The sequence below is a fragment of the Arthrobacter sp. GMC3 genome (genome assembly GCF_002929305.1).
Lineage (GTDB): Bacteria > Actinomycetota > Actinomycetes > Actinomycetales > Micrococcaceae > Specibacter.
Genome location: NZ_PJIO01000018.1, coordinates 1 through 57,671 on the forward strand (window position 1 = coordinate 1; position 57,671 = coordinate 57,671).

45 protein-coding genes (1 of these 45 running past the window's edge) are annotated in these 57,671 nt (G+C 63.6%); 25 read left to right on the forward strand and 20 right to left on the reverse strand.

The features are described 5' to 3' along the window. Nucleotides 1-54: 54 nt before the first annotated feature. On the reverse strand, nt 55-780 hold the full coding sequence (gene lipB, locus CXQ94_RS19190; RefSeq protein ID WP_104092204.1) for a lipoyl(octanoyl) transferase LipB: 726 nt from the start codon (nt 778-780) through the stop codon (nt 55-57). Between the two features lie 103 nt (nt 781-883). Between lipB and CXQ94_RS19195 the strand changes: the two genes are divergently transcribed. Continuing rightward, the gene (locus tag CXQ94_RS19195) at nt 884-2,563 is read left to right on the forward strand and encodes a serine/threonine-protein kinase (protein WP_104092205.1); all 1,680 of its coding nucleotides are present in this window, start codon (nt 884-886) and stop codon (nt 2,561-2,563) included. 27 nt (nt 2,564-2,590) lie between these two features. Further along, nucleotides 2,591-6,118 (forward strand): S41 family peptidase, encoded by a 3,528-nt coding sequence (locus CXQ94_RS19200; protein ID WP_104092206.1) that lies wholly within the window; start codon nt 2,591-2,593, stop codon nt 6,116-6,118. A 100-nt stretch (nt 6,119-6,218) separates the two neighbouring features. Here CXQ94_RS19200 and CXQ94_RS19205 read toward each other — a convergent pair whose 3' ends face one another. After that, nucleotides 6,219-6,647 (reverse strand): OsmC family peroxiredoxin, encoded by a 429-nt coding sequence (locus CXQ94_RS19205; protein WP_104092207.1) that lies wholly within the window; start codon nt 6,645-6,647, stop codon nt 6,219-6,221. Between the two features lie 105 nt (nt 6,648-6,752). Between CXQ94_RS19205 and CXQ94_RS19210 the strand changes: the two genes are divergently transcribed. After that, nucleotides 6,753-7,100 carry a VOC family protein gene (locus CXQ94_RS19210; protein WP_104092208.1) on the forward strand — a complete coding sequence of 116 codons (348 nt, stop codon included), beginning with the start codon at nt 6,753-6,755 and terminating at the stop codon, nt 7,098-7,100. Nucleotides 7,101-7,190: 90 nt separating this feature from the next. Here the strand turns inward: CXQ94_RS19210 and CXQ94_RS19215 are convergent, their stop codons facing one another. From CXQ94_RS19215 to CXQ94_RS19230, 4 genes are all read right to left on the reverse strand, one after another. Next, complete coding sequence (locus CXQ94_RS19215) at nt 7,191-7,541, reverse strand: hypothetical protein (protein ID WP_104092209.1); 351 nt, start codon at nt 7,539-7,541, stop codon at nt 7,191-7,193. 90 nt (nt 7,542-7,631) lie between these two features. Further along, nucleotides 7,632-9,326, reverse strand: a complete 1,695-nt coding sequence (gene sucB / locus CXQ94_RS19220; RefSeq protein WP_104092210.1) for a 2-oxoglutarate dehydrogenase, E2 component, dihydrolipoamide succinyltransferase — start codon at nt 9,324-9,326, stop codon at nt 7,632-7,634. Between the two features lie 128 nt (nt 9,327-9,454). Continuing rightward, entirely contained in the window at nt 9,455-10,837 is a 1,383-nt protein-coding gene (lpdA, locus tag CXQ94_RS19225; RefSeq protein WP_104092211.1) for a dihydrolipoyl dehydrogenase, read from the reverse strand. A 285-nt stretch (nt 10,838-11,122) separates the two neighbouring features. Next, the gene (locus CXQ94_RS19230; RefSeq protein ID WP_258067246.1) at nt 11,123-12,646 is read right to left on the reverse strand and encodes a leucyl aminopeptidase; all 1,524 of its coding nucleotides are present in this window, start codon (nt 12,644-12,646) and stop codon (nt 11,123-11,125) included. 197 nt (nt 12,647-12,843) lie between these two features. Between CXQ94_RS19230 and CXQ94_RS19235 the strand changes: the two genes are divergently transcribed. From CXQ94_RS19235 to CXQ94_RS19250, 4 genes are all read left to right on the forward strand, one after another. Continuing rightward, nucleotides 12,844-13,821 (forward strand): proteasome assembly chaperone family protein, encoded by a 978-nt coding sequence (locus CXQ94_RS19235; RefSeq protein ID WP_258067247.1) that lies wholly within the window; start codon nt 12,844-12,846, stop codon nt 13,819-13,821. 21 nt (nt 13,822-13,842) lie between these two features. Beyond that, on the forward strand, nt 13,843-15,213 hold the full coding sequence (locus tag CXQ94_RS19240; RefSeq protein ID WP_104092214.1) for a nitrate/nitrite transporter: 1,371 nt from the start codon (nt 13,843-13,845) through the stop codon (nt 15,211-15,213). A gap of 97 nt (nt 15,214-15,310) precedes the next feature. After that, entirely contained in the window at nt 15,311-16,576 is a 1,266-nt protein-coding gene (locus tag CXQ94_RS19245; protein ID WP_181034313.1) for a DUF4192 domain-containing protein, read from the forward strand. 304 nt (nt 16,577-16,880) lie between these two features. Next, nucleotides 16,881-18,113, forward strand: a complete 1,233-nt coding sequence (locus CXQ94_RS19250) for an RNA polymerase sigma factor (RefSeq protein WP_258067254.1) — start codon at nt 16,881-16,883, stop codon at nt 18,111-18,113. Nucleotides 18,114-18,295: 182 nt separating this feature from the next. Here the strand turns inward: CXQ94_RS19250 and CXQ94_RS23275 are convergent, their stop codons facing one another. From CXQ94_RS23275 to CXQ94_RS19265, 3 genes are all read right to left on the reverse strand, one after another. After that, the gene (locus CXQ94_RS23275) at nt 18,296-21,163 is read right to left on the reverse strand and encodes a helix-turn-helix transcriptional regulator (protein ID WP_181034314.1); all 2,868 of its coding nucleotides are present in this window, start codon (nt 21,161-21,163) and stop codon (nt 18,296-18,298) included. Nucleotides 21,164-21,220: 57 nt separating this feature from the next. Continuing rightward, a complete protein-coding gene (locus tag CXQ94_RS19260; RefSeq protein ID WP_104092218.1) occupies nt 21,221-21,418 on the reverse strand; it encodes a hypothetical protein in 198 nt (65 codons plus the stop codon). A 205-nt stretch (nt 21,419-21,623) separates the two neighbouring features. Continuing rightward, a complete protein-coding gene (locus CXQ94_RS19265) occupies nt 21,624-21,848 on the reverse strand; it encodes a hypothetical protein (protein WP_104092248.1) in 225 nt (74 codons plus the stop codon). A 194-nt stretch (nt 21,849-22,042) separates the two neighbouring features. Here CXQ94_RS19265 and CXQ94_RS19270 point away from each other — a divergent pair, with 194 nt between their 5' ends. Continuing rightward, entirely contained in the window at nt 22,043-24,154 is a 2,112-nt protein-coding gene (locus CXQ94_RS19270) for a type IIA DNA topoisomerase subunit B (protein ID WP_104092219.1), read from the forward strand. A 31-nt stretch (nt 24,155-24,185) separates the two neighbouring features. On the opposite strand, the gene CXQ94_RS19275 is transcribed toward CXQ94_RS19270, so the two are convergent. Both CXQ94_RS19275 and CXQ94_RS19280 read right to left on the reverse strand, forming a co-directional pair. Continuing rightward, a complete protein-coding gene (locus CXQ94_RS19275) occupies nt 24,186-25,136 on the reverse strand; it encodes a M56 family metallopeptidase (RefSeq protein WP_104092220.1) in 951 nt (316 codons plus the stop codon). A gap of 70 nt (nt 25,137-25,206) precedes the next feature. Continuing rightward, nucleotides 25,207-25,578, reverse strand: coding sequence for a BlaI/MecI/CopY family transcriptional regulator (locus CXQ94_RS19280; protein ID WP_104092221.1), 372 nt, complete (start codon nt 25,576-25,578; stop codon nt 25,207-25,209). Nucleotides 25,579-25,744: 166 nt separating this feature from the next. Between CXQ94_RS19280 and CXQ94_RS19285 the strand changes: the two genes are divergently transcribed. The 4 genes from CXQ94_RS19285 to CXQ94_RS19300 all read left to right on the forward strand — a co-directional run bounded on the left by CXQ94_RS19285 (nt 25,745) and on the right by CXQ94_RS19300 (nt 32,896). Next, nucleotides 25,745-27,340: a cytochrome ubiquinol oxidase subunit I gene (locus tag CXQ94_RS19285; RefSeq protein WP_104092222.1), complete on the forward strand. Its 1,596-nt coding sequence runs from the start codon at nt 25,745-25,747 to the stop codon at nt 27,338-27,340. A gap of 68 nt (nt 27,341-27,408) precedes the next feature. Beyond that, entirely contained in the window at nt 27,409-28,479 is a 1,071-nt protein-coding gene (gene cydB, locus CXQ94_RS19290; protein WP_104092223.1) for a cytochrome d ubiquinol oxidase subunit II, read from the forward strand. 1 nt (nt 28,480) lies between these two features. Continuing rightward, nucleotides 28,481-31,903 carry a thiol reductant ABC exporter subunit CydD gene (cydD, locus tag CXQ94_RS19295; protein WP_104092224.1) on the forward strand — a complete coding sequence of 1,141 codons (3,423 nt, stop codon included), beginning with the start codon at nt 28,481-28,483 and terminating at the stop codon, nt 31,901-31,903. A 9-nt stretch (nt 31,904-31,912) separates the two neighbouring features. Then, complete coding sequence (locus CXQ94_RS19300) at nt 31,913-32,896, forward strand: GNAT family N-acetyltransferase (RefSeq protein WP_104092225.1); 984 nt, start codon at nt 31,913-31,915, stop codon at nt 32,894-32,896. Here the strand turns inward: CXQ94_RS19300 and CXQ94_RS23370 are convergent. After that, entirely contained in the window at nt 32,893-33,192 is a 300-nt protein-coding gene (locus CXQ94_RS23370) for a PLD nuclease N-terminal domain-containing protein (RefSeq protein ID WP_104092226.1), read from the reverse strand. The genes CXQ94_RS19300 and CXQ94_RS23370 overlap by 4 nt on opposite strands. A 141-nt stretch (nt 33,193-33,333) precedes the next feature. Continuing rightward, nucleotides 33,334-33,852, reverse strand: a complete 519-nt coding sequence (locus CXQ94_RS19310; protein WP_104092227.1) for a DinB family protein — start codon at nt 33,850-33,852, stop codon at nt 33,334-33,336. Between the two features lie 99 nt (nt 33,853-33,951). Between CXQ94_RS19310 and CXQ94_RS19315 the strand changes: the two genes are divergently transcribed. Then, nucleotides 33,952-34,443, forward strand: coding sequence for a DUF2975 domain-containing protein (locus CXQ94_RS19315; RefSeq protein WP_104092228.1), 492 nt, complete (start codon nt 33,952-33,954; stop codon nt 34,441-34,443). On the opposite strand, the gene CXQ94_RS19320 is transcribed toward CXQ94_RS19315, so the two are convergent. Beyond that, nucleotides 34,420-35,388: a DUF5937 family protein gene (locus tag CXQ94_RS19320; protein WP_104092229.1), complete on the reverse strand. Its 969-nt coding sequence runs from the start codon at nt 35,386-35,388 to the stop codon at nt 34,420-34,422. The two genes, CXQ94_RS19315 and CXQ94_RS19320, sit on opposite strands and share 24 nt — an antisense overlap. A 115-nt stretch (nt 35,389-35,503) precedes the next feature. Between CXQ94_RS19320 and CXQ94_RS19325 the strand changes: the two genes are divergently transcribed. Continuing rightward, entirely contained in the window at nt 35,504-36,742 is a 1,239-nt protein-coding gene (locus CXQ94_RS19325) for an MFS transporter (RefSeq protein ID WP_104092230.1), read from the forward strand. A gap of 138 nt (nt 36,743-36,880) precedes the next feature. Here the strand turns inward: CXQ94_RS19325 and CXQ94_RS19330 are convergent, their stop codons facing one another. Together CXQ94_RS19330 and CXQ94_RS19335 are read right to left on the reverse strand one after the other, a co-directional pair. Then, the gene (locus tag CXQ94_RS19330) at nt 36,881-37,837 is read right to left on the reverse strand and encodes an LCP family protein (RefSeq protein WP_104092231.1); all 957 of its coding nucleotides are present in this window, start codon (nt 37,835-37,837) and stop codon (nt 36,881-36,883) included. A 33-nt stretch (nt 37,838-37,870) separates the two neighbouring features. Beyond that, the gene (locus CXQ94_RS19335; protein WP_104092232.1) at nt 37,871-40,477 is read right to left on the reverse strand and encodes a DNA topoisomerase (ATP-hydrolyzing) subunit A; all 2,607 of its coding nucleotides are present in this window, start codon (nt 40,475-40,477) and stop codon (nt 37,871-37,873) included. 93 nt (nt 40,478-40,570) lie between these two features. Between CXQ94_RS19335 and CXQ94_RS19340 the strand changes: the two genes are divergently transcribed. The 3 genes from CXQ94_RS19340 to CXQ94_RS19350 are packed head-to-tail and all read left to right on the forward strand — an operon-like array spanning nt 40,571 to nt 45,207. Continuing rightward, complete coding sequence (locus CXQ94_RS19340) at nt 40,571-43,246, forward strand: GNAT family N-acetyltransferase (RefSeq protein ID WP_104092233.1); 2,676 nt, start codon at nt 40,571-40,573, stop codon at nt 43,244-43,246. Nucleotides 43,247-43,296: 50 nt separating this feature from the next. After that, nucleotides 43,297-43,977, forward strand: a complete 681-nt coding sequence (locus CXQ94_RS19345; RefSeq protein WP_104092234.1) for a DUF5998 family protein — start codon at nt 43,297-43,299, stop codon at nt 43,975-43,977. Between the two features lie 12 nt (nt 43,978-43,989). Next, complete coding sequence (locus CXQ94_RS19350; protein ID WP_258067250.1) at nt 43,990-45,207, forward strand: alkaline phosphatase family protein; 1,218 nt, start codon at nt 43,990-43,992, stop codon at nt 45,205-45,207. A gap of 152 nt (nt 45,208-45,359) precedes the next feature. On the opposite strand, the gene sepH is transcribed toward CXQ94_RS19350, so the two are convergent. Beyond that, entirely contained in the window at nt 45,360-46,682 is a 1,323-nt protein-coding gene (gene sepH, locus CXQ94_RS19355; RefSeq protein WP_104092235.1) for a septation protein SepH, read from the reverse strand. 132 nt (nt 46,683-46,814) lie between these two features. Continuing rightward, nucleotides 46,815-47,297 (reverse strand): DUF3093 domain-containing protein, encoded by a 483-nt coding sequence (locus CXQ94_RS19360; protein WP_104092236.1) that lies wholly within the window; start codon nt 47,295-47,297, stop codon nt 46,815-46,817. 95 nt (nt 47,298-47,392) lie between these two features. On the opposite strand from CXQ94_RS19360, the gene dut reads away from it, so the two are divergent. The 4 genes from dut to CXQ94_RS19380 all read left to right on the forward strand — a co-directional run bounded on the left by dut (nt 47,393) and on the right by CXQ94_RS19380 (nt 49,777). Then, complete coding sequence (dut, locus tag CXQ94_RS19365) at nt 47,393-47,896, forward strand: dUTP diphosphatase (protein ID WP_258067251.1); 504 nt, start codon at nt 47,393-47,395, stop codon at nt 47,894-47,896. A 69-nt stretch (nt 47,897-47,965) separates the two neighbouring features. Next, nucleotides 47,966-48,736 (forward strand): DUF3710 domain-containing protein, encoded by a 771-nt coding sequence (locus CXQ94_RS19370; protein WP_104092238.1) that lies wholly within the window; start codon nt 47,966-47,968, stop codon nt 48,734-48,736. A 6-nt stretch (nt 48,737-48,742) separates the two neighbouring features. Beyond that, nucleotides 48,743-49,078, forward strand: coding sequence for an OB-fold nucleic acid binding domain-containing protein (locus tag CXQ94_RS19375; protein WP_104092239.1), 336 nt, complete (start codon nt 48,743-48,745; stop codon nt 49,076-49,078). A gap of 75 nt (nt 49,079-49,153) precedes the next feature. Continuing rightward, the gene (locus CXQ94_RS19380; RefSeq protein WP_104092250.1) at nt 49,154-49,777 is read left to right on the forward strand and encodes a DUF3159 domain-containing protein; all 624 of its coding nucleotides are present in this window, start codon (nt 49,154-49,156) and stop codon (nt 49,775-49,777) included. A 21-nt stretch (nt 49,778-49,798) separates the two neighbouring features. On the opposite strand, the gene CXQ94_RS19385 is transcribed toward CXQ94_RS19380, so the two are convergent. Continuing rightward, the gene (locus CXQ94_RS19385; protein ID WP_104092240.1) at nt 49,799-50,485 is read right to left on the reverse strand and encodes a TrkA family potassium uptake protein; all 687 of its coding nucleotides are present in this window, start codon (nt 50,483-50,485) and stop codon (nt 49,799-49,801) included. Between the two features lies 1 nt (nt 50,486). Next, nucleotides 50,487-51,158: a TrkA family potassium uptake protein gene (locus CXQ94_RS19390; protein WP_104092241.1), complete on the reverse strand. Its 672-nt coding sequence runs from the start codon at nt 51,156-51,158 to the stop codon at nt 50,487-50,489. A 160-nt stretch (nt 51,159-51,318) separates the two neighbouring features. Between CXQ94_RS19390 and CXQ94_RS19395 the strand changes: the two genes are divergently transcribed. From CXQ94_RS19395 to CXQ94_RS19410, 4 genes are all read left to right on the forward strand, one after another. Then, nucleotides 51,319-53,289: an APC family permease gene (locus CXQ94_RS19395; protein WP_104092242.1), complete on the forward strand. Its 1,971-nt coding sequence runs from the start codon at nt 51,319-51,321 to the stop codon at nt 53,287-53,289. Nucleotides 53,290-53,304: 15 nt separating this feature from the next. Beyond that, on the forward strand, nt 53,305-54,741 hold the full coding sequence (locus tag CXQ94_RS19400) for a class I SAM-dependent RNA methyltransferase (RefSeq protein WP_104092243.1): 1,437 nt from the start codon (nt 53,305-53,307) through the stop codon (nt 54,739-54,741). 9 nt (nt 54,742-54,750) lie between these two features. Continuing rightward, nucleotides 54,751-57,360, forward strand: a complete 2,610-nt coding sequence (locus tag CXQ94_RS19405; protein WP_306418920.1) for an HAD-IC family P-type ATPase — start codon at nt 54,751-54,753, stop codon at nt 57,358-57,360. A gap of 68 nt (nt 57,361-57,428) precedes the next feature. Continuing rightward, a protein-coding gene (locus CXQ94_RS19410) for an aconitate hydratase (protein WP_104092244.1) crosses the window boundary here: on the forward strand, nt 57,429-57,671 show its beginning. The gene runs 2,586 nt beyond the window's last position; 243 of the gene's 2,829 nt are visible here — the first part of the coding sequence; the start codon lies at nt 57,429-57,431; the stop codon falls past the right edge of the window.

Here is a 57,671-nt window from a genome sequence, read left to right on the forward strand (position 1 = left end):
CCGCAGCATTACGCTGCTCAATCCGCAACAACTTACGACCCTCAGGCGCCAACGTCACAGCAATGCTCCATCTTCGGCATGGCGTACGGCGCCCTGCAGGATTGTTTCGTTCTCGATTCGGGAAACCGTGGGATCCACGATCAACGGGGACAAAAGGTGAGTAGTTGCAGCCCGGAGGGTTGCTATCAGGTCTGCGGGGGTGACGTCGTTACCGGTCTCCGCGGCAATGGTGGTGGTGCCGGCGTCGGTGATGCCGCAGGCGATGATCTGGGTATACGGTGCCAGATCGTTGTTGGCGTTGATGGCGATGCCGTGCATGGTCACACCGTCGTGGACGCGAATGCCGATGGCCGCAATTTTACGGGTCGGTCCCTGTGCGTCGGCCGGAAGCCAAATGCCAGCCCTGCCCTCAACACGCTCACCCTTCACGCCAAACTCGGCCAAGGTGACAATGATGATTTCTTCAAGGGCATGGACGTACTCGCGGATGCCGTGCGCGTCCTTCAACCGAACAATCGGATACATCACGAGCTGGCCCGGGCCATGCCAGGTGAGCTTTCCGCCGCGGTCAACGTTGATAACGGGCGTGCCGTCGAACGGGCGTTCATTATCTTCGGTCCGTTTTCCAGCCGTATACACGGGCGAATGTTCCAGCAGCAGCACCGTGTTCCCCGCAGCGCCGGCGACGACGGCGTCGTGGACCTTGCGTTGTTTTTCCCACGCGCTGCCATAGTCGATGAAGTTCGGTGCAAATCCGACCTCTGTGAACTCAACTGTCATGTACGCCACTTTAGGGGACGAAAGTGTGTCGCCTAAATCGCCGGCCACGACCCCTTGTGGATAACTTTGAGCAGGAAAGTCAAAATGGGTCTATCACTGTCCTATGGACACAAAAGGGGAAGGTCGGGCCGCAGCGCCCGTTATTGCCGGCTATGACGTGGTGCGATTACTGGGCAGCGGTGCTCAGGGTTCGGTGTGGTTGGTGGCGGCGCAAAACGGCGGCGCACTCCTGGCCGCAAAGTGTTTCTGGCCAGCCGCCATTGAGAGCGGTGACAGTGGTGGCCGCGACGGAGTGCTTGGACGTCGTCACAATGAAAGCGAGATCACACAAGAGTGGCGTGTTTTGGCTCAATGTGACCACGACCATCTGATCAAAGCGCACGAGGTGGTTTCCGTGGGCAGTGGTCCCGACGGCGGTGCAGCCTTGCTGATGGACTATGCGGCCGGCGGATCCGTGCGTGACATTGTCGCGGCTAGCGGACCGATCGGTGTGGGAGAGGCGGTGACCATCTTGACGCCTCTAGGGCAGGTGCTTTCCTTCTTGCACGGGCGTGGTGTAGTCCATGGTGACGTTGCTCCCGGAAACATTTTGCTAACCGCCCACGGGAAGCCCATGCTCGGGGATCTCGGCTTTGCCCGGTTGGTAGGTCAAGGCAGGCAACAGGGAGGCGGCACGCCCGGCTTTCAGTGCCCAGCTGATGAGGATCTGACGCAAGCCTCAGATGTCTTCTCCCTGGCGGCCGTGGGCTGGTTCGCGCTGACGGGGCAACCGCCGCCGCCCACCAGGGACCGCATGCCCTTGAGCATGTACGTGCCCGGCGTGCCTGCGGAGCTGACGGCGGCCTTGGAGGCGGGGCTGGATGAAAGCGCATCACACCGTCCGACGGCGGCCGCATTCGCCCAGGCCGTTTTCCGCAGCGCCCGTGCCGAACCCGTCGCCCTGGCCCAGTCCGTGCACCCGAGCGTACTGCCGGAGCTACTCACCCGCAGGGCAGTGCACCCGCATAGGCGTGGGCGTGCCCGGCCATTACCTCGCGGACTTTCCTGGGCCCGGATGCGAAGAAGCGATTATGCAGGTGGTCGTGGACACTTTGGCCGGGCTCATGGGCGCAAGACGATGGTGATTGCGGGGCTTCTTGCTGCTGCTGTTTTGGTTGCGGGATTTGGTGGCTGGCGATTACGGGGAGGGAATGCAGCGGTGGCACCGGTCACCGCGGGTACGGGGAGTGGTCAGCCCATTGCGTCAACGTCGACTCCATCGACGTTGACGCCGCAGGCTTCCCCGGAGCCATCGTCCACGGTGAATGCTGTGACATCGCTGGGGCGGGTGGCTGTCATGGTGCCCGCCGGAGTTCGTGCCGAGATGCTCTCGCACGATCCGGTGGCAGCGTTGACCGCGCTGGCATGGGTTCGCACCTACGCACTTTCCAGCGCCAATTTCACTTTGCTGGAGGCTGTCAACGCTGCAGGATCTCCCGCTTCGCAGGCGGACGCTGCCCTAGCCCGGGCACTTAAAGAATCGGGTCACAGCTATGCGGGGCTGACAACACACGTGGTCGACGCAGCCGTAGCTGCCACGCGGTTGGCTGCTGAAGGCGGCGAAGATCCCAGCGCTACAGCCGCCGTGCGTGCCACGGTCACAACTAGTCCCTTCGCGGAACAGGACGCCCAAGGGGCCGTGGTTCACCAGCAAGAGAAGGAACTGCGCCAGGAATTGGACATCGTGCTGATGCTCGTCAACGCGCGCTGGGTAATTCAGGAGATCCTCCCACTCTCCGGATAATTCAGTTGCAGTGGCTAAGATACGTAAATGACCTCCTCGAGCTATTTCCGGTACCCGCATGTTCACCAAGATCTGCTCACTTTCGTGGCCCAGGACGATGTCTGGGTGGCGCCACTGGCAGGCGGCCGTGCCTGGCGCTTGTCTGCGGAAATGTCCCCGCCGCGCAACCCGCGCTTCACGCCAGATGGAAGCCATGTGGTCTGGTCTGTGACGCGGGGTGCCGCCCCCGAAGTGGTGACGGCACCGGTCGACGGCGGGGAGGTACGCCAGCTGACGTACTGGGGGCACGCCTCTACGAAGGTCAAGGGCTTCACCCCCGAAGGCAAAGTGGTGGTGACAAGTGCCTTCGAACAGCCGGATTCGCGCCTGACGTGGGCCTACGCTGTCGGACTGGACGATGCGCAACGCAGCCTGCTCGCCTACGGGCCGGTGGACAATATGGCCTTTGGTCCCGTGGTTGGTGACGAGCGCCCCATGGTGCTCTCCTCCGCGCTCTCACGGGAACCGGCCGCCTGGAAGCGGTACAGGGGCGGTACCGCCGGGAAGCTGTGGATTGACAGCGACGGCTCGGGAGAGTTCAGCCGCCTGCTTCCCGAGCTCGACGGCAATCTCTGCGACCCCCTATGGGTGTCCGGGCGCATTGCGTTCCTCTCCGACCATGAGGGTCATGGCAACCTCTATTCGGTGCAAGCAGATGGCTCCGGGCTGCGCCGGCATACAGACTTTGAGGGGTTCTATGTCAGGCACGCAAGCACCGACGGTACCCGGATAGTTTTTGAATCGGCGGGGAATCTCTTCAGTATGGCCAGCCTTGATGACGAGGCCGTGCAAATTCCGCTCACTCTGGGGGCGGCAGCATCCGCGCGGACCCCAAAATTGCTCACTATTGGGGACCATCTCAACGAGGTGGTCCCCAGCCTGGACGGGCGCGCCAGCGTGGTCCAGGCCCACGGAACCGTTCACTGGCTCACGCACCGTGACGGTCCGGCGCGCGTCCTTGCTGCGGAACCCGGCGTGCGGGCCAGGCTCGCCCGCCCCCTGGACGCCGCCCACGTCTTTTACATCGCCGACAACGGTGGCGAAGCCGCCCTGTACATTCGCAGCGTGGCCGGCGCCGGTGACCAGGGCACAGGCCCCGACCTGGCTGAGGGTGCGCCGGTGCCAGAGGAGGGGCCAGCAGGCACGGACGGGGAAGAGGTTACTGCCCTGCCCCGGCCGGTTTCGGCGCAGGCCGTCAACGCCGACACCTTCCGTGAGCCGGCTTCACCAGCCATCACCCCGGCTGCGGGCCCGGACGCCCCAGCGCTCGAGGCAGAAGTGGAAAGCTCGAAACCGAGCAGGCCCGCCGATGATGTGCAGGAAATTCGCCGCATCGAATTCCCCGCCCGAACCCGCGCGGCCGAGGCCGTGGCCAGCCCTGACGGGGCCATGATCGCGGTGGGCACCGAGTTCGGTGAAGTCTATTTGATTGATGTTCACAGCGGTGCCATAGAACTGCTTGCCACTTCGGCCCTGGGCGCCGTAGAGGAACTGGCATTCAGCCCGGACTCGGCCTGGCTGGCCTGGAGTGAACCCCTGGATCCGGAAGGTAGGCATGCCAAGCTCCGGATGGCGGCCGTCACCGCACCAGCGGAACCGGGGGAGCGCATTGTCGAACTGACCGACGGTAGGTTCGCGGACCGCAGCCCCGAATTCACCCGCGACGGGAAATACCTCGCGTTCTTGTCCCGGCGCAGTTTCGACCCTGTCTACGACACGCAATCCTTTGACCTGAGCTTCCCTGTCTCCACGAAACCGTTTCTCATAGCGCTGGCGGCCACCACGCCGTCGCCATTCGGACCGGCGGTGGAGGGTGCGCCTCATCCGGGATCTGCCAAGACGAAAGCGCCATCGTCGGCTCAGGACGTCGAAGCCAAGGCCCCGGCGAAAGTGACGGTGGATGTGGCCGGTTTGCCTGCCCGCATCATTGCCGTTCCCGTTCCCCAAGACCAGTACGTTCAGCTATCGGTGGTTGACGGGGGGCTGCTGTGGCGCGTGGAGCGATCCCGGGGCGCCACTGGCGACGGCCTGGGCAAGCCCACGGACAAGCCAGCCCCCGCAAGTCTTGACTACTTTGATTTTGCCACCGGTGTGGTGTCACGCATCGTGGAGGAAATCGACAGTTTCCGGGTCAGCGCGGACGGAAACTGGCTAGTCACCCTTCGCGACGGCCGGGTTAAGGTGCTGCCGGCGTCCGTCCGCTCGGTGGATGAAGCTACTGAGGCCGGAACGGACGTGGATCTGGAGCGGATCATGGTCAGACTAGACCCGGGGAAGGTCTGGGGTCAGGCTTTCGACGAGGCCTGGCGCTTGCAACGAGACTTCTTCTACACCCCTGATATGGCGGGGACCGACTGGGATGCTGTGCACGCCCGCTACCGCCCCCTCGTTGAGCGCCTGGGTAGCCATGACGATCTGGTCGATTTGTTGTGGGAAATGCACGGCGAGCTGGGAACCTCTCATGCCTATGTGACCCCGGCTCCTGTGACGGAGGATGGTGCCGGCTCGCAGGGGTACCTGGGTGCCGTGTTTGAGACAACGGAGCAGGGGTTCGTCATCAAGGAAATCCTTGCCGGAGAGTCCTCGGACCCGCAAGCATTTTCCCCGCTTGAAGCTCCGGGCGTTGCCGGACAGGTCGGCGAAGTTCTGGAAGCTGTCAACGGCGTACCTGTGCCGGCACAAGGCCCGGCAGTGTTGTTGGCAGGAACGGCTGGGAAAATTATCGAGCTGACCTTGCGTAGCGCCACGGCCAGCCAGCCCGACGGCGAGGGGCAGCCGGGCACTCGCCGCAGGGTCGCCGTCGTGCCCCTGAAAAGCGAGGAGCAGCTGCGCTACCAGCAATGGGTGGCCAGGAATCGGGCCACGGTCCGCCAAGCCTCGCAGGGCGCTTTTGGGTACCTCCACGTCCCCGACATGATGCCGCGAGGCTGGGCACAACTGCACCGGGACCTGGACACCGAAACGGCCGCCGACGCCCTGGTCATTGATGTCCGGCGCAATCGAGGCGGCCACACCTCACAGCTGGTGGCGGAGGTTATCAGCCGCAGGATGGACGCCTGGTGCCTTTCCCGCGGGCACGGGCCGGAGATCTACCCGTCGCAGGCTTTGCGCGGACCTGTGGTCATCCTCACCGACGAATTTGCCGGGTCCGACGGCGACATCATTACGGCCGTCGCGAAACTGCGGGGGATCGGACCCGTGGTGGGTATGCGCACCTGGGGCGGTGTGGTGGGGATCGACGGAAAATTCACCCTGGCCGACGGCACCGGTGTGACGCAGCCGCGCTACGCCTTCTGGTTCCGTGACGGGCAGGGTTTTCATGTGGAAAACTACGGGGTGGACCCGGATATCACGGTTCCGTTCCCGCCGCACGACTACCTGGCCGGCAACGATCCGCAACTGGAAGCGGCCATCGGTGTTCTGCTGGAAATGCGCGCCGAAATTCCTACGGTGCAACCGCCGGAACTGGCTGGCTACCGCAACGTAGCCCCGGCACCACTGCCGCCCCGCCCATAAAACGTGCCGAACATAGATATGGCCGCTTCCCGGAAAGGGAAGCGGCCATATCCGTATCGCGGGCCCACACAAAACCGTAAGTGGTGGGAGCGGACGGGGATTAAGCGTCGAGCGTGGCGTCCAGGGTGATGGTGACTCCGGCGAGTGCTGCCGAGACCGGGCAGCCGGCCTTGGCGCCTTCGGCAAAAGCGGTGAAGTCTTCCTGGCCCATGCCGGGGATCCTGGCGGCCAGGGTCAGGTGGCTGCCGGTGATGCCGGTGCCGGGGACGAAGGTGACTGCGGCCGAGGTGTTGACGTAGTCCGCAGCAATTCCTGCCTCGCCCAGGGCGTGCGTGAACGCCATGGCAAAGCAAGACGAGTGAGCTGCTGCGATGAGTTCCTCGGGGCTGGTCTTGCCTTCGGCTGCTTCTGCGCGTGCCTTCCAGGTGATGTCGAACGAGCCGACGCCCGAGCTGTCAAGGGAAACCTTGCCGGCGCCTGTGGGAAGGTCGCCAACCCAGCCTGCGTGGGCGTTACGGATGGTAGCCATGTTTACTCCTTATGAAGAATCAGATTTCTGCAGCCACAAAGGCAACAGCATGCACATCCACCTTATGCCGTGGAATGCTGCCGTGGTACGGATTACACTGTCGGCATGGTTAAGCTCTCCTCAATTGTCATCAACACCGCAAATCCCGCCAAGCTTCTCACGTTTTGGACGGCGTTCCTGGATACCGAGGTGCTGGCCTCCGGCAGTGGTTTCCATTGGCTGTCATTGGGTGAGGGGCAGCCGCGTCTGGCCATCCAGGAGGTGCCTGATCCCACCGAGGGGCGGCGCCGGCTGCACCTGGACTTTGCCGCCGGGGACTTGGTGGCGGAGGTGGCGCGGGCGGTTTCGCTGGGGGCATCACGCGTTGCGGAACACTCCATTGAGGACTTTAGCTGGATTGTTCTGGCGGATCCGGACGGCAACGAATTCTGCATCGCCCCTGACCATGGTTAGCAGTTAAAACAGCAAAGGCGCTTTCCTTGCTTGAACGTGGCTGGGAAACCATGTGCAGGCTAAGGAAAGCGCCGCCGAGCTAGGAAAAGGTTAGCTCCAAAGGGTGGCAACACCGATGTTGATCAGTGCCATGCCGCCAACTGCGTGTGCAATGCCTGTGGGAACAGCTTCACCCTTGGAGGCCTTGCGGTAGCCGATGATGGCCGGTACCAGGACGGCGATGGCAATGATGACCTTGACGGTGATCTTGATGTAGTTCACATCGGCGTGCTGGGCGCCGAGGATGCCTACCAGGGCCAAGCCGGTGACGAGCTGGGCAATGGCGCCCCACAGCTGGATGGGGAGGATGGTGGGCTTCTTGAAGGTGGCGAACCAGCCGCCGACGATCGCGGCTGCGCCGAGGATGTGCAGGAATACCAGGATGCTGGTTACTAAAGTCATGTTGCCAGCTTAGCGACAAAGTGTCCGCAAAACACCAATGGGTCGCCTTCCTGTGAGGAAGACGACCCATTGGTCACTGCAAGGCGGGGATTAGAGCCCCAAATCAGCCTCAAACGCGCCATCTTCTAGGCGGGCCTTCAAGGTCTGCACGAAGCGGCCGGCGTCCGCGCCGTCCACCAGGCGGTGGTCGTACGTCAGGCACAGGTACATCATGTGGCGGATGGCGATGGTGTCGTCACCGTCAGCATCAGCAACAACCACTGCGCGCTTGACGATCGCGCCGGTGCCCAGGATGGCAACGTTGGGCTGGTTGATGATGGGGGTGTCGAACAGGGCGCCAACGGAGCCGATGTTCGTGATGGAGAACGTGCCGCCGGAGAGCTCGTCCGGACCGATCTTGCCGCTGCGGGTGCGTGAGGCAACATCGGCAATCTTGCCGGCCAGGCCGGCAAGGTTCAGATCGCCGGCGTTGGAGATGACAGGAACCAGCAGGCCCTTGTCCGTGTCCACTGCAATGGCGAGATGCTCGGCGTTGTGGTAGGTGATTTCCTGAGTTTCCTCGTTGTATTCACCGTTGACCTTGGGGTGCTGCTTGAGCGCCTCGGTCACCGCCTTGGCAATGAACGGCAGGAACGTCAACTTGGTACCGTTGACGGCCTGGAACGGTCCCTTGGCCTGGTTGCGCAGCTTGACGATGCGCGTCATGTCGATCTCGTGCACCTGGGTGAGCTGCGTGGAAGTTTCCAGCGACTCGCGCATGCGACGGGCAATGACCTGGCGGATCCGGGGAGCCTTGACCGTGGTGCCGCGCAATGAAGACGGTACGACGGCGGGGGCAGACTTTGCTGCCGGCGCTGCGGCGGCTGCCGGGGCAGCAGCTGCCTTGGCAGCATCAGCGGCGGCGACGACGTCCTGCTTGCGGATACGACCGCCAACGCCGGAACCGGTCACGGTGGTGATGTCAACACCGTGCTGGTTGGCGAGCTTGCGCACCAACGGGGTCACGTAGCTGGACTCTGCACCAGCGGCGGGAGCGGCGACGGGTGCAGCTGCTGCGGGAGCTGCTACAGGCGCCGGAGCGGCCGGGGCGGCAACAGGTGCGGCGGGCGCAGCAACCGGGGCGGGAGCTGCAACCGGAGCAGCAGGAGCAGCAACGGGAGCGGCCGGAGCGGCAACCGGAGCAGCGGCGCCGGAGCCGATCAGGGCCAAGATGCCACCCACTTCAGCGGTCTCGTCCTCGGGTACGCGGATTTCCAGCAAGGTGCCAGCCACGGGGGAGGGGATCTCGGTGTCAACCTTGTCGGTGGAGACCTCCAGCAGGGGCTCGTCAATCTCGACGGTCTCGCCAACGGCCTTCAACCAACGCGTAACGGTGCCTTCGGTGACGCTCTCGCCCAGGGCGGGGAGCTTAACTTCGAAGGTGTCGCCGGCCGGGGCGGCCGCGGCGGGAGCCTGGACAGGCTCGGCAACCGGGGCGGCTTCGACAACCGGAGCTGCTGCAACGACGGGAGCGGCTTCTGCAACCGGTGCGGCTTCAGCGGCGCCGTCGCCGGAACCGATGATGGCCAGCGTTGCGCCGACCTCGGCGGTCTCGTCTTCGGGAACCAAAATCTGTTCCAGGATGCCGGCAAACGGCGACGGGATTTCGGTGTCAACCTTGTCGGTGGAAACCTCCAGCAGGGGCTCGTCCACTTCTACGCGGTCGCCGATAGCCTTCAGCCATCGCGTGACGGTTCCTTCGGTGACGCTTTCACCCAATGCGGGCAAGTTCACGGATTCAGACATTTCGTCCCCGTTCTCCTTTTTGTGCAGTGCATTTCAGTGCACCAGACATGAAATTCATGAGTAATGATGATGTGTATTTGAGCTTAGTGCACCCGGTGCGGGCACCGGGTGCACTAAGAAAAGTGTTACTAGCCGTGGAGTGGGCGGCCGGCCAGTGCCATGGCCGCTTCCCCGAGGGCTTCATTCTGTGTGGGGTGTGCGTGGATCAGGCCGGCAACATCTTCCGGGTAGGCTTCCCAGTTCACGATGAGCTGTGCTTCACCGATCTGCTCGCCGACGCGGGTGCCGATCATGTGCACACCAACTACGGGGCCGTCCTTTTCACGGACGAACTTGATGATGCCGCCGGTGCCCAGGATGGCGCTCTTGCCGTTGCCGGCAAGGTTGTACTCCGTGGACTCAACGTTGGCGTCGCCGAACTTTTCCTTGGCCTGCTTCTCGTTCAAGCCAACCGAAGCGATCTCAGGGTCGCAGAAGGTGACCTTGGGAACGTTGATGTCCTCGACCACTACCGGGTTCAAGCCGGCGATTTCTTCGGCTACGAAGATGCCCTGCTGGAATCCGCGGTGGGCCAGCTGCACGCCCGGGACAATGTCGCCCACGGCGTAGATGTTGCCGACACCGGTGTGCAGGCGGTCGTTGGTGATGACGAATCCGCGGTCAATGGTGACGCCGGCTTCTTCAAAGCCGAGTCCGGCAGTGGAGGGGCCGCGGCCGACGGCGACGAGCATGAGGTCTGCCTCGAACGTCTTGCCATCAACCAAAGTGGCCTTGACGCCGTCGGCGGTCTGCTCAACGCCCTGGAAGAAGGTTCCGGTGTTGAACTTGATGCCGCGCTTGCGGAAGGTTCGCTCAAGAACCTTGATGATGGCGGCGTCCTCGTTGGGGACCAGCGAAGCCATGCCTTCAATGATGGTGACATCGACGCCGAAGGACTTCCAGACGGAAGCGAATTCCACGCCAATGACGCCGCCGCCGAGAACGATCACGCTCTTGGGGACGTAGTCCATGGTCAGGGCCTGGTCGGAGGTGATGACCTTGCCGCCAATTTCCAGCCCGGGCAGGCTGCGGGAGTAAGAACCCGTGGCCAAGATGATGTTCTTGCCCGTGTAGTTGACACCGTTGACGGTGATGGTGTTCGCCGCGGTGAGCTTGCCTTCACCTTCAATAACGGTGATGCCCTTGCCCTTGATGAGTCCCTGCAGACCCTTGTACTTGCCGGCGATGATGCCGTCCTTGTACGCGTTGACCGCGACCATGTCGATGGACTTCAGCTCAACGTTGACACCAACCTTGGCGCCTTCGCGGGCGTGGTCGGCAACTTCTGCGGCGTGCAGAAGAGCCTTGGTGGGGATACAGCCGTTGTGCAGGCAGGTGCCGCCCAGCTTGTTCTTCTCCACCAGCCCAACGGTCTTACCCAACTGGATGGCACGCAATGCTGCGGCGTAACCGCCACTGCCACCACCGAGAATCAGGATGTCGAATTCTTGCCCAGCTGCCTGATCGGCCACTTAGACGCTCCCTCGCGTTTGGGTGGCGCACGTTCTCGTGCGCCATCTCATCAATTGTTGTGGCAGGACGCCCACTGGTTGAGCCAACGTCCTGACATGAAAAAAGACAAATACTTTCAGCATTCACCTTAGCGGTCGCTGCATCCATGCTCCACCTCCGACCTGTCACAGTAAAGGCGTTTGTGTTCATAGTCACTATGCCCTTGGTCACCGGCGCCTGCACCGACTGGGGGTCGAAGCGGGCGCCGGGCCAAGGGCATAGTGCAGAACTGGGTAGGGAATCTCCTACAGGCTGCGGGCCACCACATCTTCGATGTAAGTCACCAGGGTGCGCACGGCCATGCCAGTGCCCTGCTTGGGGGTGTAGCCGTAGGGGGCACTCTCGTTGAAGGCCGGTCCGGCGATGTCCAGGTGGGCCCACGGGATGGTTTCGCCATCCTTACCCTTACCGATGAACTCCTGCAAGAACACGGCGGCGGTCATCATGCCACCCATGCGTTCGCCAATGTTGGCCATATCGGCCACGGGCGAATCCAGGGAGGGGCGCAGTTCTTCCGGCAGCGGCATGGGCCAGACAAGTTCCCCGGCACGGTCCGCAGCAGCCTTCAAGGCCGCGCTGACGCCGTCGTCGCCCATGACACCGGCGGTGCGGTGACCCAGGGCCACCACCTGGGCTCCGGTCAAGGTGGCGACGTCAATGATGACGTCGGGGAATTCCTGCGAGGCGGCAACCAGGCCGTCAGCCATGACCAGACGGCCCTCGGCGTCGGTGTTCAGGACCTCAACGGTCTTACCGCCGAAGATCGTCAGTACATCCGAGGGGCGGATGGCCGTGCCCGAGGGCATATTTTCGGCAATGCACAGCCAACCCGTGACGTTAACGGGGAGTCCCAGCTCGGCAGCGGCGAGCACGGTGTTCAGGACGGCGGCAGCGCCGGCCATATCGCACTTCATGGTGACCATGCCAGCGCCGGGCTTGATGGAAATTCCGCCCGAGTCAAAGGTGATGCCCTTGCCCACGAGGGCGAGATCGGCCACTGACTTATCGGACTTGTACTCCAGCTTGACCATGCGCGGCGGGCGAGAGGAGCCCTGACCGACGCCCATGATGCCGCCGTAGCCGTCCTTGAGCAGGCGCTTCTCGTCCATGATGGTGACCTTGACCGGCAGGCCCTTGGCCAGTTCCTTGGCGGCGTCGGCAAACGTAGACGGGTACAGCACGCTCGGGGGTTCGTTGACCAGGGTGCGGGTTGCGTTAACAGCCTTCGCCACGACGGAGGCGCGCTCCAGGGCCGCGGCCAGTGTGGGGTCCTTGGCCAGGGAAGAATGGATGGTGACTTTCGCCACGGGATCCTTCTTGCCTGCCGTGCTCGAATGCAGGCTGGCGTACTGGTAGGCGCCCAGGGCGGCACCTTCGGCGATGGCAGAAACCTGGCCCACCGTCGTCGTCGGCAATGCCAAGACAACGTGCTTGAGCCCGGAGAGCTGGCGGATCGCGGATCCGGCGGCGCGGCGCAGGGATTCCTGGGTGATTTCGGTGCCTGAGAGCTTGCCGACGCCGGCCAAGACCAAAACCTTGGCTCCGGTGTCGGGCAGCCCGGGGAGGCGGATGAGCTGATCTGCGGCACCGCTGACGCCCAGAGCCGAAAGGGAGGCTTCCAGGGATACGACGGCGCTGGCGGACAGCGGGGAATCGAGGATGACGGGTCCGTCGGCACCCTTGCCGACGCCGATGACAAGCGCGTCAGCGGTGACCTTTTTCAGGTCCGTGCTGATGACGTTGAAGGAAATGTTCTTGCTCGCACTCACTGTGGATGTGTCCTCACGATAGGTGGTGTTGTTTGTGTCACTCGCAATCGATCGTAGTCTCATACGTGGCGCCGTGCGTACCTAGCAGCCGTAGCGGACCATGCCTGAAGAGGTTGAGAAACAAACTGTGCGTGCCCGGGATGATTCCGGGCATCTGCGGTGTTGTGCACAGCAGAGACGTAAGCTTGAGGAAGATTATGAATAACATCGCGTACACCCCATTCCAAGAACCCGAATCCCTCTATGCACTCAATGAGGTGTTGCTGGAGGCCGAGGACCTGCGTGGGCTGAACCTGCTGATGTCCTTCACGGGCTTCGCCGATGCTGGCCACGTGGTGTCACAGATTTCGGCGGAACTTACCGACACCCTGGCGGCCGAGCCGGTTGCGGTGTTCGACATTGACCAGCTCATTGACTACCGCTCCCGGCGGCCCCGGATGACCTTCACCGAAGATCACCTCAGCGACTACAAGGCGCCTTCACTGGTGCTGTACCGCATGATTGACGCGTTGGGGAAGCCATTCCTGTACCTGGTGGGCAGCGAACCGGACCTCCAGTGGGAACGCTTCACCCTTGCCGTGTTGGGCTTAGTGGAACGCCTTGACGTGAATTTGACCGCGTGGGCTCACTCGGTCCCGATGCCGGTGCCGCACACGCGCCCCATCGGTGCCACCGTCCATGGCAATCGGCCCGAGCTCATCGACGGAATTTCTGCCTGGAAAACCACGCTGGAAATTCCCTCGGCTATGGGTCACCTGTTGGAGTACCGTTTGGCGGCCAAGGGGCGCAACGTGGTGGGCTATGCCATCCATGTGCCGCATTACCTGGCCGACGCCGAATACCCGCCAGCCGCCGTCGCCGGCCTGGAATACCTGGGTGCCGCAGCCGCCTTGATGCTTCCCAGCGAACGGCTGCGTGAGGCTGGCCGTACCGTGGAACGCCAAATCACCGAACAGGTGGAAGGTTCCGCCGAGGTAGCAGCCGTAGTGGCGAATCTGGAAAAACAGTACGACGAGCATAGCGACGGAACCGCCCGCCGGTCCCTGCTGACAGGCGACGGGGATGAACTGCCCGACGCCGACGAGCTCGGTGCCGCCGTCGAAGCGTACCTGGCCAGCCGGGACTCCGGGCCCGCCGGGGGCCCTAGTGATGGTGCCGATCCGCACCAGGGGTAATGCGGGCATAGGGTAGAAGGCGTGGATAGTAAACGCGCATGGATCGTATGGGGCGTGGGCGTTTTCGCCTACCTGGTGGCTGTGACGCAACGCACCTCCTTTGGCATTGCCGGGTTGGAGGCCACCGAACGGTTCAGTGCAAGCGCGTCCGCACTGTCCGCGTTCACGGTCATCCAGCTTCTGGTTTATGCGGTGCTGCAAATTCCTGTGGGCGTGTTGGTGGACAGGTTTGGGCCACGCCTGATGATCGCCACGGGGGCGGCCTTGATGGCTATTGGCCAGATTCAGCTGGCCGCGGCAACGTCCGTCCCTGAAGGCGTTGTGGGGCGCGTTTTTGTGGGCGCCGGCGACGCCATGACTTTCATCTCTGTGCTGCGGCTGATTCCCGCCTGGTTCCCGTCCCGGCGCGTGCCCATGCTCACTCAACTCACGGGGCAGTTGGGGCAGTTCGGCCAGCTGATCTCCATTGCGCCCTTTGCCATAGTCCTGCACGGGTGGGGCTGGAGCCCTGCCTTCCTGGGCCTTGCCGCTCTTGGCCTGCTCTCCTGTGTCCTGGCTGCCGCGGTACTGCGGAACGGGCCGGAAACGTTCGACGGCGGAGGGGTGAAACATGGCCTGAAGGACACCGCGGCCGATTTGGCCAAGGCCTGGCTGCAACCAGGTACCCGCCTGGGCATGTGGAGCCATTTCTCCACCCAGTTCGCCGGCACCGTCTTCGTCTTGACGTGGGGTTACCCATTCCTAGTGTCCGGACAGGGGCTGGACCCGGCGTTGGCCAGCATCCTGCTGAGCCTGTTTGTGGTGGTGGGCCTGATCTGCGGGCCGCTACTGGGCGGCTGGGTGGGCCGCCATCCACTGCGGCGTTCCACCATGGTCCTTGCCGTCACCGCCGCCATCACCGGGGCGTGGCTTGCCGTGATCCTCTACCCTGGGGAGGCGCCGCTGTGGCTGCTGGTGCTTCTGATCCTGGTGCTGGCCCTCGGCGGCCCCGCTTCCATGATCGGCTTTGACTTTGCCAGGACGTTCAACCCCGCCCACCGGATTGGGACGGCCACCGGTATTGTCAACGTTGGCGGCTTCTTTGCGGCCCTGGTGACCATGTACGTGGTGGGCCTGATCCTTGACCTTCTTAACGGCAGCGGATTCTCCGGCGGTGATCTCTACTCCCTGGCCTCGTTCAAGGTGGCCCTCTCCTTCCAGTTTGTGGTCCTGGCTGTTGGCGGCGTCGCCGTAGTGATGGCACGCCGGGACGTGCGGCAACGCATGGCACTGATGGGTGAGGACGTCCCGCCCCTGCGCGTGGCCCTGGCCGACAACCGGCGCAGGCGCGAACAGTACAAAAATGAGATGCGCGCCGAGCGTCTGGCACGGAGGCGGGACAAAGACTCTTAGCGGCACAATAACGAAGCAGGCATGCGTTATCCACAGATGTGGGCGTTTGGCCCATTCTTCGGTGGCATTCTCCCCGGGCTGGGATGAGCCTTGGAGGATGAGAAATCAACAGAAGCAAGAGAAGATTCGGGTCAGTAACGGTGAGGACCTGCTGGCATTCATCCCACAGACCATCGGGTACTGGCCGGAGAACTCCCTGGTGTGCATCGGCATGGCCGGCAAGGCGTTGCGGGCCACCATGCGCCTGGACTTGCCCCCGGCTGGAACCGCAGATTTTCAGCAGTTCGCCGCCCTTGCCGCCGGCCAGCTTGCCAGCGATGGGGAAGCTGACGGTTGCCTTATTGCCTTTTTTGGCGACAGTGATTGGGCGGGGCCGGCAGGCTTTCCCCATGACGAGCTGTACCACCGCCTCCGAGACGCCTTCAGGATCCAGGGCTTGCCTGTGCGGGACTCCTGGTACGTGGGCGCGAAGCATTGGCGCAGCATCGATTGCACCAACCCCTCATGCTGCCCCTGGCCTGGGCAAAGCAATGAAAAGATCGCTGCAAGCTTTGTCAACGCGGAGTTCGTCTACCGAGGACGCCGTGCGGAGGGGAATCCGCGTGACCGAATCCCCGCCATGACGGCGGTGCAGGATCCAGGCTTCGCCCTCAAAGTCACCCAGGCGATCGGCCCCTACCGTGACCACTTGGCCACCATGGGCCTTGCGGAAAATCAGCTCGGAGTAACCCTCGGCGCCTGGGAACGGTCCCTGGCTCTATGGCCGCAACGCCCAGATCCGGCCATGGATGCATACCTTCTGGCCAGCCTGGGAAACACCTCTGTCAGGGATGCCGTCATGGTGTCACTTGCCACCAGCGCCAACGGTTCGCTGGCCGGGGTCCTGGGTGTCGGATACCTTCTCCCCGACGCACAAAAGTTGCTTGTGCCCGCCAATTGGTACGGGGCGAGTCAGAGTGTGGGCTACGACGTTGCGGTTCTCGACGAATCGGATGACGCGATCGGCGCCGCGGCGGCCTCCTTCAGCGCGGTCCTTCTCGGCGGGACCTCCGGGAACGAGCCGGGCACCTTCGCGCCCGGCTGGGCCCGGCTGGACCTGGCCGAAGAACTCCTGCTCTTCCTGGCCCAATCTGTGCACGGCCCGGAGAAGGCGCCGGTCTTGTGCATCCTGGGTTGGATTCAATGGTGCCGGGGGAGAGGCACCTGGGCTGGCACGTATTTTCAGGCTGCGCAGCAATGCCTCCCGGGGTACACGCTGGCCTGCCTCCTGGACCAGCTTCTGGCCGCCGGGTACATTGCCCCCTGGGCGAAGAATCAAAGCAGTGCCTGGCCGGGGTACCGGTCCCTTGATGAGGCGGCCTGAGCCAAGGGAACCCTGAGCAAGGCAGCGGCGGAAAACATGAGACAATTGGAGCTGCGACCCGGTGGGGTCCGTGTTTTACGCAGCACAATGTGCTTGCGGGGCAATAAGGGATAAATTTTGTGGGTCTCGGCGGGAACAACGCCGGGGTTCGGGGAGTTAAACCATATGACCCTCCAAGTGGAAGTGACGCGTAACAGCAACACGGACTTGACAGGGTCATAGTGGTGTTGCCCGAAGGTGACTCCACAGACCGCCGCAAGAAAGGTTTTCTGTGTCTGCTACTTCCACGAGCAAAGACTCCACAATCAACGAACTTAAGGATCCGGCCTCGTCAGGTGACGTTGCGCTGAGCCCGGCGCAGAAGCGGGCCGCCACCATAGCGGCCAAGAAAGCCGCCGCCGGATCAGGTGATGGCACTGTTGCGGCCCCCAAGGCTGCTGTAGCCCGCAAGACCCGCGCGAAGGCCGCAAGCCAGGATGACTCCGCCTCCGATTCGGTTCCCGAAGAAGACGAGCCAGAAGACGGTGTTGAGAAGGCCGAAAAGCCTGTCGCCACGGGAACCGGTTTTGTCTACTCAGACTCCGATGACGACGACGCCCCCGTCCAGCAAGTCATGTCCGCCGGTGCCACGGCTGACCCGGTCAAGGACTACCTGAAGCAGATCGGCAAGGTTGCCTTGCTCAACGCTGAGCAGGAAGTCGACTTGGCACTGCGCATCGAGGCAGGCCTGTTTGCGCACGAGAAGCTCGAAGCCGACGACGGCAAGATGACCGATCAGCTCAAGCGCGACTTGCAGCGCATTGTGCACGACGGCAAGCGTGCCAAGAACCACCTGCTCGAGGCTAACCTGCGACTCGTGGTATCGCTGGCCAAGCGCTACACCGGCCGTGGCATGCTGTTCCTGGACCTGATCCAGGAAGGTAACCTGGGCCTGATCCGTGCAGTTGAGAAGTTCGACTACACCAAGGGCTTCAAGTTCTCCACCTACGCCACCTGGTGGATCCGCCAGGCCATCACCCGCGCCATGGCCGACCAGGCTCGCACCATTCGTATCCCGGTGCACATGGTTGAAGTCATCAACAAGCTGGCCCGCGTCCAGCGCCAGATGCTCCAGGACCTGGGCCGCGAACCAACACCGGAAGAATTGGCCAAGGAATTGGACATGACCCCGGAAAAGGTTGTCGAGGTCCAGAAGTACGGCCGCGAGCCCATCTCCTTGCACACCCCGTTGGGTGAAGACGGTGACTCCGAGTTCGGTGACCTCATTGAGGACTCCGAAGCTGTTGTCCCGGCCGACGCCGTTTCCTTCACCCTGCTGCAGGAACAGCTGCACTCCGTCCTGGATACGCTCTCCGAGCGCGAGGCTGGCGTGGTTGCCATGCGCTTCGGCCTGACCGACGGCCAGCCGAAGACTTTAGACGAAATTGGCAAGGTCTACGGGGTTACGCGTGAGCGCATTCGCCAGATCGAATCAAAGACCATGTCCAAGCTGCGTCACCCGTCGCGGTCACAGGTTCTGCGCGACTACCTAGACTAGTCCCCAGCTCCTCCCCAGCCTGGCTCGCTAGCGAGCCAGGCTGGGGCCCAGTGGGTTCGCCGGGGTTGAGCTAGTCAGGTATGGCTGCGGCCCCCTCCTTTTGGAGGGGGCCGCAGCCATTGCTGTTTAACGCGCGCTACGGCAGCGAGGTCACTTGCGCGCTCTCGCCTCAGTGGCCAGTGTCAGGGTTGGCTTTTGGTCCTGGCCCGGCTGGCCGCCTCGGTGCGGCTTGAGGCGCCAAACTTGCGCAAGATTGCCGACACGTGGACGCTTGCCGTCTTGGCGCTGATGAAGAGCTGCTCGCCGATTTGTTTGTTACTCAGCCCGTCGGCCACCAAGTCTAGGACCTGGGACTCCCGTGCCGTCAGTTCGGCCGAATTGGGTCGTGGACTGGGCCCGGTAAGATTCAACCCCGTTCTGGTGGCAAAGTCCCTGCCCATGGACACGAGCAAACCTGCCCCGAGTTTGCTGGCGCCTTCGATGGCAAACTGAAGCGCGGCAATTGCAGCCACCTTGTTACCGGACGCCTGCTCCGCCTGCCCTGCACGCAGCGAAACGTAGTACCTCAGATGGGTGGGGAGGGCAGAGGATCGTTCCACGGCCCGGTGCCACGCAGCCGGATCGGTGCCGGTCCCGAGATCTCCGCCCAGTTCCGCCTCAAAGAGCGCAGACCAGGCGGGGTACGTGGGCCAAAAGTCATCCCGGGACAGGACGGTCCGCAGCTGGTTCTCGGCGTCACCATCGATCTCATCTCCGGCCATGCGACTGGCTGCAAGGACCCTGGCAGCCACAGCAAGCAGTGGCAGGTCATAGCCCGGAAGCGAGCGAAAATCCGTGCTCATCAAAAAGGATGCGCCCTGCCAGGCGGCCGGCAGGTCGCCACGAATCCAGGCGAGTTCGGCGGCGATCAACTCCAAGGGAAGACGGGACTGCATTTCTACGGTTGCCAATTGTCGCAACAGCGGCTGCCAGCGGCTAAATATTTTCTGGGCTCCTTCAGGATCCCCGCTCCACAGGGTAGACCAAATCTTGGAGCGCAGTAGATAGGCGTGGAATGAGCTAGGCGGGGAGAGGGCAAGATTCTTTTCCAGGAGTGCCTTGGCCTTATTCCAGTCGCCCCGGCCGAAAAGGGGTTCGACGGCGTTCGAGGAGAGAATGGCTCCGGTGGTACGTTCCACGCCGAGCTCACGGGCCTGCCTGATGCCGTCCTCGGCGACGCGGATGGACTCGTCATACAGCCCCAAATGGTAAAGGGTGTCCGAATAGTTGATGCGAAAACGCAGGACGGCATCGGTGTTCCCCTGTGCCAGGTCCTCGGCCTTTTCCAGGTCAGCCCGCCAGCCGTCGATGTCTCCTGCCATGGCCCGTGAACTGCCCCGCAGGTTCGCGGCAATGGACTGCTCTGTCTGGTTATCAGTGATGGTGGATAGTTCCAGCGCCTCGCTGGCGATACTAATTGACTCCTTGAGTCTTGCCTCCAACATGTAGCGGGCGGCGAGATGGTTCAGGAGGGTTGCCCGCCAGCCGTCGTCACTGCCTTGTGGCGTCAGGTCCAAGGCTCGCAGCAACAACTCTTCCGAACCCAATTGGGCGTTGAAGCCAAGGTAGCGGGCCTGATCGGCTAGCAACCGGGCCAATTCAACTCCTTGGGCGGCTGGTTCTGCGGCAGCCAACCTGATGACAGCTATCGACCGTTCGCCGTCGCCCGCCTGGTTGTGTGCGGAGGCAGTCCGGGCCATCAAGGTGTAGCGCGGCATGCCTGCGGCAGTCTCGGCGTCGTCGATCCGGTCCCACAGTTCCAGGGCACGCTCACCCATACGGGCCGCCGTCGAATACGCGTAGCTGCGTTCGGCTTCGGCAACTGCGGCGATTGAGGCCTTGAACGTCTTCTCCTGAACGTTGGAGGCATGCCAGTGGTAGGCAATTTCGACGGCGTTGTGCTGTCCTGAGTCGGCCGCCTCCAGGGCCTGGGCGTAGCGGGTGTGGAACCGGGTGCGTTCCCCCGGGAGGAGGTCGGCATGGATCGCCTCCCGGACCAAGGCATGGCGGAAGGTGTAATTGCTGCCTTCAAGAGTCAACAGATTGGCCCGCTGAGCGGCCCGCGCGGATGTCTCAAATTCTTCGACGGACTTGTCATACGCCGCCACCGCTTGCGCGTGCGGGACGCAGACCCCGCCAGCGGCCAGGACGCGAAGGAAATACTGCACGGGGTCCAGCATGCGCTCGTACCTGGCCAGCAGCAGGTCGGTGAGTGTTGCGGGCAGTTCACTTGCTGCGTCGCAGTCCCCGAGGCCCAACAGTTCCTCGACGAAAAAGGGGATGCCTTCACTCCGGGCGAAAACGTTTTCAATGAGATCGTACCCGGCGGCCTGGCCCGTGATGGATTCGACTTGGGTGCGCACCTGGTCCTTGGTGAGCCGGTTCAGCCAAATATTCTTGGCGTACCGCCCGCGCTCAATGTCGGCGAGAAACACTCGCAGGGGGTGCCCCCTGTGCACATCGTCACTGCGGTAAGTCAACGCCAGCAAGAACCGGCCGCCACCGAACGCGCGCAAGATCAGGCGCAGAACAGCCAACGTGGCGTCATCGGCCCAGTGCAGGTCCTCAACCACAACAACTGTCGGCTGGTCTGCGGAGGCCCGCTCCAGCACCGTGGTGACAGCCTCCAGGACACGGTTGCCGGCAGGGGCCCCGTCAGCGGCCGTGGCGCCCTCCGGCAGCAAAAGGGCCAAGGCGTCGCGCCCAGGACCGGCAAAGTCCATCACCGTTTCAAGGCCGATTTGGGTGGCCAGTGAACGCAGCACTCCCGTGATTGGTGCATAGGGCGGGGCCAGTGTGCCTAGGTCCACACACTGCCCCGTGATGATCCGGGCCTGGCCGGATATTTTTGCCAAGAATTCACCCAGCAGCCGGGTCTTGCCCAGCCCGGCCTCGCCCCCGATGACTACGGCCTGTGGCTTTCCGTCCGAGGCGTCGGCGAAGGAGGCTAGGAGGGCTTGCATCTCGGCGTCGCGCCCAATCATGTGCGTGCTCGCCGGTGTCATTTGCATAACCCAATCCTGCCACGATCCGGGCGTCATGGTCGGTGCCAAGTGGACCACGGGGTGCTAGCTGGGGCGGACAATGTGGCCAACGGGCGTGGCGCGCCGGTTGGTCCTTGCCCACAGGCGGCGCAAACGGCCGGGCGTGCGCTGATCGGGCACGATCGTGGCGATGGCCTCTCGTTGCAAGCGGCGCCGTTCCAAGGCGACACCCCGTTCGCGATCATTTTGCTGGGAAATCAATAGGGCTAGGAAGTCAGACATTCTGATCCTCTGTTCGTGAAGGTTCCTGCGGGAACGGAGCCTTGGTGATGACTCAATTCTTCCCGCGCAGACCATTACGAACATGGGGCAGATGACCCATCTTTGCCTCAGCTCAGTCTCTCTAAGGAGACTAAGGGGCCTTAGATGAGCGGATGCAAAAAGAGGGCCCCGGAATATTCCGGGACCCTCACATTTCGCATTTTTGTTAGTCGACCGAAACCGGGACCTTCTCGGTCAGGCGGCTGGTCTCGTCGTGCCACTGTGACGACAGCGGCTTCAGAGTAGCTTCAACTGAGCGGGCGTGGTGGCCGCAGAAGAGCAGCGCCCCACCGGAGGATTCCAAGACAACACGGACGTAGGCTTGTGCGCCGCAACGGTCGCAGCGATCCATCGTGTTCAGCTCTGGGCTGGCAATGGTGGTGGTAGTCATGATGGCCTCCTTCATAGTTCTTGATACCTATATAACCATTATTCGTAGCCGTTCCATCCGTGGATGGGCCCACTTTCGCTCACCGCGTAGCCCTCACGGCATGCCTGTCAGGGGCGAGGGCGTACAGCGGTTAACCTTGAAGGGCAGCAAGTAGAGGATTCCTTGCCCCCACCGTCAAAAGGAGTACGCCAACCGTGGCACGTTCGAGTTCCGATTACAGCGCCCGCCATCTTTCCGTTCTGGAGGGGTTGGAAGCTGTCCGGAAGCGCCCCGGCATGTACATCGGGTCCACGGACTCGCGCGGACTCATGCACTGCCTGTGGGAGATCATCGACAATTCAGTCGATGAGGCGCTGGCAGGCTACGGCCAAAACATCACCGTCATCTTGCACAAGGACACCTCCGTGGAGGTGCACGACGACGGCCGCGGCATCCCCGTGGACGTGGAACCCAAGACCGGGCTCACTGGCCTGGAAGTGGTGCTCACCAAGCTCCACGCCGGCGGCAAGTTTGGCGGCAGCTCCTACGCGGCCTCCGGTGGTCTGCACGGTGTGGGTGCCAGCGTGGTCAACGCGCTTTCATCACGCATGGATGCCCAGGTGGACCGCGGCGGCAAGACCTACCAGATGAGCTTCCGCCGTGGCGAGCCCGGACACTTCAAGGATCCGGGCAAGACCCCGAGCCCGTCCGTGGACTTTGAACCGTTCCTGGAGAAATCCAGCCTGGACATTGTAGGCACCACCAAGCGCGGCGTCACCGGAACCCGGATCCGCTACTGGGCCGACCGGCAGATCTTCACCGCCGATGCCAAGTTCTCCTACGACGAACTGGCCGCACGCGCCCGCCAAACATCGTTCCTGGTCCCGGGGTTGAAAATCACCGTCCGGGACGAGCGCCGCCTGCCCGGCTCGCCGGGAGAGTTCGCCTCCCATGAGGAAATCTTCCACCACGACGGCGGCCTGACAGAGTTCGTTGACTTCCTCGCCGTCGGCGGTGGCGTCACCGACATCTGGCGGATTCAAGGACACGGCTCCTTCACCGAGACCGTGCCCGTACTGAACGCCGAGGGACACCTTGAAAGTACCGCCGTGGAACGCGACTGTGAGGTGGACATTGCCCTACGGTGGGGCGTTGGCTACGACACCACCATGCGCAGCTTTGTGAACATCATTGCCACGCCCAAGGGTGGCCGGCACCAGGAAGGCTTCGAACAGGCACTTCTGAAGACGTTCCGCAAGGTCATCGAAACCAATGCACGCAAGCTCAAGGCCGGCACCGACAAGATCGAAAAAGATGATGTCATGGCCGGGATGACGGCCGTTCTGACCGTCCGCCTCGCCGAGCCACAGTTCGAGGGCCAGACCAAGGAAATCCTGGGCACCCCGGCCGTGAAGAACATTGTGGCCAAGGTGGTGGAAAAGGAACTCAAGGCCAAGCTGGAGTCCACCGCCCGGGGCGAGAAGATCCAGGCCTCCACGTTGCTGGAAAAGGTTGTTTCTGAGATGAAGTCGCGCATTTCAGCGCGCGTTCATAAGGAAACCCAGCGCCGCAAAACGGCGTTGGAGACCTCCTCGCTGCCCACAAAACTTGCCGACTGCCGCAGCAATGACGTGAAGAAGACCGAGCTGTTCATCGTTGAAGGTGACAGCGCCCTGGGTACGGCAAAGCTGGCGCGCTCCTCCGACTTCCAGGCGTTGCTGCCCATCCGCGGAAAGATCCTCAATGTCCAGAAGGCGTCGGTGGGGGACATGCTGGCGAACGCCGAATGTGCCGCACTGATCCAGGTGGTGGGTGCTGGTTCCGGGCGCAGCTTTGACCTGGAATCGTCTCGCTACGGCAAGGTGATCCTCATGACGGACGCCGACGTCGACGGCGCCCACATCCGCACCCTGCTGCTGACCTTGTTCTTCCGCTACATGCGCCCCATGATCGACGCCGGCAATGTCTACGCCGCCGTGCCGCCGCTACACCGTGTGGAGGTCATCAACGCCGGTTCCAAGGCCAACGAGATGGTGTACACGTACTCGGAAAAGGAGTTGCACACGCTCCTGGCCAAGCTGGAGAAAACGAACAAGCAGTACAAGAAGCCGATCCAGCGGTACAAGGGCCTGGGGGAGATGGACGCCGAGCAGTTGGCAGAAACCACCATGGATCCGAGACACCGCATGCTGCGCCGGGTCACCAGTGCCGATGCGGACAGGGCCGAGCACACCTTCGAACTGTTGATGGGTTCCGATGTGGCCCCCCGCAAGGAATTCATCGTGGCCGGCAGCGAACACCTCGACGCCGACAGGATCGACGCCTAGGAATCCCGGAAAGCCGGGAAGCTTCTCGGTGCTAGGCCAGGATTCCGGGCACCAACAGCAGTGCCGTGGGGACAGCGAGCAGAAGCACCGCCAAGGTAATGATCAGGGCCTGCCGTGCCGCGCTCATGCTGGGGGCCGGGGTGAGCAAGCGCCCCAGCCTGGCCGACGTTGTGGCGGGGGTGTCAATCTTCTCCACATCGCTGCCCACCAGCGAGGCAGCCGGCAGCTGGGCCGAGCCGCTAGCCACCAGAGCGATGGCCGTGACCAGGGTTGACTTGCTCACCGAACGCAAGGCGACGTCGTCGGCCATGATCTCGATCAGGGATGAGACGGCACGCTGCGCCAGCTTGGAGGTAGGTAGCCAAGGCAGGGCGGACCGCCAGGCGGCAAAGGCCCACAGCAGCAGGTGGTGGCGTTGGGCCAAATGGGTTTGTTCGTGGAGCAGGACCGCGCGCAGCTCCTCCGGGGACAGTAGTGTCATGAGACCGTCGGAGAGCACGGTTACCGATCGTGAGCCGCCCGGCAGGCAGTAGGCCACAGGTGCTTCATGGTTGATGACCAGCGTGCCGGGGCGTTCGCTGGAGGGCGAGCTGAGCAGCAGCAAGAGCTCCCGGTGGCGGCGGCGCTGGCGGTTGATCCTGAAGTAGCTCAGCGATAGGGTGAACAGCAGATGCGCTGTGAGGAGGCTGGCTGCGCTCAGGGCAAACACGTGGCTTAGCCCCAGGGTGTCCAGTGATTCTTCTCCCACCACGACTTCCAGCAACCCATGCAGGCCGGCGCTGAGGTTCTCACCCAGGGGGACCAGGCCGTAGCAAAGCATGGCTCCGATCATGGACAGGCCACCGGCAAGAGCTATGGACTGCCACAGGACCATTGCGGCGAAGGGGGCCCTAGCCGGCCAGTGGGCGCGCGAAAGAAAGACGGGAACCGGCCATGCCAAGGCGATGGCCAGGACCGCCAAAAACCACGAGGTCCAAAACATATGTTAAAACTTACCGTGTCCGGGGACGTCCGGCGGAGCCGTCCAGGAGGAGGCTCCGCCGGACGGCTGGCTAACGGCCCAGGAGCTTGCGCAGGGTGTCGGCTTCGCCATCGCTGACCGTGCCGATGAAGCGGGCCAGGACGGCCTCGCGGTCGGGTGCCGAACCCAACACCTCAAGCATCAGCTCGGCCGTGTGTTCGGCCCGGCTAGTCACCGAACGGTAGCGGTGGGGGCGAGAGGAGCGCTCGCGCTCCACCAGGCCCTTCTTTTCCAGCCGGGAGAGCACGGTCAGAACAGTGGTGACTGCCAGTGGGCGGGAGTCAAGCCCGGCGTCGGAGGTCCGTTGGGACAGCAGGTCCCGCAAGGTGTTGGCAGTGATTGCTTCCGGATGCTCCCATAAAAGATCCATCACGGCCCGTTCAAGGTCGCCAAGTGTAGCCATCAAGATCCTTCTTCATTATGGTGCTAATACCGGTCAAATAATCTCTTCGTACATATCCCAATGTACAGCTTTTGACAGCAATGTTCTACACAGGGTAGAACTTGAAGTTCTACGTGATGTAGAAAATTGCTTTTTCGATGCTTACCCTCCTGGATCGAGGAAATTGATGGACCCCCTAGACATCGCCCGGTGGCAATTTGGCATAGTGACCGTGTACCACTTCTTGATGGTTCCGCTGACCATCGGCCTGGGAACGTTGGTGGCCATCTTGCAGACCACCTGGCTCCGCACGGGCAAGGAAGAATACCTGCGCATGACCAAGTTCTGGGGCAAATTGTTCCTGATCAACTTCATCATGGGTGTGGCCACCGGCATTGTCCAAGAGTTCCAGTTCGGCATGGCCTGGAGCGAGTACAGCCGCTTTGTGGGCGACGTGTTTGGCGCCCCGCTGGCCATGGAGGCATTGCTGGCCTTCTTCGTCGAGTCCACGTTCCTGGGCTTGTGGATCTTTGGCTGGAAGAAGTTGCCGGCCAAGGTCCATCTGGCCTGTCTGTGGATCGCCGTGTGCGGTTCCATTGTCTCCGCCTACTTCATCCTGGTGGCCAACTCCTGGATGCAGCATCCGGTGGGCGTTGAACTGATCAACGGGCACCCCCAGATGGTGGACGCTTGGGCTGTCTTTACCAACAACACCGCCCTGGTGGCGTTCTTCCACACCATGACCGGCGCCCTGGCCGTGGCCGGCGGTTTTCTGCTGGGTATTTCCTGGTACCACCTGTGGCGTCGCCGCAAGGACGGTATCGACACCGTTGACGCCACCGGCCGCGTAGTGGTGGGGGCCTCGGCCACCATTCCCGGACGCGACAAGCGTGACCACGCCATGTGGATCAAATCCCTGCGGATCGGTGCAGTGGTGGCCATGATTGCCTTCGCAGGCTCCGCGATCTCCGGTGACTTGTCCGGCAAGCTCATGTTTGAGCAGCAGCCCATGAAGATGGCCGCCGCCGAGGCTGCCTGCCATGACGGCACCAGCTTCTCCGTACTGTCCCTGGGCAACGTGGGCAGCCGCGACTGCAAGGACGTGGTGGCCGTCATGGAAATCCCGGGCCTGCTGTCTTTCCTGGCCCACAACGACTTCACCACGGAGATCAAGGGCGTCAACACCTTGGTGCCTGAATACCAGGCCAAGTACGGCACGCACCTGCCCGATGACCCCATGCTCGGTGCCCGCGCCGGTGCCGAAATCAACTACGTGCCCATCATGGCCGTCACCTATTGGGGCTTCCGGATGATGATCGGCTTTGGCGGTCTCGCCGCCCTGGCCGCCGCCGTGGCCCTGTTCATCACACGCAAGGGGACCGTGCCCCAGTCCAAGGGCCTGATGCGGCTGGCCCTGATAGGTATCCTGGCCCCCTTTGGTGCCAACGCCGCCGGCTGGATCTTCACCGAAATGGGCCGACAGCCCTTTGTGGTGGCCCCCAACCCGTCGATGTCCGGGATCGACCAGGTATTCATGTTCACCGCCGCAGCGGTATCGCCGGGAGTTTCCGGCGGGGAGGTGATCTTCTCACTTGTTGCGCTGAGCACCGTGTACGCGGTGTTGCTGGTGGTGGAGGTGGTGCTGTTGACCAAATACATCCGCGGCGGGGTGGTCTCGGCCATGCCGGAGCTGGGACATGGCCCCGATAAGGACAAGGGCGACGGCGGCAAACACCCGGGTGGGCCGGAGGCCGACGACGACGTGCTGGCGTTCGCGTACTAGCGAAGCACCCTATTCGGGGCAGCGCCCCGGGCGACCGTTCAAAAACTTTGTGCAACTAAGGACTGAAAATGGATTTCCTCCCGACATTGTGGTTTATTCTCATTGCCGTGCTGTGGACCGGGTACCTCTTCCTGGAGGGCTTCGACCTGGGCGTTGGCATGCTCATGAAACTCTTTGCCCGCGACGAGAAGGAACGCCGGCTGCTGCTGAACACGGTGGGCCCAGTCTGGGACGGCAATGAGGTGTGGCTGCTGACAGCCGGTGGTGCCACGTTCGCAGCCTTCCCATTCTGGTACGCGTCCTTGTTCTCCGCACTCTACATTCCGCTGGTGTTCGTGCTGCTCGGGCTGATCTTCCGTGCCGTGGCCTTTGAATACCGCGGAAAAGTCCACTCCGATACGTGGCGCACGGCCTGGGACTGGGCTATCAGCCTTGGCTCCTTCGTGGCAGCATTCGGCATTGGCGCCTTGCTGGCCCTGACCACCACCGGCCTTCCCCTGAACGAGAACGGCGACCGCGTGGGCGGCCCCTTCGCCTGGTTCACCTGGTACGCGGTCCTGGGCGGCCTGGCCGTGGTGGGCTTCGCACTGATCCATGCAGCAGCCTTCCTGGCGCTGAAGACCGACGGCGACGTCAGGATCCGTGCCCGCCGCCTGGTAGGACGCTGGTTGCCTGTGGGCCTGCTCCCGCTGGCCGTCTGGGTCATTGCCGTGGCAATCCTGAACGGCAAGTGGTTTAGCTGGGCGCTAATCGCGGTAGCCGTGGTGGCAGCCGTGGCAGCCTGGACGGCGAACCGCAAGGACCGCGAAGGCTTCAGCTTCCTGGCCATGGGACTGTTCCTGGTGGTGGGCAGTGCCGCCATCTTCAGCGCAGTTTTCCCGGTGGTCCTGCCCTCCACCCTGAACGAGGCCTGGAACCTCACCGTGGAAAATGCCTCCTCCTCCGCCTATACGCTGCGCCTGATGTCCATTGTTGCCGCCGTCGGCGTGCCGCTGGTGCTGGCCTACCAGGCCTGGACCTACTGGGTCTTCCGTAAGCGCATCACGTTGGCGAACCTCCCGGAACCGCACGACTTTGCCCCCGCCGTCGGGCAATCCGAGGCGACAACGCCCGCCGGAGCAACAGGGGGGACCGCCTAGCATGGGTGCCCGTCCGCTTCTGCCCACCACAAAGAACACCCGCAGGGCCCTGGCCGGACTAGCGGGCCTGGCTGCGGTCAAAGCGGTGGCGCTGGTGCTGCTCATGGCTGCGCTGGCTCATGCGCTGGCGCAGTGGGCGGCCGGGACGCCAGCCGATCCCGCCCGCTTACTGGTCCAGGGAACGCTGGGCGCGGTGCTCATGGCCGCGGCGATCTGGGGCCAGCAAGTCCTTGCCCGGCGCGCAGCACTGGGCACCAAGGAGGAACTGCGGGCCAAGCTTGTGGCTCACAGGCTCAGCGGGCACGCCCCAGCATCCGATGGCACAAGGAACGCCGTGGGTGCGCAGGCGATGCTTGCCAGCCGTGGCCTGGACGGGCTCGATAACTACTTCACCGCCTACCTGCCCGCCCTGGTCACCTGTGCGGTGCTGCCGGCCATGATCGGGCTGCAGATCCTGATCTCCGACTGGGTCAGCGCCCTGATCGTGGTGCTGACCGTGCCGCTGGTTCCGGTGTTCATGATCTTGATTGGTTTCCACACCCAGGAGCGGGTGGAGCAGGCCGCCCACGGCCTGGACCGGCTCTCCAACCACCTGCTGGAGCTGGCCCGCGGGCTGCCCGTCCTGGTGGGGCTGCGCCGCGCAGATGCCCAGCGCAAGGCCCTGGCCGAGGTTTCCGAGCAGTACCGCAAATCCACCATGACCACCTTGCGGACGGCGTTCTTGTCCTCCATGGCCCTGGAGCTGATCAGCACCATTTCCGTGGCCGTGGTGGCCGTCTTCATCGGTGTCCGCCTGGTGTACGGCGGCATGGGCCTGGAGGCAGGTTTGCTGGCGCTCATGCTGGCCCCCGAGTGCTTCAGGCCGCTGCGTGACCTTGGCGCCGCCCACCATGGCAGTGAGGACGGTGTGGAGGCGTTGCGCCGCGTGAATGAGATCCTCGACGCCGGCACCCCCGCGGCCCCGGATGTGGAAGATGTACACGACGACGGCGTTTTCGCCGTGCATGCCTCGAAGCTGACGGTGGCCTACCCGGGACGGAGCGAAGCCGCTGTGTCCAACTTCAACGCAACCGTGGAACGCGGCGGTGTCCTGGTCCTGGACGGCCCTAGCGGAACGGGCAAATCAACAGTGCTGGCCGTCCTGGCGGGGCTGCTTCCCCTCACAGAATACACCGGTACCACCGCGTCCGGCGCGGCTGCCGCCGCCCACGACTCTGAAGCTGAGACTTGTGGGCCTCTCATCAGTGGCCAAATTGCAACAGCGCCCCGCAGCTCCACGGTGTGGGTTCCCCAGCACCCCGTCTTCACCGAGGACACCGTTGCCGCCGATGTAGCCCTCTACGCCGCCGGCCCGGCAGGCCTGCGGGTGCCTGCTGCGGTGGTTCAGGACGCGCTTTCCAGGGTCAACGCCGGTCACGTGGCGCAGCGCTCGCCGCTGGACTGCAGCCCGGGGGAGCTGCGCCGTGTGGCCGTGGCCCGCGCCCTGGCCAGAATTGCCCTTGACCCGTCCGTAGAGCTGGCACTTTTTGACGAGCCGACGGCGCACCTGGACGAGGTCTCAGCCCAGGCAGTCAGGGACGCCCTGTGTGCCCTGCGGGGGAAGGTGGCTATGGTGGTGGCCAGCCACGACAGGGAACTGGCTGCGTTGCTGCGGGGCGAAACAGTCCCCGCGGTGAAGCCTGCAGCGGAGCAAGGTGCCTTGGCCTCGGCAGAACGGCCGGTTGATCAACAGGCCGTGCCGCAGGAAGTAGAAGCCCCGGCGCCACGATTCCAGTGGCGTTGGCTCAAGGCGCTGCCCCTGCTCTCGCCGCGCTTCGCCGCCGGCGTGTTGGTCTCGGCACTTGCCACTCTCAGCGCCGCGGCACTGGCGGGCATCTCCGGCTGGCTCATTGTCTGGGCCGCTGACAGGCCGCCGATGCTGTTCCTGCTGACGCTTATTGTGGGTGTGCGGGCGTTCGGCATTGGCCGCTCGGTGTTGCGTTACTCCGAGCGCCTGCTGACCCACGACGCCGTCTTCCGCTGGGCCGCTACGCTCAGGCTTCGGCTCTGGGACGCCCTGGGCTCCAACGTGCGCCACTGGGGAAGGCTCACGCGCTCCGGCGGCTCCCTGGGGACTCTGGTGGCCGACGTCGATGAACTCAGGGATGCCCTGCCCCGCACCGTGGTACCCATCCCGGCGGCCGTCATCTCCTACGCGGCCGTGTTGCTCACCGTGGTGCTGATGGTGCCGGAAGTGGCATGGATGGTGGTGGTGCTGGGCGTTGTGGCGCTGCTGATCCTGCCTGTTGTGGTGTTTGTGGCCCAGCGCCGCGCATCGGCCGCTGCCGGTATCCACCGTTCGTGGCTGGCCAGCCGGACCACCACCTTGTTTGCCGCCGCCGACCAATTGGCTGCCAACGGTGTGGGTCCGGTTGAGGCTGCACGGTTTACCGCCCGCGATCTGGGAGTTGCCGCGCCCCTGCGGCGCCTGGCTTGGGTCAACGGCCTGGGGCAATCGGCAGTATCCCTGGTGACCTCCCTTGCGGCGATTGTCGTCACCATCGGCGCCGTAGCGGCCGGGGCGGATCCCCGTGCCGTGGCCGTGGTTGCCCTGCTGATGCTGGCCCTGGCCGAACCGTTGGGACAGTACATCGACGCCGTGGCCGAGCTGCCCCTGCTGCTGGGCATGATGGGGCGCACCATGCCGCTACTGGATTCCAGTCGCACAGTGGTGGACAGAACCCCCAGCGAATCCGCAGACGCCGGTGAAACCGTTACCGCGCTGGAAGTCACCGACATCACCGCACGCTACCCGGATGCGGCAACACCGGTGTTCACGGGTGTCAGCGGAGGCACGGATCGCGGGCACTGGTGGAGTGTCAGTGGGCCCTCCGGTTCCGGAAAGTCGACCTTGCTGGCCGTGCTGCTGGGCTTCCTCACCCCGGAAAAGGGGCACTACACCCTCAACGAGCGTCCCGCCACAGATACTGCCCTGGGCCATATTGCCTGGTGCCCGCAGGAGTCATACCTGTTCAATTCAACGCTTCGCTCCAACCTTTCCCTCGCCAGGTCCGCTTCTGACGCGCCCCTGGATGCGGAACTGGAAACTGCCCTTCAAACGGTGGGCCTGGGGCCCTGGTACGGGACTTTGCCGCAGGGCCTGGACACCCGGGTAGGGGCTGGCGGGCACGAGCTCTCCGGAGGGCAGCGGACCCGCGTGTCGGTGGCCCGAACGCTCGTGGCCGGATCCGACGTCGTACTTCTCGATGAACCCACCGCACACTTGGGCGAGGACGAGGCCAGGGAGCTGATTGCAGACCTTCGCCACGCGCTGGCTGACGCAGCGGTGGTGCTGGTGACGCACGACGACGACCTCGCAGCGGGTGCCGATACGCACCTGGATCTGGGCGAAGGATACGTGGTGCGTGAGCCGGCACGCGTTTAGGCTGGGGGCATGAGTTCAAACCAAACCCCGCAGCTGCCAGCAGCCAGTGGCCTGACGTTTAGGCCTTTGGCGGCGGCGGATGCGCAACCCTGGCTGGGGTTGATCGAGCGGATTGCCCAGGCCGAGAACGCCGTCTGGCACGAGCAGGCTTCCGATCTGGCGGAGGTGCTTGAGTCGGAGGAAGACCCTGTGGCCCGCAATACCGCCGTGGGGGTGGACATCGACGGGGTGCCGCGGGCGTACGGGTACGTCTCGAAGACCCCGGGCGGAGAGTGGGGATATGCCATGGGCGGCGTGGACCCGTTGTGGCAGCGCCGCGGCATAGGCTCCGCCGTGTTGGCTTGGCAGGAGGAGCTCTTACGTGCCAGGTTTGCCGCCGACGGGCAGGCGCAGGCGCGAGTGCGGTCCTACACCTCGGAGGTCAACCCCGCCCACACGGGACTGCTCACCGGGGCTGGCTATGCGGTGGTGCGGTACTTTTCGGAGATGCTTCGCTCTCTGGAGGAGATTCCCCATGTGAGGGAGCCGCGCGGTGTCCGGCTGGTGCCATTTACCACCGAGCTGGGGGAGGCGGTCCGGCTGGCCCACAACGAGGCGTTTGCCGATCACTGGGGCTCGCAACCGCGCAGCGCCCACAAATGGGCTTTTCTGCTCAACCATGAGAACTTCCGTCCCACCTGGTCCACGGTGGCGGTGGACCACACTACCGGGGAGGTGGCCGGTTACCAGCTATCCATGTATGACCCGCTACGTTTTGCCGCGGTGGGCCGAGAAGAGGGCTATACGGAGATTCTCGGCGTGCGGCGGGCCTGGCGCGGGCGTGGCGTGGCCCCGGCCCTGTTGGCGGACGCCATGACCCGCTACAAGCACGACGGTATGGACTTCGCGTGTCTTGACGTGGACACCGAGAACCCCAGCGGCGCCCTGGGCCTCTACGAGAACATGGGCTACCGGCCCCTGCGCCGGACCGTGGCATGGGACAAAGTCCTCTAACGCGTTGCCGATGATGATGTGCGCGTGCCGGCTGTTCTACCCGGGTTCCGGGTGAGTCTGGATGCTTTCCGTCCTCCGATGAACCAGAGAATAGGGCCAATAGTCGGCAACAGAAAAACTATGGCGACCCACACCGTGGTTCTGGCGGGAGGCTGATTCCTGGTCCGGGCGATGCTTATCAATGATGCGATCAACAGGGCCAAACATACAAGCGATACGGCGACTTGCAAAAGCACCCACGGCACAGGAATGACCGGATCTGCACTGCTCACCGAACCAATAATCGTCGTCAACATATTCCCCCTAAATAGACCGAAACAATCGCCAGCCGCGCATCGGATAGCGACTGATTAACACCCTAGACGCTTCCGAGATGTCCACGAAGGGGACCTTCCCAGCAAGCCGGCCCAACTGCAACCAGCGAGGGCAGCGAATCCTTAGGAGTCGACGTCGTGCAAATGATGGATCACGTCGTGAAGGAAATAGCCCGATAGGGTCAGCACGGTGAATTCCGAGCCATTGCTGCGCAGTCCACGGCGGTCCCAGAGCTCAGGGGCGACGGCGCCGAATGCTGACGCTGCGTCGTTGCCATTTTGGAGTAGATCCGCCGCAACGTCGGCCGGATCGAGTGCTTCGTAGTTGCCGTCCACGGCGGCCTGGTCCTGGTCCCAGTTGGGGAAATGCGGGTTCTCCTCATCCAGCATGAGTGCCAGGCGGCCCGCAAAGACCTCAATGACGTCCCTGACGTGGGCTGCGTATTCCAGCACGGACCAGGTGGCGTCATCGGGGCGCTGGTCTGCACCCGCCCTTTTGAGGGCCGAGTACCAGCGCGGAAGCAGGGCAGGGATGGAGGTGGCGACAGTGGCCGGGGTAGTGTTCGCGGCATTAAAGCCACAGTCCGGGCACGGCCGTGACAGCACCCAGGTCCAGTCTTTTTCATCGGGAATGATCGGCATGACCACAGTCTATGCCGGTGGGCAACGCGAGCAATCCAGGGCGCCGCGCAGGCGCCAATAGCTATTGATAAATGGTAGCTATTCAATGACAATCAAGCCATGAACGAGTCAGTGATAGGCCTCCTGCGAGCCTTCCTAGTAGCGCTCTTCCTCGGTACCTTGTTGGGACAGATTGTTATTGTCCCGAACTACGCCAGCGAATCCGCAGCGCAGTTCCCGGAAGTTGCGTTTCTGACCGTCCCGTATACCTTGGTGGTCATTGTTGCCATTGCCTGCCTGCAGCTTGTGCTGCTTGCCATCTGGGTTCTCCTCGACAGGGTCCAGAGCGGTGCGATCTTCACCAGCGAGGCGTACCGCTGGGTCAACGTGATCATCGTGGCGGCGGCTTCCGCCACGGCACTGGTGCTGCTCCTTGGCAGCCATCTGCTGGGCGTGATGCACGTGGGCGGGCCCGGCGTGTTGGTAGCGGTGGTTGGGGCCAGCGTCTGTGGGACGACCTTCGTCCTGCTCATGCTCGTCATGCGCGGGCTACTGCACAGTGCTACCGCCATGGGACGCGAACTTGCCCTACCCGTGCTGGCCCGCTCCTAGCAAGGCTGAACCGAGCGGGCTGCGCAAGTAAAGCATGCTGTGCCCATAGCGGGTCTTGGTGACCAGGCCGACGTCCTTGAGGGCGCGGAGGTGTTGGTTCACCGCAGAGGTGCTCACACCGAAGCGGAAACCGAGTTCCGTCGATGAAGCCGGCGTTGCCAAAGCGGTGAGGAGGCTGGCCCTCGTCTGGCCCAACAGCTGGGCGACGGCGCGCGGGTTGACCACATGCTCCGTCTCCCACATCGCACCCTGGCCTCGGGCAGGGTACAAGATCAGCGGGGCCTCGCTCGGATCGACGGGAGCCGAGGCGCCCCTGGTAAACATGGTGGGGACCAACATGACACCGCGCCCGGCAACCTCGACGGTTCGGTTCTCTGGGACACTTGCCAGGCTGATGTCCATTCGGGACCCTGCGAACGATACTGCCGGTGAAATGTCGTTGAGCATCTCGGCCATACCGGCCTGAGCCACCACCCGCCCCCGATGCGTGATGTCTGCTTCGAGAATGGCGCGCATGCGCGGCCAATGCGGGGCGAAACAACAATTCCAGTACTCGCGAAGGGCCGTCACCATGCGGCGAATGGCCGCACGGGGTGAGCCAGTCACCGTCCTGGGCAGCAGCCCGTGGATGTTCTCCAGCTGCTCGATGAACAGAGCGGGGGAAAGAGCTGCCAGCGCCGTGAATTCATCTTCAACGCGCGTCAGCGGCGAGGTGGGCCGGGGATTCAGGAAATCCGGAGTCCACAACCGGTCGTTGACGAGCCCTATCAGCAGTTCCATCTCGAGGCTCTCTCTGGCCTCCCGGGTGTGTGAGAGCCAGGGGAGTTGGAGCGGGTAGCGGCTTGGGTCCTTGACGGCACGTAGTGAGAGTCCCATTTCGCACAGCGGTGAGATCCCAAAGCGGATGCCGCTGAGGCCGTCATTACCGAGTTCGTAGTGCAACATGACGCCATACCCTACATCAATTTAATGCTCGCAGTAGCCGTGGGATAAATGTTTTGTGTCAATAACTTCCGCCTCGCCGCAACCATCCACTCCAACTAAACCCCAGCCGAATTTCATGCGGCGCCTCCTTGGGGCAGTGTCCGATCCGGTGCTGCGCATTCTGGTGACGGCTACCCTGATCAGCCGTGTGGGGCGCGGCGTGTTCCTGACCGTCACTGTCCTGTACATAACTTTCGTCATAGGGCTTTCCACGGCGGAGACTGCGACGGTTCTGGGAATTTCTAGTGCCGTAGGCGTGGGCACCTCGTACTTGGGTGGCCGACTGGCCGACAAGTTCAGTGCACGACGACTGTTGTTCGCCTTGATGGCCGCGGAAGGTCTCACCCTGGGCTGTTACGCCTTCGCCAGCGATTTCACGGGCATCCTGATCATCGCCTGTGTGGTTTCGGCTGTGGGAAGTGCATCGAACGCTACTCGCATGGCGATCGTGGCACGTGCCTTCGAGGGGCCAGCCAGGGTCAACGCACGGTCAATCCTGCGAACGGTAACGAACGTCGCGATCGCACTCGGTGCCGCCATTGCAGGAGTGGCTTTGCTGGCTGACAATGCCACCGCCTACCGCATGGTGATGCTGGGGGCGGGAGCTGTCTACCTCTTGGGCGTCATTCCGGTGTGGAAGCTCCCCTCACGGGTCAATGCGCCAGCACCGGTAACCACAGATGCGGCCAGCCCGGCACCCGAGGGGAGGCCTCAAGGGGGAAGCTCGCCTTTTTCGGATCGGCGCTATCTGCTTCTCACTGCGCTCGCAGCCATCTTCGGAATGCAATTTGGTCTCGCCGAAGTCGGCGTTCCGCTGTGGATCTCGCACAACACCCTGGTGCCGAGAAGTCTTGTCTCTGTACTGCTGATCCTGAACACCGCCATCGTCATCGCCTTCCAGATTCCGCTCTCGCGCGGCACCGACGACCTGCGCAAGGCCAGCAAAGTGGTGACACTTGCCGGGGTGTTGATGGCGGTGGCGTCCATCTTGTACGCACTGGCCGACGGCGTATCGGTGGCACCAGCCATCCTGCTGTTGGTGGTGGCAGCGATAGCCCACGCCTTCGCCGAGGTCTGGTCGCAGGCGGGAACGTGGGGCCTCTCCTTTGAACTGGCCAACGCGTCGAACGCCGGCGCCTATCAGGGAGTTTTCGCCATGGGTGCTGGCCTGGGCTCCATGTGCGCGCCGTTCGTCGTGGCGGGGACGGCCCTGAAATATGGGCTGCCCGGCTGGATTGCACTTGCCGTGATATTCCTGGCGTCGGCCCTAGGTCTCGCGGCTATCGCCAGGCGAGCCGCCCGCCCTGCCGTCTAATTTCCCGAGGATTTTTGGCAGGTCTGCTGGTTCGCGTTCTGTCCCTTGAGCGGCTGGGCAACCGCGGCGTCGTCAGTTGGCGGTGTGGTCGCCGCTGGGGTGGAGGCGTCCGGTGAGGATGGCGCTGCCGGCTGGGCGTCATTGTGAACGGATGTTGAGTCGGCTTGCCAACTGGAGCAGCGCTGGGATGTTGGCCAAGGATTTGTCCAGGGTCACGTTCTTGGTGAGTGTGTCCGCGATGGAGTAGAGCTTGGGGATGTTTGTCAGGGTGTCTTCGCTCTTGATCTTGCGCACCAGCGAGGAGAGGAACCCCTGCTGGGCGGTGATACGGGCGAGGTCGCTTGCATCCCCGAAGGAGCCCCGGGTTCTCAGGAAAGCCAAGGCGCTCTCACCCTGAACCGTGCTGGTCCCCGCCGGCAGGTTCAATTGTGACTTGGGATCATTGATCGGCTGATCGACACACACTTCAACGCCGCCAACGGTGTTGCTGAGGTCAATGACGGCATTGAAGTCGGCAACCATGAAATGCCCAAACGAGATGCCGGCCAGATCACCCAGAGTTTTGCGCAGGCACGATGGGCCACCCATTTTCAGGGCTGCGTTTAGTATCTGCGCGTCCGCGGCCGGCCAGGGGTCGCCTCCGGAGGCATCCACGCACCCAGGGAACGGGGCAATCGTGTCTCTTGGGATACTGACCACGGTTACCCGCTGGCGATCGCCGGAGAGATGAACGGCCATCATGACGTCCGCCTGTCCCTCACCGCTGGAGTCGGTCTCACTGCCAAAACGGCTATCCGCCCCTGAGCGCGTGTCCGTCCCCACCACCAAAATATCGACCGGGCTATAGTCGTCCACCGGCGGCGCAGAAGCGTAGGTTTCGCCCGGCTGGTAGAGGTCCGCGGATTGAATATTGTTGGACAGCTTGAAGTATCCGGCCACCCCGACACCCACGGCGAGAACCACGACCAAAGTCAAGGCGATCCCGGCCTTGGCCCACATCGAGAGCTTCCTTCGCGGGGCCAGGTGCCTCCCGGTAGCTACCTGGCCGTCGCTTCGCTGACTGTGTGGCTCGATTCCGGCCCGATTTTTCCCCATGGGGCCCGAGTCTACTGGGCAACCAGCGCCGGACTACTCCGTGGGCAGCTCAAACGCCTCCTGTGTGACCTCCGGAATGGGCGTGGGATCGCTGGCCGGTGCTGGCGGCGTGGTGGGTGCAGCGGGGACGGTGACAGCCGCCTCGCTAGCCGAGCCGCCAATACTGGGACCTACCAGGTCGATTCCGGCGGACAGGGCCACGCCGGAGCCGTCGCGGTGGCCGTGTTCCACGGGCAATGCCCGAACAACACCGGCCGATGTTGAGGCCTTCGCGGGGCCGTGCCCGGCCCAGGAAACCTGTAGCTTGTCCTCACCCTTGAGGAACCTGTGTGCACGTACGCCTCCGGTTGCGCGGCCCTTGGCCGGATACTCGGAGAACGCGGTGACCTTGGCACTGCCCGACGTCGTGCCGGGCAGGGCGTCCTGCCCCACGGACACGGTGACCACTACGGCGTCGGGATCTCCGGTGGCGACCACCCCGAAGCTGAGGACTTCATCCCCGGCGCCCAGCTTGATACCGGCCATACCGCCGGCCGTACGGCCCTGCGGGCGAACACTCGCGGCACTGTACCGCAGCAATTGGGCGCGCTGGGTGATGAACACTAGGTCGTCGTCGTCCGTGGAGACGGCGGCACCCACCACGAAGTCCTTGGGCTTGAGCGCAATGTACTCCCACTCGTCCCGATTCAGCGGGTAGTCGGGGGTGACCCGCTTGACCACGCCCGAGGCAGTGCCCACGGCGAAGATCGCGTTCAGCGGGACAAAGCCCACCAGCGTTTCACCCTTGGTCAAGGTGATGAATTCCTTGGCCGCAACACCGCCGGCCAGGTTAGGCAAGGCAGCGGTGGGTGGCAGCACAGGCATGTCCACCACCTGCAGGCGGATCATCCGGCCCAGCGAGGTCACGGCGCCGATCTCGGACCGGGCACTGGACTTCAGGATGGAGGCGAACACGTCATGCTTGGTTCGCCCGCCGCCGTCCACCAAAGGATCGGCCGTGCTGGTGCGTGCGATCTGGCCGGTGGCGCTGAGCAGCACCCAGCAGGGATCGTCGGCAATTTCAAGGGCCAGCGGGGCAGCCTTCCCTGCCGGGCCTGCCGCCGCGAGTGCCTTGGCTACCGACGGCGCCATGGCCTCGGATTCCAGCAGCACTGTTCGGCGCGGGGTGGCGTACTTGGCCGCCACCTCACCCATTTCATCTGAGACCAGCTTGTGCAGTAGTTCCTTGGACGCCAGGATGGCCTCCAAAGCCTCGATTTCACGGCGCAGATCGTCACGTTCGGACTCCAGCTCCACCATGGAGAAACGGGTGAGCCGGCGCAGCTGCAGGTCCAGGATGTAGTTGGCCTGGATCTCGGAGAGGTCATAGATGGCCATGAGGCGTTCGCGGGCGGCCGCCACCTCATCGGATGTGCGGATGATCTGGATGACCTCGTCAATATCCACGATGGCCAACAGCATGCCCTCCACAATGTGCAGGCGGTCCTTCTTCTTGCCCAGCCGGAACGCGGTGCGTCTCCGGACCACGTCGATGCGGTGGGTGACAAACACCTGCAACAGCGGCAGCAGGCCCAGCGTCTGCGGCTGACCGTCCACGAGGCAGACGTTGTTAATGCCGAAGGAGTCCTCCATGGGCGTGTAACGGTACAGCTGTGCCATCACCGCTGCCGGGTTGAAGCCGTTCTTGATCTCAATCACCAGGCGCAGCCCGTGCTTGCGGTCCGTGAGGTCCACCAGATCGGCGATGCCCACCAGCTTCTTGGCGTTGATGGCGTCCTTGATCTTCTCGATCAGCTTTTCCGGCCCCAGCAGGTACGGCAGCTCGGTGACCACCAGTCCCACCCGGCGCGGGGAGAGCTGTTCGACGGCGACCTTGGCCCGCGTCTTGAAGGAACCCCTGCCCGTGGCGTAGGCGTCTCGGATGCCTGCCAGGCCCACGATCCGCCCTCCCGAGGGAAGATCCGGGCCGGGCACGTACGCCATGATGTCCTCGAGCGTTGCCTCGGGGTTGACGATCAGGTGTTGGGCGGCGGCGATGACCTCGCCCAGGTTGTGCGGGGCCATGTTGGTGGCCATGCCCACGGCGATGCCGCTGGCGCCGTTGACCAATAGGTTCGGGTAGGCGGCCGGCAGCACGGAGGGCTGCATCATCTCGTTGTCGTAGCTGGGGACAAAGTCCACCACGTCTTCGCCCAGGTTTCCCGTCAATTCCAGGGCGGGCGCCGCAAGCCGGGCCTCCGTGTAGCGGGGGGCGGCCGGACCGTCGTCGAGCGAGCCAAAGTTCCCGTGCCCATCAATGAGCGGCAGGCGCAGGGAAAAGTCCTGCGCCATGCGCACCATGGTGTCGTAGATGGCCGTGTCACCGTGGGGGTGCAACTTGCCCATGACCTCGCCCACCACGCGCGCACTCTTGACGTGTCCCTTGTCCGGGCGCAGGCCCATCTCGCTCATCATGTACAGGATGCGGCGCTGCACCGGCTTGAGCCCGTCCCTGGCATCGGGGAGGGCCCGGGAGTAAATCACCGAGTAGGCGTACTCCAGGAAGGAGCCTTCCATCTCACTGGAAACATCAATGTCAACAATGTTCTCGGTGAAGTCCTCATCGGGGGTGCCTTCAGCGGGGCGTTGGCGCTTGGCCATGATGGCTTGGGTCCTTATCTACTGCGGGATCTACTGCGGGTGTTGCGGGCGGTCCTCAGCGCCACAAAGGCAACATGTCGGTACAGTGATTCTATGGTGAAGCCAGAGCTCGCGCCCGAATATCCGGCGCATTGGGAAGCGGACGTCGTTTTGCGAGACGGTGGGACTGCCCACCTGCGCCCCATGAAAGCCTCCGATGCCGACGCCGTCCAGACGTTCCACATGGCGCAATCCAAGAGCTCCATCTACCTGCGCTTCTTCACCTACAAGTCTAAATTGACGCCCAAGGAGCTGCGCCGCTTCACCGAACTGGACTACAAGGACCGTGTGGCCTTTGTCATCACCCACGGTGCGGAAATCATTGGGATCGGCCGCTACGACCGGCTGGAGAACCCCACCGAAGCGGAAGTAGCCTTCAACGTCTCCGACGCCCACCAGGGCCGCGGCGTGGGCTCGATCCTGCTAGAACACCTGGCGGTGGCCGCACGCGAGAACGGGATCGACCGTTTCACCGCGGATATCCTGCCCGAAAACCGGAAGATGATGCAGGTCTTCTCCGAGGCCGGCTATGAGGTCCACCGGCACTTCGACGACGGCGTGGTGGCACTCGCCTTCGACATCGACCCCACCGAAAAATCACGCGCCGTCATGGAATCCCGTGAACACCGGGCCGAGGCACGCAGCGTGGCCGGGCTGGTAGCACCGGCCTCCGTGGCCGTCATCGGAGCCAGCCGGGCGTGGGGGAGCATCGGCCAGCAACTCCTAGAACACGTGGTGGAGGGCAAATTCGCCGGCGCCATCTACGCCGTCAACCAGGAAGCCCTGGAAGTCTCCGGAATGATGCCCTACGGCAGCATCGCCGACGTTCCCGGCCCCGTCGACCTGGCCGTCATCGCCGTCCCCTACGACCAAGTGCCCACTGTTGTTGAGCAGTGCGGCGCAGCAGGGGTGAAGGGCATAGTGATCGCCACCGACGGTTTCGCCGACGACGGCGCTCGCGGACTGGCCCGTCAGCGCGCCCTGGTGCGCCAAGCCCGGGCCAACGGGATGAGGGTGGTGGGTCCGGCGTCGTTGGGCCTGGCCAACACCGACCCCGCCGTTTCACTGAACGCCTCCATGGCCCCGGGGCTGCCGTTGCGGGGCGGGCTGGGGATCTTCAGCCAGTCTGCAGCACTGGGCGTGACCCTCTACGCATCCTTGAGTCGACGCGACATCGGCCTGTCCTCGGTACTTTCCGCCGGTAACCGGGCCGACGTCTCCGGTAATGACTTGATGCAGTTCTGGGAGGATGACCCGAACACCACGGCGTGCGCACTTTACCTGGAGTCCATTGGCAACCCGCGCAAGTTCTCCCGCATTTCCCGGCGCCTGGCCCGCAGCAAACCAGTGATCGTGGCGAAGTCGGACACCATGGGCCTGCGCCTGCCTCCGGGCCATGCCGTGCGCACCACCCAGGCCCCGGCGGGCGCCCTGGACGCCATGCTGCGCCAATCGGGCGTCATCAGGGTCAACACCATCGAGGAACTGGCCGACGTCGCCCAGATCGTGGTGGGCGCCCCGCTGCCCCAGGGCAGTGGGCTCGCCATTTTCAGCAACTCCCTGGCCCTGGGAAGCGTGGTGGCCGACGACGCCGAACAGCACGGGCTCGCCGTGGCAGCCATGGAGGCCAACCTGGTTCTGGACATCGGCCAGTCAAGGGCACTGCCGCTGCTGGCGCGGAAACTGGGGGAGACCCTGGGGCGGGCCGACGTCGACTCCGCGATCGTCACGCTTCTGCCGGTTCCCGGGCTGACTATTGAAACCATCGCAGGCACGCTCAAGCAGTGCGCCGATGATGCCGGTAAACCCGTCGTTGCGGTCTTCGCCGGAATTGTCGATGTCAACATTAACGTCAATCGACAGTTGGGCGGTGGACTCCCGTCCTATTCCAGCCCGGGGTCGGCTGTCGCGGCGCTGGCTTCCGTGACCCGGTACGCGCACTGGTTGACGCTGGAGAAGCCAAGCTTTGACCGCCCGGCGGGGGTTGACACGGCGGCGGCCTCGCAGCTGCTGGAGAACCTGCTGGAGGGTGTCACCGGCGATGGCCTGCTCACCCCGGACCCCGCAGATACCCGGGCCCTGTTGGGCCACTACGGTATTGACGTTCTTGAGTCCGTGCCGTTCGCCACCACCGAGCAGGCAGTGGCAGCCGCGGAACGGCTGGGCTGGCCCGTGGCCATCAAGACCTTGGATGCCACTCTGCGTCATCGCCTGGACCTGGGTGGGGTGCGGATCAACATTGAGAACGCCGCATCGCTGCGCCGCAACATCAGCCAGATGCGCAAGCTGCTGGAGCCGTACGGGCTCTGTGAGCTGGAAGTCCAGTCCATGGCCCAGGTGGGGCAGTCCTGCACCCTGCGAGCCATTGAGGACCCGCTGCTGGGCCCTGTGGTGTCCTTTGGCCTCTCCGGTGACGCGGTGACCTTGCTTGATGACTGGGCACACCGCGTGCCACCACTGTCGGTGGGTGACGTCAAGGAACTTATCAGGTCTCCGCGTGCGGCCGTGAAGCTTTTCGGCTACCAGGGCCTGCCAGCCGGGAATGTGGCGGCGCTGGAGGATCTGGTGGCCCGCGTGGCGCTCCTCAAGGATGAACACCCGGAAATTGCGTGGCTAGAATTCAACCCGATTTTGGTGGGCCCGCAGCAGGTGACCGTGCTGGCGGTGACCTTGCGGATCGGCAATGCGGCCCAGCGGACGGACAGCGCCCGGCGGGCCATGATTTCCTGACCGTGTCCCCCCGGTTCGCAACGCACGGACCAAAGTGCGAAAATGGGGACATGAACAGCTTCGGAACCGGTGCCCCGGCCACTACCAAGGGACGCAGCCTGGAAGCTGCCTTGCAGCGATCAGGTTTTTACCCTCGACTCGTGGCGGATGTGGTCAATGACGCACTTGATGGACAGGATCCGCTGGCCCACCTGGTACACCTGGAAACCCACTTTGACAGGACCGAGGTGCACCGGCATATTACGGTGCTTGTCCTGACGGAGGAGATGCTGGTCATCACCCATGTTGACGACCAGCAACTGGACGACGCCGGCGAGCAGGTCGTGGCGCAGGTATCCACAGAATCCGTGCCCGTGGGGCAAATCCGCTCGGTGGTGCTCAGCTACACGTACGCCCAGCCGCAAAACTACAAGCCCTCCGATCCTGCCCGTGAACTCACGGTCTCCATCGCCTGGTCCGGCGGACAGCGCCTGGAGATGGGCCCGGCGTCGTGCGGGGATCCACAGTGCGACGCCGACCACGGCTACTCCGGGACCATCGCCCAGGAAGATCTTGCCTTGCGCATCAGCGCCGAGGCCGAAGGTCTGCAGGCGGTGGCCGACGCCAAGGCGTTTGCCCGGGCACTGCGCGCTGTCAACACCGGCACCATCGCACCAAGCCACCCCTCCGCTGCCGGACCAAGATTCCCCGCCCTGGGGCAGCGCTTCGGCCGTTCCCACGACCGGCGCTAGGAACCCGTGACCGTGCCAGAGACGCAAAGCGCCCCCACACGTCAACATGAGCTGCCCGCGGCACCAGCCTACGGGGTGAGTAGCGTCGGTGAGATCTTCACCAGCGCCGCCGCCGCCCTGGGCGACGGGCGCTTCCACAATGCGCTCCGGCTCCCCGCCGCCAAACGAGTGTGCGTGGTGCTGGTGGACGGGCTGGGCAAAGCCTTGCTCAAGCAGCGCTCAGGCCACGCCCCGTTCCTGCGCTCCGTGATGGCCGCCGACTCCGCCGGAGAACATCCTCGGACCCTCCATGCGGCGTTTCCCAGCACCACAGCCACCTCGCTGACCAGCCTGGGCACCGGCGCCGTCCCCGGCGCACACGGCATGCTCGGCTATGACGTCCTTGACCCCCGGCAGGACAAGGTGGTGAACCTTCTTGGGAACTGGGACCCGGGTGTGGACCCGCTGAGCTGGCAGCCCTGCCCCACGGTGTTTGAGCAACTTGATTCTCACATCCCTACCGCCACCGTCAGCTTGCCCAAGTTTGAGCATTCCCCCATGACCCGGGCCGCCCTGCGCGGCAGCAAGTTCCTGGGCGCCACCTCGCCTCAGGCCAGGGTTCAGCTCGCCGCCGAGACCCTCGCGGCGAACCCCACCATGCTCATGTACCTGTACTGGAGTGAACTGGACAAGGCCGGGCACGCTCGCGGCACCGATTCACCCGAATGGGAGCACCAGCTCGAGGAACTCGACGCCGGCATGAAACGTCTGGCCGCCACCGTTCCCCCCGACACCTTGATCTTGTTGAGCGCCGATCACGGCATGGTGGATGTGCCCCGTTCCGCCCGGATCGATTTCTCTGCGTTCCCGGAACTTGTGGCCGGGGTACGCCATACTGCAGGGGAGCCGCGCATGGTTCACCTGTATCTTGAGCCCGACGCCGGAGCTGACGTTCGTGCGGAACTGGTAGCCGCCTGGCTGGACCGCTTTGGCAAGAAGGCCTGGGTGCTGACCCGTGAACAGGTCATTGACGCAGGCTACTTTGGTGACGTCAGCCCCGAGGCGGAAGCTCGGATCGGCGATGTGCTGGTTCTCGCCCGGGAGTCCATTGCGTTTTACGATCTGCGCCGGGTCCGGCCCCAGGCCATGGAAGTAGTGGGCCAGCACGGTTCCATCACCAAGGCCGAACGAGAAGTGCCGCTGCTGCGCATTCCCACCACCCCACGGGTAGTCAAGGGTAAGCGCCGCTAATCCGCCGTGCGTCGTCTACCCGGGGCGAGTGGGCCTTCCGAAAGTGGGCCCTGCGAAATCGATTCGTGGCCCGTCACCGATGAGGCGTGTAACCATGCGGAGAAGAATCACACCCATCACCACTGAAAGGCGCCGGTCAGCTACCGGGGGTGTTAGTCGCCCTTGGTGCCAAACACGATCTCGTCCCAACTGGGGACGCTTGAGCGTTTGGGTTTGCCAGCGGCCTTGCGTTCCAGACGGGCCGCCACTTCACTGTCGGTGGGTCCGGGATCCGCTGCAGGGACCGGCGGGGCAGGTTTCGGGGCGTGCGTGAGATCCACACCGTTGTTCGCGGCGCTCTGGCGCAGTGACGGCGACCCGGACACCGTGATTTCGCGAGTTTGGGTGCTGATTTCGCCAATGCCTACGGGGCTTGGCTCATCATGAACGGAGGGTTGCAGGCTGGGTGCCAGCGACAGGAACGGGAGGGCACGCAGGTGCTTGGACCCAGCGGCAGGCGCGGGGGTCGGTTCGGCGGCTTCCGGACCTTCAACGGCTGCCTGTGCGTTCGCCGGCTCATCCGCCAGTTCATGACCGTCGCGCGGATGCGCGGCCGGAACGTGGGTTCCCAGCATGGCGGCGAGTTCGTCGTCGCCGTCCTCGTCCAAGCCCAAGCGCTGGCCGCGTCGCGAACGCAACATATCCAGCAACCCGCCGCCGGGGTAGCTTCCGTCAGTCGGCTCCTCGGCCGCGTCCGCAGGCAACCCGGTGGCGTCGTCGCCGGTCAAACCGTCAAGGTCGGCCGTGTCGCTTTCAAAGTCAAAAGGCCTGTCGGCAACAGCACTCAGGCGCCGTTCCGGCACCGGGCCGTCCACCGGTTCCAGTTCGCTGAGCTGCTGGGCCCAGCGGTTGGCGTTGGAAAGGGACTTGCGCCCCGTGTGGAACGTCCACCTGGCGGGGGCGGGCTCGCCAATGCTGCTGGCGGCCCACTCGGTGCCGGGGTCAAAATCGGCCGTGACAGTCCAGGACCCGTCATGGATGCGCCAAGCATCCCAGCGGACTGTGCGCGGATCAATGCCGAAGGCGCCCAAACGGTGCATGACCATTTCATTGAGCGTGGCAGGGTTGTCGCCAAAGGCGGTGCGGTAGCCGTCATTGCCGGGTGCGGGGGTGGAAACCTCGACCTTGCGGGCCTGCTCGGCTACATATTCGCGCTCGGCCAAGACCGGGCCCTCATAGCGGCGTACCTGCTCCAGCGACAGCCCCGAATGTTCTGCAACATCGGCTGCGGTGGCACCGCCACGGATCTGCGCCTGGATTTCACGTGGCGACAGACGGGTGGTCGAGCTGCCGCCCTGGAAAGTCCTGCGCGGGGACCTGGTGGTTGCCATGCGCAATGCTTCATCAATGGGAAGCAGGAAAATTTCGCCGCCGGTTCCACTGAGTAGTAGGTGTTCGCCATCTTCATGGACACCCACCAAACGTAGATCCGTCATGCTGCCCTCCCAAATCTTCTAGTTTCACTTCGAAACTTTGCCACCGAACGTGCGTATTTACTACTACCGGGGCAGGCGTGGCGTGAATGGATCCCAAAAAGGCCACGAAACTTTCCCCGGCCGGGCTAGGTGCTACTTGGCTTTGGGGCCGTTCAGCGCGGCCACCAAGTGCTCCGGGTTGCGTGAAGAAGTAAGCCAGTACGGCGTGGAGTCGTTGGGATCGGTGATCACGATTTTCACGACAGGCTTGATCCAGCCGCGGATGCACAGGTACGCCAAGCCGTTGAGTTTGGTGCCGCGCTGATCCGTGGCGTCATCACCGTGGTAGGCGTAGGCCTTACCCACGAATTCACGTTCAATATGGGCCCGGCCCACCTGCAAAGAGGTGTCCGTGACCTTGATGGTGGGCGTCCAGGCGATCAAAACCGCCACCTGCACCACCAACAACACGATGAAAGCCATGATTCCGGCGAAGGTGCTGATGGGGATGAAGATCAGGATGCCCGCGGCGGAGAGTCCCACCACAATGACCCAAACCCACAGATTGGGCCACAGCTTCTCGGTATACGTTGCTGTGGATACGGGGCTGGCGTTGAGCGCCTGATCGGAAGACATGAGCCTAAGCTTTCCATCTTTCGCGCAGTTATTCATCTTGGGGCGATCCGGCGGAGGCGGGCAGGGGCCCTGCTTTGCGGATAGAGTTAGTTGTTGTGACCAATCAGACTTTCGGCAATACCTCCGACGAACACACCCCCGCCGCTACGTTGACGGTGCAGTTGCGCATGCTCGACGACGGTATTGCCTCCCCCAGCTATGCCCACCCCGGAGACGCCGGTGCAGACCTTCGCACACGCATTGACGTGACGTTGGCCCCCGGTGAGCGTGTCCTGGTGCCCACAGGTGTCTCCATGGCCTTGCCCTATGGATTTGTTGCCTTGGTGCACCCCCGTTCGGGGCTTGCCACCAAGCACGGGCTGACCATTGTCAACAGCCCCGGAACTGTCGATGCCGGGTACCGCGGAGAAATTTCCGTCACCTTGCTCAATACCGACGCGCACCACGCAATTTCCCTGTCCCGGGGCGATAGAATTGCACAACTGGTTATTCAACGTGTTGAACACGCAGCCTTTGAAATGGTTGAGGAACTGCCGGACTCGGTGCGAGGCACCGGTGGATTTGGTTCCACGGGCGGTTTCGAGTCCGCCACTTCCTAGGGCGCCAGCACGTCAATACTCAGCACCACACTATTCACTCCGCCATTATTTCCAAGGAGTTTGTCCCTCATGGCTTTTGGGTTCGGTAAGAAAAAGATCACGGACGACGAGGCTTCCGCCACCGTCGCTGAAGCGAACACGGCCCCTGCCGCGCTAGAGGGAGACACGCTGGCGCTTCCGCCGGATCCCTCCGACACCATCTACGACCGTGCCGTCCACGGTCCGCTCGATGCTGGCGAGATCACCGGCACCGACGGCTATGTTGACTTAGGTGCCCTGCTGATCACCCCGCGTGTGGGCTTGGCCTTGCGCCTTGAAGTTGAGGAAAGCACCTCCCGGGTCATCGCCGTGACCCTTGATCTGAATGGCTCAAGCCTGCAACTGCAAGCGTTTGCCGCGTCCCGTTCCGAGCCGCTGTGGCGCGATATCCGGGAGCAGATCGGGCTTTCGGTGGGTTCCCAGGGCGGCGAAATTGAAATCATCGACGGCACCTTTGGCGATGAAGTCCTTGCCAAGGTTCCCGCGCAAACCGCCGACGGCAACTCCGGGTTCCGCGTGGCCCGTTTCATCGGCGTCGATGGTCCGCGCTGGTTCCTGCGAGGGGTACTTGGCGGCGACGCAGCCGTGGACCGTGAAGCCGCACAGGAATTGGAAGACCTTTTCCGTGGAGTGGTGGTGGTGCGTGGGGAGACACCGCTGCCCCCTCGTGACCTTCTTGTTTTGCGCCTGCCCAAGGACGCCACAGCGAACCCCGCCGGCCAGATCGCCGGGGACCACGCCACACCAGCCCAGGGCGGTGAGCCGTTCCGCCGAGGACCGGAGATCACGGCGATCGGATAGCCACCAGTGCCCATCACCTCGGGCGCCTGGCCGGCCCCGGCGCCCATCAATGAGCTGCCAACGCGCGGCCGGGCCGTGTGTGTCGGTGTCATTGACGCTGTCACGATCGAACCGGAATCAACGTCACCGAGCTACACGGCCATCATGACGGACAGGGATTTTTCCCGCACCACAAGCGATGGCGGAAGCCACCGGCTCCGGCTTATCTGGCTGGGCCGACGCCGGGTGGCCGGGATAGTGGTTGGCACCCGTGTGCGCGTTGAGGGGATGGTTGCCCTCCGTGACGGCCTGCCAACGATCTTCAATCCACGCTATGAAATTATTGGAACGCAGGAGATTTAGTTGACGCACAACGGCCCCGAAGAGGACCCAACCCCGGCGAAAGCCACCGGCACCTTTGCCGAGCTGGCGCAGGAGATGGCCGCAAAGTCGGCCCTGGTCCGCAAGGACGATGGCCATATCGACTTGTTGGCGGCGGCCGGTGGAATCCGCGGCATCGCCGAGAGCGTGCTGCCCGGGCTGGTATTCCTTGTGGTTTTCACACTGACCAGGAACCTCACGTGGTCCTTGGCGGGATCGGTGGCCATCGCCGCCGTCTTCCTCATCGCCCGGCTGGCTCAACGCACACCGCTGACACAAACCTTGGCTGGCATTATCGGCGTCGCCCTGTCAGCGTTCCTGGCCATGAAGACCGGCAAGGCCGAGAATTACTACTTTGTTGGCTTTTTGACCAACGGCGCGTACATTCTGGCCATGGTGGCCTCGATCGTCGTCCGCTGGCCCATCCTGGGACTGCTCTTCGGTTATGCCCGCAATGAGGGTGTTCGCTGGCGGGATAAGCCCGAGCGCCTGCGCGCTTACCGTGTTGCCACCTGGATCATCGTCGCCGTCATGGCCGCCAGGCTGGCCGTCCAGCTGCCGCTCTACGTGGCCGGAATGGTCGACGCACTGGGGGCTATGCGCCTGATCATGGGTGTTCCGCTGTATGCGCTGGGCCTCTGGGTGGCCTGGCTGGTGAGCCGGCCCGTCAAGGTCGACTAGCCACGGCCCACCCAGAGTGAGCTAGCTGGGGGAATCCGCGCCGGAGTCAGTGTCCGATGACAGGATGGCTCGCAGTTCATCCTCCGCGGCAATGGTGGAGATGAAGAACAGCTCGTCACCGGCCTCCATGACGTCATCGGGGCTGGGCGTGATGGGCGCCTCGTCACGCAGGATGGCTACCAGCGTTGCGTCTTGCGGCCACACCACGGCACCCACGGTCAGGCCGATGATGTGTGAAACGCCGGGGACAGTGAACTCCACCAAGGAAGCGACACCCGTTTGCAGGGTCAGCAGCCGCACCAGGTCGCCAATCTCCACGGCTTCCTCAACCAGCGCCGTCATAAGCCGGGGCGTGTTCACGGCCACGTCAACACCCCAGGAGTCGTCAAACATCCAGTCATTTTTGGGGTTGTTGACCCGGCCCACCGTCCTGCCCACACCAAATTCGGTTTTGGCCAGAAGCGAGACCACCAGGTTGACTTTGTCATCACCGGTGGCCGAGACAACAACATCCGCCTCCTCAAGCTTTGCTTCGCGAAGCGTACTGATTTCGCAGGCGTCGCCCACCAGCCATCGGGCCCCCCGCAAACCGCTGCGGCCAATCACCTCGGGCTTGGGGTCGATCATCAGCAGCTCGTGGCCGTGAGATAAAAGTTCGCGGGCAATGGAGCAGCCAACGCTGCCAGCCCCCACAATGACAACCAGCACGTTAGTTCTCCTTCAGCGGTGCGGCGGCCAGAATACGGGCAACCTCGGTGGCGTCCATGCCCTGGACCATGGCGTGGACGGTGTCACCTTGTTGGTAGCTGGTATTCGGTGCCGGCAACATGCCCTCACCAAAACGGGTCAGGTAGGCCACGCGCAGCGGGGCAGCGCTTTCGATTTCGAGAATGTGCCGGCCGATCCACTGCGGGTGCAGGTCCAGTTCGGTCAGGATCAGCCGCCCCGACGGTTCCCGGAAATCACCCTTGATGGAGCTTTCGGGCAGGATGCGTCGCAGCACCTGATCGGCGCTCCACCGCACAGCAGCGACGGTGGGGATGCCCAGGCGCTGGTAGATCTCGGCTCGGCCAGGGTCGTAGATGCGAGCTACCACGTGTTCCACATGAAAGGTCTCGCGGGCCACCCTGGTGGCCAGGATGTTGGAGTTATCCCCGCTGGAGACGGCCGCGAAGGCGTAGGCGTTTTCAATGTCCGCCTGCTTGAGCGTGTCCTGGTCAAAGCCCACGCCGGTGATCTTTCGACCACCAAAGCCGGTGCGCAAGCGCCTAAACGCGCGCTCGTCTTGATCAATGATGGCCACGGAATGGCCGGAGTCTTCCAGCGCGTGGGCCAGGGTGGCTCCAACGCGCCCGCAGCCCATGATCACAAAGTGTGCCACTGATGCTCCTCGTTATGGGCACTGCAACACAGTGCGGCTACTAATTTCACGTCTTTGTCACCCTCAGGTCAAGTTGGTGACGTGTTCCTCGCTTAAGAGGAAGTGTGTCACGGGCGGGCCCGGTCATGACTTTAGCCCCGCGAGGGGTTAGCGTTACCCCGTGCTGAATTTCTTCAATGCTTTCAAGCGAGTCCTCGTTGGCAGGCCCTACCGCAACGACAAACTCGCCCATACGCTGCTGCCTAAACGCATAGCGCTTCCGGTATTCGCCTCCGATGCCCTGTCGTCGGTGGCGTATGCACCCGATGAAATTCTGCTGACACTAGCCTTGGCCGGTGTTGCATCCGTGGCCTTGGCTCCTTGGGTGGGCATTGCCGTCATGGTGGTCTTGCTCACAGTGGTGGCCTCGTACCGCCAAAACGTGCACGCCTACCCGTCCGGTGGCGGCGACTACGAGATCGCCAATATCAACCTGGGCAAGTCCGCCGGCCTCACTGTGGCCTCGGCCTTGATGGTTGACTACGTGCTAACCGTGGCAGTGTCCATGTCGTCGGCCGCCAACTACCTGGCCACCGCGATTCCCGGCCTGCACGGCACCCAGGCCATGATCGCCGTCGTAGGCGTGGTCATCTTGGCGCTGGTAAATCTGCGCGGCATCAAGGAAGCCGGCAGTGTGTTCGCCGTGCCCACCTACATTTTCATGTTCTGCATCTTCGCCATGACAGCGGTGGGAATCTTCCAAGCAGCCACCGGCACTCTGGGGCGTGCGCCATCGGCCGACTTTGAGATCATCCCGCAAGCAGCCTTCAATCAAGGGCTGGTGGGTCTGGCCGGCGCATTCTTGCTGCTGCGCGCCTTCTCCTCAGGTGCCGCAGCCTTGACAGGTGTGGAGGCCATCAGCAACGGCGTGCCGAATTTCCGCAAGCCCAAGAGCAAGAACGCGGCCACCACGCTGCTGCTGCTCGGCGGTATTGCTGCGGGCATGATGGCCAGCATCTTGTTCCTGGCCAACGCCATCGGCGTGCACATTGTGGCCGATCCACACACCGAATTCCTGGTCAACGGGGTGGCTCCGCCCGAGGGATACGTGCAAAATCCCTCCATCAGCCAGATCGCCTCCACCATTTTTGGCTCCGGATCCATTCCGTTCTTCATCATTGTCGCCGCCACCGGCACCATCTTGGTTTTCGCCTCCAACACCGCCTTCAACGGCTTCCCCGTGCTGGCTTCCATCCTGGCGAAGGACGGCTATTTGCCGCGCCAGCTGCGCACCCGCGGCGACAGGCTCGCCTTCAGCAACGGCGTACTTCTGCTGGCGGCCGGCGCCCTGGTGCTGATCATCGCTTTCAACGCCGACGTCACCAAGCTGATTCAGCTTTACATTGTGGGCGTGTTCATTTCCTTCACCGCAAGCCAGCTGGGCATGATCCGGCACTGGACGCGCGAACTGCGCACCATCAAAGACAAACACCTGCGCTTCCGGATGAAGCGCTCACGGATTATTAACAGCGTTGGTTTCTCCATGACCTTGACGGTATTAATCATCGTTTTGATCACAAAGTTCAGCCAGGGCGCCTGGATCGCACTGCTGGCCATGGGCATCCTTTTCGCCGTCATGTGGAGCATCCGCGCCCACTACGACAACGTTGCCGCGGAGCTGGCCGTGGACGATGACGCCTCGGTGCGGGCACTTCCGGCCCGGATTCACGCCCTTATTCTGGTTTCTCACGTGCGCAAACCGGTGATTCGCGCCGTCGCTTTCGCCCGCGCTTCCCGGCCCTCCACCCTTGAGGCCATCACGGTGGATCTGGATGCCGACGAGACCGAACAAACCATTGCGGATTGGGACAGGCTGAGCATCCCGGTACCGTTGACTGTGTTGGCGAGTCCCTACAGGGAGACGCTGACACCGCTGATCAACCACATCAAGGACATGCGCAAGGACGCCCCGCGCGATTTGATTGTGGTGTACATCCCGGAATACGTGGTGGGCAAATGGTGGGAGCAACTGGTTCACAACCAGACGGCCCTGCGCATTAAGACGCGATTGCATTTTGAACCAGGTGTTGTGGTGGCTAGCGTGCCATGGCAGCTTAATTCCTCCACCGACGCACAGAAGTACCAAGAGTAGAAGAGCATAGATCCCATGAGCAGTCCCGAAATCCCCACGCCCGCGCAGTCCCAGCGCCTCACCGTCACCGTGGGTCCCGTTGCCCATGGCGGTCATTGCGTTGCCCGCCATGATGGCCGTGTCATCTTTGTCCGGCACGCCATCCCGGGCGAGACCGTGGAGATCTCACTGACGGAGCACGACGACGACGCCAAGTTCTGGCGCGCGGATGTCACCAAGGTGGTGGAAGGTTCACCGGAGCGGGTGGAGCATTTCTGGCCCGAGGCCGACGCCCTGCGTGCTGGCGCCCGGGGAGCGACACCGATCGGCGGCGCCGAGTTTGGCCACGTGTCCCGCAAGGGCCAGCTGGAACTGAAAACGGCCGTGGTCCGGGAACAGCTCGAGCGCCTGGGCGGGCTGTCAACAGCAGCACTCGACGAGCTCTTCAGCGCCGGCGTTGAGGACGTGGACTCGAACGGCACCGACGCCCAGCAGGCCGGTCTGGGGTGGCGGACCCGGGTGGGTTTTGCCGTCACACCGTCGGGGAAGCTGGGTATGCACGCCCACCGCTCCCACACCATTTTGCCCATTGCGCAGATGCCGCTGGCCGTCCCCGCCGTGGACGACTTGCGCCTCTGGGAATTGGACTTCACGGGCATCGAGAAGATTGAGGTCGCGGCACCGGCCAACGACTCCGGTGTCCTGGTGCTGCTGGCCCCGGTCCATGGCCTGAGCGAAAAAGCCGCCGGCCACGCACTCAAGCGTGTAGCCCGCGCTCTGGCCACCCGCGAAGTTGCGCCGTCTGTAGCTCGCTGGAACCCGGAAAACAATGAGATCGAGGTTATCAACGGCCGCGGCTGGGTTAAAGAAACCACCGACGACCACGAGTTCAGGGTCACCGGCGACGGCTTTTGGCAGATCCATCGCAACGCACCCAAGGTGCTCACCGACGCCGCCCTGGGCTACCTGCTCTCCGGCGGCTACCTGAACGACGGCGCGGACGTCGCGGACCTCTACGCCGGTGCCGGGCTGTTCACGGCACCCCTGGCCGACGCCGTGGGACCCGACGGCAGTGTGCTCTCCGTTGAAGGCTCACCGGGCACCAGCCGGGACGCGCGCAAGAACCTGCACGCCAGCGCCCACGTGGAAATCCTGCAGGGCAGGGTGGAGAAGATCCTGGGCACGCAGTCCCGCGCCTCGCAGTCCGCGGCCGGACAGCGACGCCGTTTCGACGCCGTCGTACTTGACCCGCCCCGCGCCGGGGCAGGCAAGGCAGTGGTACGGGCCCTGGTGGCGACGCAGCCGCGAGCCATCGCCTACGTTTCCTGCGATCCGGCAGCCTTTGCCCGCGACGTAAAGTACTTCGCGAACGCTGGCTGGCAGGTTGAAAAGCTGCGCGCCTTTGACCTGTACCCGCACACCCACCACGTGGAGACCGTGGCACTGCTCACTCCCGCCCCCAAGGCCTCCTAGGAGCGGTTCTTGAAAGCCCCCGCCGAACAGCCGGAACCCGCCAAGGCTCACCATGCCAAGCCCGTGGCACGGGACCTGACACGTAGCAAACCCAAGGGGACCGTGCTGGCCGAGCGGCGCGACGAGCACAGGCGCGCCGCTCTGGCCCACGCCAGGGCCGCCCTGGCGCCCGTGGATTCCGCCGTTCTGGAACGGGATGGGCTCAGCCCGAGCCAGGTGAAGGAGCGCCGCGCCGCCGAGTTGAGCAACGCGGTGGCGCACGAGAGCAGTCGAAGTATTTGGGCGATCATCCGCTCCAACGTCTTCACCCTGTTCAACGCGGTCCTGGGCAGCGCCTTGGTGCTGGTGTTGTTGGTGGGGGATCCTCGCGATGCGTTGTTCGGCTTCATTGTGCTGGCCAACGCCGCCATCGGCGTGGCGCAGGAATACCGGGCCAAGCGCACCCTGGACAAGCTGGCGGTGCTCCACGCACCCAAGGCCCGGGTCCGTCGTGGCGGGGACGAACACGAGATCGCCGTGGCCGAAGTGCTCTACGACGACATCTTGCTGCTGCGCACCGGCGACCAGATCCCGGCAGACGCCATTATCGTCTCGGCGGAGGCACTGGAGATTGATGAATCCTTGCTGACGGGGGAGTCAGAGCCCGTCGGAAAGGGAATCGGCGACACAGCACTGTCCGGTTCGGCGGTGGTCGCCGGGCACGGGGAAGCCAGGGTGCACCGTGTGGGAGCAGAATCCTACGCCAGCGGGTTGACGGCCGAAGCGCGGCGGTTCTCACTGGTCAACTCCGAAATTCGCAATTCCATCAACCGCATCATCATGTACATCGCTTGGGCGCTGATCCCCATCATCTTGCTGGTCATCAACGGCCAGATGAGCGCCCATGGCGGCTGGGCCGAATCCATTGCCAGCGGCGCGTGGCGCACGGCCGTGGTCAGCGCCGTGGCCAGCATTGTGGCCATGATCCCGGAGGGTCTGGTGCTCCTGACGAGCATTTCCTTCGGTATGGCCGCGGTGACTCTGGCCCGGCGCAACGTGCTGGTCCAGGAACTGCCCGCGGTGGAGGGCCTGGCCAGGGTCGACATGGTCTGCCTGGACAAGACCGGGACGCTGACCGAGGGAAGAATGGAACTGGCCGACACCGCCTTTCTGGGGCAAGTTCCCGGATGGGAACAGGTACTGGCCTGGTTTGCCGCCCACCCCAACGCCAATGCCACGGCCGCCGCGCTGGGCAGCAGCTACACCACCGCCCCCGAGACGGAAGCCCAGGACCAGGTCCCCTTCAGCAGCGCCCGCAAATTCAGTGCCGTCACCTTTGGTGCAGGAGCGCTGGAACAGGCCTCCGAGGCCGGCACATGGGTGCTGGGGGCTCCCGACGTCGTTCTGGCCAGCACTGGCGATCCCGGGGCCGCGGACGCCACAGAAGCGGCACTGACAGCCTCCCATGAGGCGGCAGGCCATGGCTTGCGCGCCGTGATCCTGGCCTACCGACCGGCGTCGGACTTGGCCGACGCTGACGGCGAGTTCTCGCTTGCGGGGCTGGCGCCGGTTGCCCTGCTGACGTTCCGCGAGAAAGTGCGCCCGGATGCCGGAGCCACCTTGCAATACTTCCGGGACCAGGGGGTGTTTTTGAAAATCATCTCCGGGGATAACCCGCGCACGGTGGCGGCCGTGGCCCGAGACGTCGGTTTTGAGTTCGACGGCGACGGTTATGACGCCCGCAACCTCCCGGATGACGTGGCCGGTATGGCCGAGGTGTTGGAGCGTGAAAGCGTGCTGGGTCGCGTCACGCCGGAACAAAAAAAGATGATCGTCCTGGCGCTGCAAAGCCGCGGCCATGTGGTGGCGATGACCGGCGACGGCGTCAACGACGCCCTGGCGCTCAAGCATGCCGACATTGGGATCGCCATGGGCAGCGGCGCGGCAGCCACCAAGGCTGTTTCACGTCTGGTGCTCCTGGACGGCCAGTTCTCGCACCTGCCCTCCGTGGTGGCTGAGGGGCGGCGGGTCATTGCCAACGTGGAGCGTGTGGCTAACTTGTTCCTGACCAAGACCTCCTACGCCATCATTATTTCGATCGTCATTGGGCTGCTGATGTGGCAGTACCCGTTCTTGCCGCGGCAGCTCTCGGTTGTGAGCTCCATGACAATCGGCATCCCTGCCTTCTTCCTTGCCTTGCTGCCCAACGCCCGCCGCTACCAGCCCGGATTCCTGCGCCGGGCGCTGCTTTTCTCCATTCCGGCCGGGGTGATCCTCTCTGCCTGCATCATGGCCGTCTACTGGTTCGCCCGCACGTTCCCGGACCCGCTGGCCACCCAGGCCCAGGCCATCACCTCTGCCCAGACAGCCACCACTTTGACGGTCCTGCTCGTGGCGCTGTGGGTGCTGGGTGCACTGGCAAGGCCCTTCGACATCTGGCGGTCCCTGCTGGTCGGGGCCATGGTTGCCGGGCTGGCGTTGATCATGGCAATACCGTTCGCCCGAAATTTCTTTGCCCTGGATATCCCGTCCGGAACGCTGTTAGCGGCTACGATGGGCGTAACTGCCGCAGGATGTCTGGCGATCGAGCTGCTCTACCGTTTCCTGAGGAAACGCGGGGCAGTATCCGAGCGCGAGTAAGGCGTGCCTAACTGGCGTCTGTGGCCCCGCGTGACAAAGATAAAAGCAGTGGCGAGAGGAGTCCATCGATGACTAATGTGGACAGTTTTGGTTCCAAAGGCGTACTTAATGTTGCCGGGACCGAATACGAGATTTTCCGACTGAACTCGGTTGAAGGCGCGAAGAGCCTTCCGTTCAGCCTCAAGGTATTGCTTGAGAACCTCCTGCGCACCGAAGACGGTGCGAATATTACGGCCGATCACGTACGTGCATTGGCTGGTTGGGACCCGAGTGCGGAGCCCGACACCGAAATCCAGTTCACCCCGGCCCGC

What these genes read in the sequence shown, in the direction of transcription:
- CXQ94_RS19260 (WP_104092218.1), bottom strand. Translation starts at nt 21,418, where the DNA reads ATGTCTGACTTCCTAGCCCTATTGATTTCCCAGCAAAATGATCGCGAA.
- CXQ94_RS19245 (WP_181034313.1), top strand. Translation starts at nt 15,311, where the DNA reads ATGAGAAATCAACAGAAGCAAGAGAAGATTCGGGTCAGTAACGGTGAG.
- sucB (WP_104092210.1), bottom strand. Translation starts at nt 9,326, where the DNA reads ATGTCTGAATCCGTGAACTTGCCCGCATTGGGTGAAAGCGTCACCGAA.
- CXQ94_RS19380 (WP_104092250.1), top strand. Translation starts at nt 49,154, where the DNA reads ATGGCCGCAAAGTCGGCCCTGGTCCGCAAGGACGATGGCCATATCGAC.
- CXQ94_RS19285 (WP_104092222.1), top strand. Translation starts at nt 25,745, where the DNA reads ATGGACCCCCTAGACATCGCCCGGTGGCAATTTGGCATAGTGACCGTG.
- CXQ94_RS19340 (WP_104092233.1), top strand. Translation starts at nt 40,571, where the DNA reads ATGGTGAAGCCAGAGCTCGCGCCCGAATATCCGGCGCATTGGGAAGCG.
- CXQ94_RS19335 (WP_104092232.1), bottom strand. Translation starts at nt 40,477, where the DNA reads ATGGCCAAGCGCCAACGCCCCGCTGAAGGCACCCCCGATGAGGACTTC.
- CXQ94_RS19205 (WP_104092207.1), bottom strand. Translation starts at nt 6,647, where the DNA reads ATGGCTACCATCCGTAACGCCCACGCAGGCTGGGTTGGCGACCTTCCC.
- CXQ94_RS19275 (WP_104092220.1), bottom strand. Translation starts at nt 25,136, where the DNA reads ATGTTTTGGACCTCGTGGTTTTTGGCGGTCCTGGCCATCGCCTTGGCA.
- CXQ94_RS19400 (WP_104092243.1), top strand. Translation starts at nt 53,305, where the DNA reads ATGAGCAGTCCCGAAATCCCCACGCCCGCGCAGTCCCAGCGCCTCACC.
- cydB (WP_104092223.1), top strand. Translation starts at nt 27,409, where the DNA reads ATGGATTTCCTCCCGACATTGTGGTTTATTCTCATTGCCGTGCTGTGG.
- CXQ94_RS19330 (WP_104092231.1), bottom strand. Translation starts at nt 37,837, where the DNA reads ATGGGGAAAAATCGGGCCGGAATCGAGCCACACAGTCAGCGAAGCGAC.
- CXQ94_RS19210 (WP_104092208.1), top strand. Translation starts at nt 6,753, where the DNA reads ATGGTTAAGCTCTCCTCAATTGTCATCAACACCGCAAATCCCGCCAAG.
- CXQ94_RS19325 (WP_104092230.1), top strand. Translation starts at nt 35,504, where the DNA reads ATGCGGCGCCTCCTTGGGGCAGTGTCCGATCCGGTGCTGCGCATTCTG.
- CXQ94_RS19315 (WP_104092228.1), top strand. Translation starts at nt 33,952, where the DNA reads ATGAACGAGTCAGTGATAGGCCTCCTGCGAGCCTTCCTAGTAGCGCTC.
- CXQ94_RS19360 (WP_104092236.1), bottom strand. Translation starts at nt 47,297, where the DNA reads ATGTCTTCCGATCAGGCGCTCAACGCCAGCCCCGTATCCACAGCAACG.
- CXQ94_RS19370 (WP_104092238.1), top strand. Translation starts at nt 47,966, where the DNA reads ATGGCTTTTGGGTTCGGTAAGAAAAAGATCACGGACGACGAGGCTTCC.
- CXQ94_RS23370 (WP_104092226.1), bottom strand. Translation starts at nt 33,192, where the DNA reads ATGTTGACGACGATTATTGGTTCGGTGAGCAGTGCAGATCCGGTCATT.
- CXQ94_RS19320 (WP_104092229.1), bottom strand. Translation starts at nt 35,388, where the DNA reads ATGTTGCACTACGAACTCGGTAATGACGGCCTCAGCGGCATCCGCTTT.
- CXQ94_RS19235 (WP_258067247.1), top strand. Translation starts at nt 12,844, where the DNA reads ATGAATAACATCGCGTACACCCCATTCCAAGAACCCGAATCCCTCTAT.
- cydD (WP_104092224.1), top strand. Translation starts at nt 28,481, where the DNA reads ATGGGTGCCCGTCCGCTTCTGCCCACCACAAAGAACACCCGCAGGGCC.
- CXQ94_RS19195 (WP_104092205.1), top strand. Translation starts at nt 884, where the DNA reads ATGGACACAAAAGGGGAAGGTCGGGCCGCAGCGCCCGTTATTGCCGGC.
- CXQ94_RS19215 (WP_104092209.1), bottom strand. Translation starts at nt 7,541, where the DNA reads ATGACTTTAGTAACCAGCATCCTGGTATTCCTGCACATCCTCGGCGCA.
- lipB (WP_104092204.1), bottom strand. Translation starts at nt 780, where the DNA reads ATGACAGTTGAGTTCACAGAGGTCGGATTTGCACCGAACTTCATCGAC.
- CXQ94_RS19200 (WP_104092206.1), top strand. Translation starts at nt 2,591, where the DNA reads ATGACCTCCTCGAGCTATTTCCGGTACCCGCATGTTCACCAAGATCTG.
- CXQ94_RS19280 (WP_104092221.1), bottom strand. Translation starts at nt 25,578, where the DNA reads ATGGCTACACTTGGCGACCTTGAACGGGCCGTGATGGATCTTTTATGG.
- CXQ94_RS19300 (WP_104092225.1), top strand. Translation starts at nt 31,913, where the DNA reads ATGAGTTCAAACCAAACCCCGCAGCTGCCAGCAGCCAGTGGCCTGACG.
- CXQ94_RS23275 (WP_181034314.1), bottom strand. Translation starts at nt 21,163, where the DNA reads ATGCAAATGACACCGGCGAGCACGCACATGATTGGGCGCGACGCCGAG.
- sepH (WP_104092235.1), bottom strand. Translation starts at nt 46,682, where the DNA reads ATGACGGATCTACGTTTGGTGGGTGTCCATGAAGATGGCGAACACCTA.
- CXQ94_RS19265 (WP_104092248.1), bottom strand. Translation starts at nt 21,848, where the DNA reads ATGACTACCACCACCATTGCCAGCCCAGAGCTGAACACGATGGATCGC.
- CXQ94_RS19345 (WP_104092234.1), top strand. Translation starts at nt 43,297, where the DNA reads ATGAACAGCTTCGGAACCGGTGCCCCGGCCACTACCAAGGGACGCAGC.
- CXQ94_RS19310 (WP_104092227.1), bottom strand. Translation starts at nt 33,852, where the DNA reads ATGCCGATCATTCCCGATGAAAAAGACTGGACCTGGGTGCTGTCACGG.